General features: G+C 72.1%; 29 protein-coding genes and 2 pseudogenes (1 of these 31 running past the window's edge). 10 read left to right on the top strand and 21 right to left on the bottom strand.

Annotated features, from left to right (window positions below):
* The 4 genes in view from ACIQFU_RS36180 to ACIQFU_RS36165 are tightly spaced (at most 26 nt apart) and all read right to left on the bottom strand, a layout consistent with a single transcriptional unit that may run on beyond the window.
* Positions 1–817, bottom strand: the 5' portion of a protein-coding gene (locus ACIQFU_RS36180) for a xylan 1,4-beta-xylosidase (protein WP_402557405.1). The gene continues 758 nt to the left of window position 1, outside the view; only the first 817 of its 1,575 coding nucleotides appear in the window; it begins with the start codon at positions 815–817; its stop codon lies off the left edge, out of view.
* On the bottom strand, positions 814–2,463 hold the full coding sequence (locus tag ACIQFU_RS36175) for a sugar ABC transporter substrate-binding protein (RefSeq protein ID WP_402557403.1): 1,650 nt from the start codon (positions 2,461–2,463) through the stop codon (positions 814–816). Before ACIQFU_RS36175 ends, ACIQFU_RS36180 begins: the two co-directional genes overlap by 4 nt.
* Before the next feature lie 26 nt (positions 2,464–2,489).
* A complete protein-coding gene (locus ACIQFU_RS36170) occupies positions 2,490–3,371 on the bottom strand; it encodes a carbohydrate ABC transporter permease (protein ID WP_402557401.1) in 882 nt (293 codons plus the stop codon).
* A complete protein-coding gene (locus tag ACIQFU_RS36165; RefSeq protein WP_402557399.1) occupies positions 3,365–4,285 on the bottom strand; it encodes an ABC transporter permease in 921 nt (306 codons plus the stop codon). Before ACIQFU_RS36165 ends, ACIQFU_RS36170 begins: the two co-directional genes overlap by 7 nt.
* Positions 4,286–4,566: 281 nt before the next feature.
* Between ACIQFU_RS36165 and ACIQFU_RS36160 the strand changes: the two genes are divergently transcribed.
* Positions 4,567–5,559, top strand: coding sequence for an acetylxylan esterase (locus ACIQFU_RS36160; RefSeq protein ID WP_402557397.1), 993 nt, complete (start codon positions 4,567–4,569; stop codon positions 5,557–5,559).
* 167 nt (positions 5,560–5,726) lie between these two features.
* Positions 5,727–6,662 (top strand): FG-GAP repeat domain-containing protein, encoded by a 936-nt coding sequence (locus tag ACIQFU_RS36155; protein ID WP_402557395.1) that lies wholly within the window; start codon positions 5,727–5,729, stop codon positions 6,660–6,662.
* An 88-nt stretch (positions 6,663–6,750) separates the two neighbouring features.
* On the opposite strand, the gene acnA is transcribed toward ACIQFU_RS36155, so the two are convergent.
* Positions 6,751–9,468, bottom strand: coding sequence for an aconitate hydratase AcnA (gene acnA, locus ACIQFU_RS36150; protein WP_402557416.1), 2,718 nt, complete (start codon positions 9,466–9,468; stop codon positions 6,751–6,753).
* Positions 9,469–9,781: 313 nt separating this feature from the next.
* On the opposite strand from acnA, the gene ACIQFU_RS36145 reads away from it, so the two are divergent.
* The 3 genes from ACIQFU_RS36145 to rfbB all read left to right on the top strand — a co-directional run bounded on the left by ACIQFU_RS36145 (position 9,782) and on the right by rfbB (position 12,893).
* The gene (locus ACIQFU_RS36145; RefSeq protein WP_402557393.1) at positions 9,782–9,979 is read left to right on the top strand and encodes a DUF4236 domain-containing protein; all 198 of its coding nucleotides are present in this window, start codon (positions 9,782–9,784) and stop codon (positions 9,977–9,979) included.
* A gap of 97 nt (positions 9,980–10,076) precedes the next feature.
* Positions 10,077–11,606 carry a UDP-N-acetylglucosamine 1-carboxyvinyltransferase gene (locus tag ACIQFU_RS36140; protein WP_061442025.1) on the top strand — a complete coding sequence of 510 codons (1,530 nt, stop codon included), beginning with the start codon at positions 10,077–10,079 and terminating at the stop codon, positions 11,604–11,606.
* Positions 11,607–11,879: 273 nt separating this feature from the next.
* The gene (gene rfbB / locus ACIQFU_RS36135) at positions 11,880–12,893 is read left to right on the top strand and encodes a dTDP-glucose 4,6-dehydratase (protein ID WP_402557391.1); all 1,014 of its coding nucleotides are present in this window, start codon (positions 11,880–11,882) and stop codon (positions 12,891–12,893) included.
* Positions 12,894–13,004: 111 nt separating this feature from the next.
* Here rfbB and ACIQFU_RS36130 read toward each other — a convergent pair whose 3' ends face one another.
* The gene (locus ACIQFU_RS36130) at positions 13,005–13,805 is read right to left on the bottom strand and encodes a thioesterase II family protein (protein ID WP_402557389.1); all 801 of its coding nucleotides are present in this window, start codon (positions 13,803–13,805) and stop codon (positions 13,005–13,007) included.
* Between the two features lie 391 nt (positions 13,806–14,196).
* Here ACIQFU_RS36130 and ACIQFU_RS36125 point away from each other — a divergent pair, with 391 nt between their 5' ends.
* Positions 14,197–16,986, top strand: coding sequence for a LuxR C-terminal-related transcriptional regulator (locus ACIQFU_RS36125; protein ID WP_402557387.1), 2,790 nt, complete (start codon positions 14,197–14,199; stop codon positions 16,984–16,986).
* A gap of 81 nt (positions 16,987–17,067) precedes the next feature.
* Here ACIQFU_RS36125 and ACIQFU_RS36120 read toward each other — a convergent pair whose 3' ends face one another.
* The 9 genes and pseudogenes from ACIQFU_RS36120 to ACIQFU_RS36080 all read right to left on the bottom strand — a co-directional run bounded on the left by ACIQFU_RS36120 (position 17,068) and on the right by ACIQFU_RS36080 (position 46,264).
* Positions 17,068–17,520, bottom strand: a complete 453-nt coding sequence (locus ACIQFU_RS36120; RefSeq protein ID WP_402557385.1) for an enediyne antibiotic chromoprotein — start codon at positions 17,518–17,520, stop codon at positions 17,068–17,070.
* A 178-nt stretch (positions 17,521–17,698) separates the two neighbouring features.
* Entirely contained in the window at positions 17,699–23,287 is a 5,589-nt protein-coding gene (locus ACIQFU_RS36115; protein ID WP_402557383.1) for an SDR family NAD(P)-dependent oxidoreductase, read from the bottom strand.
* A gap of 12 nt (positions 23,288–23,299) precedes the next feature.
* Positions 23,300–39,442 (bottom strand): annotated as a pseudogene (locus tag ACIQFU_RS36110) (SDR family NAD(P)-dependent oxidoreductase); the annotation flags it as partial.
* A gap of 140 nt (positions 39,443–39,582) precedes the next feature.
* Entirely contained in the window at positions 39,583–40,740 is a 1,158-nt protein-coding gene (locus ACIQFU_RS36105) for a cytochrome P450 (RefSeq protein WP_402557413.1), read from the bottom strand.
* A 38-nt stretch (positions 40,741–40,778) separates the two neighbouring features.
* Positions 40,779–42,053, bottom strand: a complete 1,275-nt coding sequence (locus tag ACIQFU_RS36100) for a methylaspartate mutase (protein WP_402557381.1) — start codon at positions 42,051–42,053, stop codon at positions 40,779–40,781.
* Positions 42,050–42,505, bottom strand: a complete 456-nt coding sequence (locus ACIQFU_RS36095) for a cobalamin B12-binding domain-containing protein (RefSeq protein ID WP_402557379.1) — start codon at positions 42,503–42,505, stop codon at positions 42,050–42,052. Before ACIQFU_RS36095 ends, ACIQFU_RS36100 begins: the two co-directional genes overlap by 4 nt.
* Positions 42,502–43,755 carry a type III PLP-dependent enzyme gene (locus ACIQFU_RS36090; RefSeq protein ID WP_402557377.1) on the bottom strand — a complete coding sequence of 418 codons (1,254 nt, stop codon included), beginning with the start codon at positions 43,753–43,755 and terminating at the stop codon, positions 42,502–42,504. Before ACIQFU_RS36090 ends, ACIQFU_RS36095 begins: the two co-directional genes overlap by 4 nt.
* Complete coding sequence (locus ACIQFU_RS36085) at positions 43,752–45,245, bottom strand: AMP-binding protein (RefSeq protein ID WP_402557375.1); 1,494 nt, start codon at positions 45,243–45,245, stop codon at positions 43,752–43,754. The genes ACIQFU_RS36090 and ACIQFU_RS36085 overlap by 4 nt, the downstream gene beginning before the upstream one ends.
* A 173-nt stretch (positions 45,246–45,418) precedes the next feature.
* Positions 45,419–46,264 carry a dTDP-4-dehydrorhamnose 3,5-epimerase family protein gene (locus ACIQFU_RS36080; protein WP_402557373.1) on the bottom strand — a complete coding sequence of 282 codons (846 nt, stop codon included), beginning with the start codon at positions 46,262–46,264 and terminating at the stop codon, positions 45,419–45,421.
* Between ACIQFU_RS36080 and ACIQFU_RS36075 the strand changes: the two genes are divergently transcribed.
* From ACIQFU_RS36075 to ACIQFU_RS36065, 3 genes are all read left to right on the top strand, one after another.
* Positions 46,172–46,576: a cold-shock protein gene (locus ACIQFU_RS36075; protein WP_402557371.1), complete on the top strand. Its 405-nt coding sequence runs from the start codon at positions 46,172–46,174 to the stop codon at positions 46,574–46,576. The genes ACIQFU_RS36080 and ACIQFU_RS36075 overlap by 93 nt on opposite strands.
* 283 nt (positions 46,577–46,859) lie before the next feature.
* Complete coding sequence (locus ACIQFU_RS36070; protein WP_402557370.1) at positions 46,860–47,663, top strand: thioesterase II family protein; 804 nt, start codon at positions 46,860–46,862, stop codon at positions 47,661–47,663.
* On the top strand, positions 47,660–48,574 hold the full coding sequence (locus ACIQFU_RS36065) for a metallophosphoesterase family protein (RefSeq protein ID WP_402557368.1): 915 nt from the start codon (positions 47,660–47,662) through the stop codon (positions 48,572–48,574). Before ACIQFU_RS36070 ends, ACIQFU_RS36065 begins: the two co-directional genes overlap by 4 nt.
* A 29-nt stretch (positions 48,575–48,603) precedes the next feature.
* Here the strand turns inward: ACIQFU_RS36065 and ACIQFU_RS36060 are convergent, their stop codons facing one another.
* On the bottom strand, positions 48,604–50,076 hold the full coding sequence (locus ACIQFU_RS36060; RefSeq protein WP_402557366.1) for an AMP-binding protein: 1,473 nt from the start codon (positions 50,074–50,076) through the stop codon (positions 48,604–48,606).
* Between ACIQFU_RS36060 and ACIQFU_RS36055 the strand changes: the two genes are divergently transcribed.
* Entirely contained in the window at positions 49,972–50,436 is a 465-nt protein-coding gene (locus ACIQFU_RS36055) for an acyl carrier protein (RefSeq protein ID WP_402557365.1), read from the top strand. The genes ACIQFU_RS36060 and ACIQFU_RS36055 overlap by 105 nt on opposite strands.
* On the opposite strand, the gene ACIQFU_RS36050 is transcribed toward ACIQFU_RS36055, so the two are convergent.
* From ACIQFU_RS36050 to ACIQFU_RS36030, 5 genes and pseudogenes are all read right to left on the bottom strand, one after another.
* Positions 50,414–51,364, bottom strand: coding sequence for an ACP S-malonyltransferase (locus ACIQFU_RS36050; RefSeq protein WP_402557363.1), 951 nt, complete (start codon positions 51,362–51,364; stop codon positions 50,414–50,416). The genes ACIQFU_RS36055 and ACIQFU_RS36050 overlap by 23 nt on opposite strands.
* Positions 51,365–51,435: 71 nt before the next feature.
* Positions 51,436–52,317 carry a proline iminopeptidase-family hydrolase gene (locus ACIQFU_RS36045; RefSeq protein ID WP_402557362.1) on the bottom strand — a complete coding sequence of 294 codons (882 nt, stop codon included), beginning with the start codon at positions 52,315–52,317 and terminating at the stop codon, positions 51,436–51,438.
* Positions 52,318–52,321: 4 nt separating this feature from the next.
* Positions 52,322–53,044 (bottom strand): class I SAM-dependent methyltransferase, encoded by a 723-nt coding sequence (locus ACIQFU_RS36040; protein WP_402557360.1) that lies wholly within the window; start codon positions 53,042–53,044, stop codon positions 52,322–52,324.
* Positions 53,045–57,556: an alpha/beta fold hydrolase gene (locus ACIQFU_RS36035; protein WP_402557411.1), complete on the bottom strand. Its 4,512-nt coding sequence runs from the start codon at positions 57,554–57,556 to the stop codon at positions 53,045–53,047.
* A gap of 24 nt (positions 57,557–57,580) precedes the next feature.
* A pseudogene (locus tag ACIQFU_RS36030) lies at positions 57,581–57,671 on the bottom strand (KR domain-containing protein); the annotation flags it as partial.

Here is a 57,671-nt window from a genome sequence, read left to right as displayed (position 1 = left end):
GCGCGACCGCGAGCCGGGTGCCCTTGAGGGTGCGGCGGGGTTCGGCGAACTGGTCGAGCAGCCCGGCGGCCGGGGCGAGCGTCTGGTGCACGCCGAAGGGGACGTGCTGGGAGGGCCCGGAGCTGTAGGCGTGGCGGGAGACGAAGTCCACGGGCACGTCACGGCGTTCGGTGAACTCGGCGAACCGCTCCAGCCAGTCCGGCCCCGCGCCGGGCGACACCGCCGGGCCGCCCACCTGGAGGTCCGCGTCCACCTCCTTCACTGCGTGCGCGGTGGCCTCGTAGAGGCGGTGGTAGGCGTCCTGGTCCGCGTGCTGCCAGAAGTCGGGCAGGTCGGGTTCGTTCCACACCTCGACGGGCCAGGTGCGTACCTCGTCCAGGCCGTGGCGGTCGACGAGGTGGGCGAGGGTCGCCCGGACGAGCGAGGTCCACTCGGCGAGGTCGCGGGGCGGGGTGACGTTGCCGCGCCACCAGAACACGGTCTGTTCGCCGCTCGCCAGGCCGCCCGGCATGAAGCCGAGTTCGAGGAAGGGGCGTACTCCCGCGGCCAGGTAGGCGTCGACGACCTGGTCGACGTGGGTGAAGGAGTGGTGGACGTGGCGGCTGCCCCGGTGGGTGTAGGGGCGGTGGACGGCCATGTGGTCGCTGAACAGACCGTGGCCGCGGATGTGCCGGAAGCCGATCTCGCGCTGGAGCAGGGCGAGGGAGTCCTGGTAGTCCCGGCGCAGGGCGAGGTCGAGGCGGCCGGTGCCGACGCAGTGGCGCCAGGCGTCGGGAAAGGCGCCGGCCGGTTCGGCGGGGACGTGGACGCGGGTCACCCCTGCTCCTTCCGGAACCGCTCGTAGGCCTTGTTGTGGACCTCGACCAGCCGGTCCATGTTCTTGGCCTTCAGCTCGGTCAGGTAGGCGTCCCACTCGGACAGGGGGCGCTTGCCGAGGATGAACTGGAGGGTGTTCTGCCGTACGTGGTCCTTGAGGGGGGTGTCCCAGAGGGTGGCCTGCTCCTGCTCCACGGACTGCAGGGGGTGGGCCGGGTCGACGGGGAGCTCCTTGCGCCGCGACATGGCCTCCTGGAACTTCTTCTCGTCGGGGCTGAAGGACGAGGAGACCAGTTCCCAGCTGCCGCCGTAGGAGAAGACGCCGTTGTAGAAGCCGTAGTCCTTCTGGAGGTCCTTGGGGGCGTCCGGGTCGGAACCCATGAGGCTGATGCCGTCGGCGACCCGGTAGGTGCCGCCGGACCGGGTGTAAGTGACGCCCTCCACACCCCACTTGGTGAACTTCTGGCCCTCGTCGGAGTACCAGAGCCAGTCCACGAACTGCATGAGGGCGACGAAGTCGTCCCGGTCGAGGGCGTCGCCGGCGATCATCATGCCGTTCTCCAGGCGGGAGCCGCCGAGCACGACCGGTCCCGCGGGCCCGAGCGGCACCGGGATCATCTCGATCTTCGCGCCCTCGACCTGCCGCTGGAGGTTGTAGCGGTAGTTCTGGACCAGTTCCTGCGGGTTGGCACTGATCGCGAAGGACTTCTCGGAGAGCAGCTTCTTGACCGCCTCGTCGTCGCTCTGGGTGAAGCCCTCGGGGTCCACCAGCTTCTCGTCCACGAGTCCGCGCAGGTACTCGATCATCTGCCGGTAGCCGTCCGTCGCACCGGTGAAGACGAACGTGCCGGCCTTCGCGTCCCAGCTGGTGTTCAGGTACGACCAGCCGGCCCGGACGCCGTGGGCCTGCCCGATGTAGCCCAGCAGGGCGCCGCCCGGCTCGGGCTGGTTCCAGCGGTCGGAGAAGGGGTGGCTGCCGGGGTACTCCGACTTGAGCGCCCGGAAGACGTCGGCCGTCTCCTCCAGGGTGGACGGCGCCTCCACGCCCAGCCTGCCGAGGACGTCGGTGCGCAGCGCGAGGGAGTAGCCGGACTTGGCCCTCTCGTGCAGTCCGGGCAGCAGGTAGTACTTGCCGTCGGACTGGCGCAGCGAGTCCACCTCCGGCTGCAGCTTCCATCTCCGGACCTTGTCGCGGAAGTTGGGCATCAGCTTCACGTACTCGCTGACGGCGAGGACGGAGCCGGACGACACGAACGGGGTCTCCTGACCGGGGTAGGTCTTGGGCAGGAGCAGGGGTGCGTCGCCCGCGCCGATGAGCAGGCTGCGCTTCTTCTCGTAGTCGCTGAGGGGCACGTCGGTGCGCTTGAAGGTGACGCCGGTGCGCTTGCCCAGCTCCTTCCAGAGCAGCCAGTCGTCCTTCGGCGGGTAGTTGGGGTTGCTGAGGTGCAGGAGTGCGAAGGTGAGCGGTTCGGCGGCCTTGAACTGCTGGCCGGTCCGGTACTCCTTCATCGCGCCGTCCCGCTTCTTCGACAGGTCCTTGGCGTCCCCGCCGTCGTCGCCGCTGCCGCAGCCGGTGAGCGCGGCGAGGCCGGCGAAGCCGGCGGCTGCCAGGACCTGACGCCGCGAAAGGTGCCCTGTGTTGTTCACGGTTACTCCCTCGGTGTGGCTGGGGTTCAGCCCTTGACGGCGCCGAGCATCACGCCCGACACGAAGTAGCGCTGGACGAACGGGTACACGCAGAGGATGGGCAGTGCGGTGAGCACGATGGTGACGGCCTGGATGTTGGCCGCGACCTGGGTGAGCTGCTCGGTGCCCGCGCCCGCGCCGGTGCCTCCGGTGGCGCCCGCGATGAGGTTGCGCAGGTAGACCGTGACCGGCATCAGCTCGATGCGGTCCATGTAGAGGAAGGCACCGAACCAGGAGTTCCAGAAGGACACCGAGTAGAACAGCACCATGGTCGCGACGACCGCCTTGGACAGCGGCAGCACGATCCGGAACAGGATGCCGTAGGTGTTGAGGCCGTCGATCTGGGCGGCCTCCTCCAACTCGTCCGGCAGGCTCTCGAAGAAGGCCTTCATCACCAGCAGGTTGAAGACGCTGATCGCGTTCGGGAGGGCCAGCGCCCACACGGTGTTCTTCAGGTCGAGGCTGGTGACGAGCACGTAGGTGGGAATGAGTCCGCCGGAGAAGAACATGGTGAACACGGCGACGCCGACGAGGACTCCGCGCCCCCTGAGGTGCTTCTTGGACAGGACGTAGGCGTAGCAGGTCGTCAGGACCATGGCGATGGCGGTGGAGACGACCGTGTAGAAGACGGTGTTGCCGTAGTTGCGCCAGAAGGTGCCGTCCTGGAAGACGATCTTGTACGTGGTGAGGTTGAAGCCCTTGGGCCACAGCGTCACCTCGCCGGCCCGGATCTGGCGCTCCCCGCTGAAGGAGCGGGCGACGATGTTGAGGAAGGGGTAGAGCGTCACCACCACGACGCCGGTGAGGACCAGCCCGTTGACGCCCTGGAAGACGCGGTAGCCGCGGGTGGGCCGGTCGGCGCTCACCACAGGCTGGTTCCCACCGTGCGGCGCGAGAGCAGGTTGGCCGAGGTGATGAGCACCAGGCCGATGACCGCCTCGAACAGGCCGATGGCGGCGGCGTAGCTGAAGCTGTTGGACTCGACGCCGGTGCGGTAGAGGTAGGTGGAGATCACGTCACCCGTCTCGTAGGTCAGCGGGTTGTAGAGGAGCAGGATCTTCTCGAAGCCGACCGCCAGGAACGTGCCGATGTTGAGGATCAGCAGCGTGATCATGGTGGGCCGGATGCCGGGCAGGGTGACGTGCCAGATCTGCCGCCAGCGGTTCGCGCCGTCGATGCGGGCCGCCTCGTAGAGGTCGTCGTCGATCGTGGTGAGCGCGGTCAGGTAGAGGATGGTGCCCCAGCCGGCGGTCTGCCAGATCTCCGAGCCCACGTAGATGGTGCGGAACCACTCGGGTTCCTGGATGAACCGGACCGGGTCCTGGCCGAACCGGGCGAGCACGTGGTTGACGGGGCCGTCGGTGGCGAGCATCTGCAGGGTGATTCCGGCGACGATCACGACCGACAGGAAGTGCGGCAGATACGACACCGACTGCACGAACCGTTTCAGCGCCCGTGTGCGCACCTCGTTGAGGAGCAGCGCCAGCACGATGGGCACGGGGAAGCAGAAGACGAGCGTGAGGCCGCCGATCCAGAGCGTGTTGCGGAACACCTGCCAGAAGGTGGGGTCGCTGAGGAACATCTCCACGTAGCGCAGCCCGACCCACTGCTCTCCCAGGATCGACCCGCCGGGTTCGAAGCGGCGGAAGGCGATCACGTTGCCGATCATCGGCAGATAGCGGAAGACCAGGAAGAACAGCAACGGCAGTACGGCCAGTGAGTACAGCTGCCAGTCGCGGCGCAGCGCACGCCGCCAACCGGGCGGCGTGGTGGAGGTGCTCATGAATCAGCCTCCCCGTGAGAAACAGGAGATCGAAACTTTCGACCTCCTGCCGGTAACTTCGCGGCAACCTAGAGCTACGGGGAAAGCGGTGTCAATGACCTGTGCACAGCTGATTTCCGGCCGAGCCGAGCACCATGAATCATGCACGGATCGGTGATCGACGCCTGTGAAGAGCCGCGCGGAGCTGTTACGGTCGATCGCACCTTTCTGGGCCATTACCGCAACGATCGGCCGTCCAGCCGTTCAGCCGGTCCCCATCGAACCCACTGCGAGGTGCCGCCGTGCCCGCGTTCGACCTGCCGCCGACGGAGTTGGCACACCACCGTCCGGCCCCCGACGAACCCGGAGACTTCGACGCCTTCTGGAGGGAGACCCTCGCCGGACCACCGGCCGGCGAACTCCTCGTGTCGGCACACCCGGTGGAGACCGGACTCCGGCTGACCCGGACCTGGGACGTGACCTTCCGGGGTTTCGGGGGCGACCCGGTGCGCGCCTGGTTCAGCAGACCCGCCGGGGTGGACGCGCCCCTGCCCGCGGTCGTCGAGTACGCCGGGTACGGGCGCGGCCGGGGTCTCCCCCACGAGCGGCTGACCTGGGTGGCCGCCGGTTACGCGCATCTGCTGATGGACAACCGGGGCCAGGGCGACCAGTACGGCTGCGGCGGCGACACCCCCGACCCGCACGCGACCGCACCCGGCGGACCCGGCCCCGCGGCACGCGGACTGCTCGACCCGCACGACCACCACTACCGCCGTCTGATCACGGACGCGGTCCGCGCGGTCGCCACGGTGCGGACACTGCCCGGGGTGGACCCGGCGCGCGTCGCGGCCGTCGGCAACAGCCAGGGCGGCGGACTCGCACTGGCCGTCGCGGGCCTGGTGCCGGACCTGGCGGCGGCCCTGGTCTCCGCGCCGCTGCTGTGCGGCATCCGCCGCGCCCTGGACCTCACGGACGCGGGGCCCTACGGCGAGATCGCCGCGTACCTGTCGGTGCACCGGGGCGCCGAGAGTGCCGCGTACCGCACCCTCGCCTACCTGGAGGGCGTCTCCTTCGCCCGCCGGGCGCAGGCACCGGCCCACTTCGGCGTGGGCCTGCGCGACACGGTATGCCCGCCGAGCGGGGCGTACGCCGCCTTCAACCGGTACGGGGAGCTGTCCGGCGCGGAGCCCCGCAAGGAGATCCACGCCTATCCCTTCAACGGGCACGAGGGCGGGGACGCGGTGCATGTGCGGCGTCAACTGGCTTGGCTGGCGGCGGTCTGGGGGACCGACTGAGGCAACTTCATTGCCTTTTAAGCCCGTTTGAGGCGTATTCCCGTATCAATTTCATGTAATCCGATTGACATGTAAAGGCTATGTGTAAGGATCACGGAGTTATCGGGATCTTGCTGTGCCCTATCCCGGCGCCCGATCCCTTCCGCATGACCAAATGGAGGACCCACGTGGCCAAAAGCTCCGGCCTGAACACGCGTCGCGCCCTGGCGCGTGCCACGGCTGCGGCGCTCACCGCCGCACTGGTGGCGACCGGTGCGGGCAGCGCCGTCGCCGCGGACGCGCCCGTACCTTCCGCGTCCCGGCCGCAGATCGATGCGAAGCAGTCGGACGCCTCAAAGTTCAGCTCGACCGCACTGGTCGGGGACGCGCAGGTCAACCCGCTGTACGGGGTGGACAGCGGGGGCACCCTGTACGGCTACCTGCCCGACTTCGAGGGCGGCCTGGACTCCCGCTTCTGGGCTGGCGACTACTGGGACACCGCTCGCGCGGCCACCCAGGTCGACAACGACTCCGACGGATTCTCGGACGGCCTCTGGCAGGTGACGGCCGGGGGTCAGCTCTACTACGGGAACTTCGGTCTCGACGAGGAGCACATCCTCATCGGCAACGGCTGGAAGATCTACAACCAGCTCTTCTCGCCCGCGAACGTCGGTGGAGCAGCCGCCGACGACCTGCTCGGCCGGGACAGCTCGGGCGTCCTGTGGCTGTACCTCGGCTACGGCAACGGCAAGCTGACCCAGCGCTACAAGGTCGGCGGTGGCTGGAACGCCTACACCCACATCACCGGCAAGGGCGACCTGACCGGTGACGGCAAGGCCGACATCGTCGCCAAGGACAAGTCCGGCGTGCTGTGGCTCTACAAGGGCACCGGCAACTACAAGGCGCCGTTCTCCTCCCGCACCCGCATCGGCGGTGGCTGGAACACGTACAACAACATCGTCTCCGTCGGCGACATCGACATCGACGGCATCACCGACCTGGTGGCGCGCAACAAGAGTGGCGCGCTGTACCTGTACAAGGGCACCGGCAATGCCGCCGCCCCGTTCAAGGCACCGGTCAAGATCGGCAGCGGCGGCTGGAACACGTACCGCCTGATGTTCTGAGGCCGCAGGTGACGCCTCGCTGAGGCGGGCAAGCGCGAGGGCCGCACCCCCGTCACCGGGGGTGCGGCCCTCAACCGTTGCGCGCCGCCTACTTGCGGATCAGGCTGCGCAGCACGTACTGCAGGATGCCGCCGTTGCGGTAGTAGTCCGCCTCACCGGGGGTGTCGATGCGGACGACCGCGTCGAACTCGACGCCGGTGTCGGTGGTGACCTTGACCGTGCGCGGGGTGGTGCCGTCGTTCAGCTCGGTCACGCCGGAGACGGAGAAGGACTCCTCACCGGTCAGGCCGAGGGACTCGGCGGTCTGGCCCTCCGGGAACTGCAGCGGCAGGACGCCCATGCCGATGAGGTTCGAGCGGTGGATGCGCTCGTAGGACTCGGCGACGACGGCCTTGACGCCGAGCAGCGCGGTGCCCTTGGCGGCCCAGTCGCGGGACGAGCCCGAGCCGTACTCCTTGCCGGCCAGGACGACGAGCGGGATGCCCTGCTCGATGTAGTTGCGGGAGGCGTCGTAGATGAACGACACCGGACCGCCGTCCTTGGTGAAGTCGCGGGTGTAGCCGCCCTCGGTGCCCGGCGCGATCTGGTTGCGCAGGCGGATGTTGGCGAAGGTGCCGCGGATCATGATCTCGTGGTTGCCGCGGCGCGAGCCGTAGCTGTTGAAGTCGCGGCGCTCGACGCCGTGCTCCGTCAGGTACTTGCCGGCCGGGGTGTCGGCCTTGATGGCACCGGCGGGCGAGATGTGGTCCGTCGTCACCGAGTCGCCCAGCTTGGCGAGCACGCGGGCGCCGGAGATGTCCTCGACCGGGGCCGGCTCCATGCCCATGCCCTCGAAGTACGGGGGCTTGCGCACGTAGGTGGACTCGGCGTCCCACTCGAAGGTGTCGCCGGTCGGGATCGACAGCGCCTGCCACTGGGCGTCGCCCGCGAAGACGTCGCTGTAGGACTTGGAGAACATGTCCTCGCCGATGGCGTTGGCGACGACGTCGTTGACCTCGGCCTCGGAGGGCCAGATGTCCTTGAGGAAGACCGGGTTGCCGTCCTGGTCGGTGCCCAGGGCCTCCTTGGTGACGTCCACCTTCATGGAGCCGGCGAGCGCGTAGGCGACGACCAGCGGCGGGGACGCCAGGTAGTTCATCTTGACGTCGGGGTTGATCCGGCCCTCGAAGTTGCGGTTGCCGGAGAGCACCGAGGTGACGGCGAGGTCGTGCTCGGTGACGGCCTTGGAGACCTCCTCCGGCAGCGGGCCGGAGTTGCCGATGCAGGTGGTGCAGCCGTAACCGACGAGGTTGAAGCCGACCTTGTCGAGGTAGGGGGTCAGGCCCGCCTTCTCGAAGTAGTCGGTGACGACCTTGGAGCCCGGGGCGAGGGTGGTCTTGACCCACGGCTTGCGGGTCAGGCCCTTCTCGACCGCCTTCTTGGCGACCAGGGCGGCGGCGACCATGACGTACGGGTTGGAGGTGTTGGTGCAGGAGGTGATGGCCGCGACCGTCACCGCACCGTGGTCCAGCTCGTACGAGGTGCCGTCGGGGGCGGTCACGCGGACCGGGTTGGACGGGGCACCGTTCGGGGTGACGGCCGGGGAGTCGGAGGCCGGGAAGGACTCCTTACCCGCCTCGTCCACGACGTCCACGTAGTTGAGGACGTCCGACTTGAACTGCTGGGCGGCGTTCGCGAGGACGATGCGGTCCTGCGGGCGCTTCGGGCCGGCGATGGAGGGCACGACCGTGGAGAGGTCGAGCTCCAGCTTCTCGGAGAAGTCCGGCTCGGCCTTCGGGTCCAGCCAGAGGCCCTGCTCCTTGGCGTACGCCTCGACCAGGGCGACCTGCTGCTCGCTGCGGCCGGTCAGGCGCATGTAGTTCAGCGTCTCGTCGTCGACCGGGAAGATCGCGGCGGTGGAGCCGAACTCCGGCGACATGTTGCCGATGGTGGCGCGGTTGGCGAGGCTCGTGGCGGCCACGCCCTCGCCGTAGAACTCGACGAACTTGCCGACCACGCCGTGCTTGCGCAGCATCTCGGTGATCGTGAGCACCAGGTCGGTGGCGGTGGTACCGGGGGTCAGCTCGCCGGTCAGCTTGAAGCCGACGACGCGCGGGATCAGCATGGAGACCGGCTGGCCGAGCATCGCGGCCTCGGCCTCGATGCCGCCGACGCCCCAGCCGAGGACGCCGAGGCCGTTGACCATGGTGGTGTGCGAGTCGGTACCGACCAGGGTGTCGGGGTAGGCCTTGCCGTCGCGGGTCATGACGACGCGGGCCAGGTGCTCGATGTTCACCTGGTGGACGATGCCGGTGCCCGGCGGGACGACCTTGAAGTCGTCGAAGGCGGTCTGGCCCCAGCGCAGGAACTGGTAGCGCTCGCGGTTGCGGCCGTACTCCAGGTCCACGTTCTGCTTGAAGGCGTCGTTGGTGCCGAACTTGTCGGCGATGACGGAGTGGTCGATGACCATCTCGGCCGGGGAGAGCGGGTTGATCTTGTTCGCGTCGCCGCCGAGCTCCTTGACGGCCTCACGCATGGTGGCGAGGTCGACGACACAGGGCACGCCGGTGAAGTCCTGCATGATCACGCGGGCCGGCGTGAACTGGATCTCCTGCGACGGCTGGGCCTGCGAGTCCCAGCCGCCGAGGGCGCGGATGTGGTCGGCGGTGATGTTCGCGCCGTCCTCGGTGCGGAGCAGGTTCTCCAGCAGCACCTTCAGGCTGTAGGGAAGGCGCGCGGAGCCCTCGACCTTGTCCAGCCGGAAGATCTCGTACGACTCGTCGCCCACCTGCAGTGTGCTGCGGGCGTCGAAGCTGTTCGCCGACACGACAGTCTCCTTCATTTATGTGCGCGTACCACCGCATCCTGCCGCCACGCCCCCTGGCCAATCCGCTAAGGTAAGGCTAAGTTAGGTAACCCTTACCGCCAGACTCGACAGCGGCGCGCGGCTGCGGTACGCCTCGGCAGATATCTCGATGTCGAGATAACTCTAGTACATAGGGGCGGCCCGGTCATGTCCGGGCACCCTGTGGCGTGCACCCCGTCCCGAGTGACCCCTGCGGCCATCACTACGCCGAACGGGGGTATCCGATCCATGCCGGACCGACCGGCGGGCCCGGCACGACCCGGAAGGGGGCACGATGCCGCTCACGTTCCGCAAGAGTTTCCGAATCCTCCCCGGAGTGCAGCTGAACATCAACAAACGCTCGTGGTCCATCACGACCGGCGGCAGGAACGGTCCGCGCCACACCCGCAGCAGCACCGGACGTCGTACGACATCGATGGATTTGCCGGGACCTTTGGGCTGGCGCCGCACCACGACGACCAAGCGCCGCTGAGCCGCCACCTGGGGTTCCTTGACGTCACGTCACCCGAACGGCCCTCCGACGGACCCCCCGAGAGGCGCGATCTCATATCTGAGATAGCCTCAACCTCATGGCAGACGACTACCTCGTACGCATCGGCCGACTCATCCGTGACGCCCGGCAGCACCGCGGCTGGACGCAGTCACAGCTCGCGGAGGCGCTCAACACCAGTCAGAGCGCGGTCAACCGCATCGAGCGCGGCAACCAGAACATCAGCCTTGAGATGATCGCCCGGATCGGTGAAGCGCTGGACAGCGAAATCGTCTCCCTGGGCTACGCGGGTCCGATGCACCTGCGTGTGGTCGGCGGCCGTCGCCTGTCCGGCGCCATCGACGTCAAGACCAGCAAGAACGCCTGCGTGGCCCTGCTGTGCGCCTCGCTGCTCAACAAGGGGCGCACGGTGCTGCGCCGGGTCGCCCGCATCGAGGAGGTCTACCGCCTCCTGGAGGTGCTCAACTCCATCGGCGTGCGCACCCGCTGGGTCAACGACGGCACCGACCTGGAGATCGTGCCGCCGGCCGAGCTGGACATGGAGGCCATCGACGCCGAGGCCGCCGTCCGCACCCGCTCCATCATCATGTTCCTCGGCCCGCTGCTGCACCGCATGGACCGCTTCCGGCTGCCCTACGCCGGCGGCTGCGACCTCGGCACCCGCACCATCGAGCCGCACATGATCGCGCTGCGCCGCTTCGGCCTGGACGTCGCCGCGACCGAGGGCCACTACCACGCGGTGGTCGACCGCACGGTCCGCCCGGACCGCCCCATCGTCCTGACCGAGCGCGGCGACACGGTGACGGAGAACGCCCTCCTGGCCGCCGCCCGCCACGACGGCGTCACGGTCATCCGCAACGCCTCCTCCAACTACATGGTCCAGGACCTCTGCTTCTTCCTCGAAGCCCTGGGCGTCCGCGTCGAGGGCATCGGCACCACCACCCTCACCGTGCACGGCATGCCGGTCATCGACGCCGACGTGGACTACTCCCCCTCCGAGGACCCGGTCGAGGCGATGAGCCTGCTGGCCGCCGCCGTGGTCACGGAGTCGGAGCTGACGGTCCGCCGTGTCCCGATCGAGTTCCTGGAGATCGAGCTGGCGGTCCTGGAGGAGATGGGCCTCGACCACGACCGCACCCCGGAGTACTTCGCCGACAACGGCCGCACGCGCCTGGTGGACCTGACCGTCCGCCCCTCCAAGCTCGAAGCACCGATCGACAAGATCCACCCCATGCCCTTCCCGGGCCTGAACATCGACAACGTCCCCTTCTTCGCGGCCATCGCCGCCTCCGCCCAGGGCCAGACCCTCATCCACGACTGGGTCTACGACAACCGCGCCATCTACCTCACGGACCTGAACCGCCTCGGCGGCCGCCTCCAGCTCCTGGACCCCCACCGCGTCCTGGTCGAGGGCCCCACCCGCTGGCGCGCCGCCGAGATGATGTGCCCGCCCGCCCTGCGCCCCGCCGTGGTCGTCCTCCTCGCGATGATGGCCGCCGAGGGCACCTCGGTACTGCGCAACGTGTACGTCATCAACCGCGGTTACGAGGACCTGGCGGAGCGGCTGAACTCGATCGGGGCGCAGATCGAGATCTTCCGGGACATCTGAGAGCCTTCAGGATCAACGCCGTTGTACCCCTCCCCTGACCTGTGTACATGCGAGCAGGGAAGGGGTTTCGGCTTCGTCTGTGGACTTCTCAGGGGCTTCACACCCGGGCCCGGTCCCGTGCGGCGCGCGGAGGCCCGTCGTGCCCTGCCGCGCCGCGGGCCACAACCGAACAGCCGGAAGCACCCCCCTTCGAACCCGTAGAGCGATCTGGAACACCACAGTCCTGGCACCGGAAGGCACCCCGGCGGACACCGCGTCAGTAACGTGCCGAACATGACCTCACTGCTTGTCACCGGAGCCGCGGGTTTCATCGGTTCGCACTTCACCAGGTACTGGGCCGACCACCACCCCGAGGACTCCGTGGTGGCCTTCGACGCACTCACCTACGCCGGAGTGGAGGAGAACCTGGCCGACGTGGCCGACCGGGTCACTCTGGTCCGCGGAGACATCGGAAACCCGGAACACACCGCGAAGGTCCTCGCCGAGCATCAGGTGCAGGTGGTGGTGAACTTCGCCGCCGAGTCGCACAACAGCCTCGCCGTGCTGGATCCGGGACGGTTCTTCCGCACCAACGTGCTGGGCACCCAGGTGCTGCTCGACGCCTGCAGGCGGGCCGGCGTGCAGCGTTTCCACCACATCTCCACCTGCGAGGTGTACGGGGACCTGGCCCTGGACGCCGAGGAGGCGTTCACCGAGGAGACGCCGTACCGCCCCCGCACCCCCTACAACGCCTCCAAGGCGGGTGCGGACCACGCCGTACGCGCCTACCACGAGACCTTCGGGCTGCCGGTGACCCTCACCAACTGCGCCAACAACTACGGGTCCCACCAGTTCCCGGAGAAAGTGCTGCCGCTGTTCGCCACCCGGGGGATCGACGGCAAGCCCCTGCCCGTGTACGCCTCCAGCGGCAACCGGCGCGAGTGGATTCACGCCCTGGACCACTGCCGGGCGATCGACACGGTGCTCGAACGCGGGCGGATCGGCGAGACGTACCACGTCGGCACCGGCGTGGAGGCCAGCGTCGAGGAGCTGGCGGACCTGGTCCTCGACGAGCTGGGACTGCCGTCGTCACAGCGCACGACGGTGCCCGACCGGCCCGGTCACGACCGCCGCTACCTGCTGGACTCCTCGAAGCTCCGGGACGAGCTGGGATGGCGGCCGCAGATCGAGTTCGAGGCGGGAGTGCGCGAGACCATCCGCTGGTACGCGGCCAACCGCTCGTGGTGGGAGCCCCTGATCGGACGCAGCCCGGTGGTCGAGGGCGACTGGACAGCCGCGAACCACTAGCGCCCTGACCGGCCCACCCCGCCGCGGACGCGGGGTCCGGTCCCCGCCCGGGCGAAGTCGCCGAGGCGGGCGTCGGCCGGATCGCCGCGGCCCGCCGGACGAGCAGCGCCGTCAGCCGCGCATCGGTTGCGGCGCCCACGCCCGCAGGCACTCCGCCACCGTGTCCGCCACCGCAGCGGCCTGCTCGGTGAGGAAGAAGTGGCCGCCTTCGAACACCTCCAGGCGGAACGTTCCCGAGGTATGGGCGGACCAGGCACGGGCGTCCGCCACCGTGGTCACGGGGTCCCGATCACCCGTCAGGGCTACGAGAGGACAGTCGACATCCCGTCCCGTCGGTGCCGGCACATACCGATATGTCTCCGCCGCGTGATAATCCGCGCGCAACGCGGGCAGTACCATGGCGAGAATCTCCGGCTCGTCGAACAATCCGGAATCCGTGCCGCCCAGCTTGTCCAGTTCACGTACTGCCGTTTCGGTGTCGTGCACACCGAAAGGCGCCTCGGGCGGAAGCGCGGGAGCACGTCGCCCGGAGGCAAAAAGACCGACGGCTTCCAGATTCGCTTCCGACGCCCTTCTGGCCACCTCGAAGGCAATCGTGGCGCCGAGACTGTGCCCGAAAAAGGCGAGCGGCCGGTCCGTCCAGGCGGAAAGTTCACCAAGTGATCGTTCGGTAAACTCGTGAAGGCTTCTCATGAATTGCTCACGACGTCTGTCCTGCCGCCCCGGATACTGCATGGCGAGCACCTCGACCCATGGCGGGAGCGCCTTGACGAGAGGAAGGAAGGCAGTCGCCGAACCCCCGGCGTGGGGAAAGCACACCAGCCGGACGGCGGGGTCACCGACCGGCCTGAAACGTCGCACCCAGGAACCGGGAGTCCCCTCGTCCGGGCCGCTGATCTCGCCTGATGCCACGCAGTCCCCCCTGAAGCCCTTTCCTGGCACGCCCGCTCAACATGACAGCGGGCCAGCCTCGACTCAACCCCTATCACCCCGTACCCGACGCCGTAAGCGATCACGGAACGCTGCGGAATACCTGTCACGAACACGGACAGTAGCGATCTCGGATCGGGTGGCGAGAGCCCTTCCCAGCATTGACGACCATGCTAGGATGCCGGGTAAAAATATAGAAAAAAGCGTGCCGTTTTAGTAAAGTCCGCACGGTCTCTCTTCGAGATGCGTATAGCACATACACAAAGCGGGGCGTTCCGAAAGGGAGTTCATTTCCTTCCGCCGCACAGCTCCACGCGGCGGAAGGAAGCACTGGGGATTGGACTACCGAAAGATGCAAATCGAACGACGTTCCGTGCTTTCTTCCGTGGAGGAGTCCCTCGAAGAGAGTCTCCGCGGGAGAGGCCGGCTCGTACTGGCCAGCGGAGTCATCGCCGGGGGAAAAACTCGTTTACTCGCCGAGATATCGCGGCAGGCGGACGAGTCCGGAGCACTACTGCTGACCGCCACGGGAGTGCGGGAAGAACACGACCTCGACCTGGCCGCCATCTGCCACATGGCCGCCAACGCACCGGCGGCGGCATCGGCGCTCAGGGAAATTGCTGAACTGGCCGGCGGAAACACGCCGTCCGGCCCGGGGCACGTCCGCCCGGCCCTCGACCACCTGGTGCCTTCCGTCAGCGCCCTCCTCCTGGAGGTGACCCGGGAGACCCCGCTGGTCGTCGCGGTGGACGACCTGCACTTCCTGGACCAGGCTTCCCTGCGGGTACTGCTGTACCTGCGCCGACGGCTGGCCACGACTCCCATGCTCCTGGTCCTCAGCGAGTGGGACCGTCCGGGCCTGCCCAAGCGCCCTCTGCACGCCGACCTCACCCGGCAGCCCGACCGCAAGATCGTGCTCGGGCCGCTGTCCCGGGCCGAGGTGACCCACATCGTCGCCGGCCCCGGCGGGCCACCGACGCCCGCCGCCGACGCCTACGCGCTGACCGGTGGCAATCCACTGCTGGCCCACGCGCTGGCCGCCGACCTCCGGGCCGAGCAGGGCAGCGGCGCGGCCTCCGGCAGCCACACCGCTGCCGGTCCCCACTACCGGCAGGCCGTGCTGGACTGCGTGAGCCGCTGGGACCCGCAGCTGATGCCGGTCGCCCGCGCGATCGCGGTGCTGGACGAACACGCCGGTCCCCAGCTCGCCGCCCAGCTGCTCGACCTCCAGACCGAACCCGTCACCGAGGCGCTGTGGAACCTGACGGCGGCCGGGCTCCTGTGCCACCACCGGTTCCGGCACCGTGAGATGGCCACGGCCGTCCTGGAGAGCCTGCCCCCCGATGACGCGGCCCGACTGCACACGCACGCCGCCGAGCTGCTCTACGAGCAGGGCGCCGAGACACTCGACGTGGCACGGCACGTCATCGCCAGCGGCCGGGTACCGGGCCGGTGGGCTCTGCGCACCCTGCGGCACGCCGCCGACCACGCGCTCGCCGCCGGCGACTCCGAACTCGCCGTGCGCTGCCTGGAACTCGCCATGCGCAACTGCGAGGACGAGCGGGAGCGCAGGTGCTACCGCATGGCCCTGATCCAGGTGGCATGGCGTGTCAACCCCTCTGCGGCGGCGAGGCACCTGACGCCTCTTCAAGGTGCCCTGCGGGCGGGGGAACTCGCGCCCCGCGACGCGGTTCCGCTGATACGGCATCTCCTGTGGCAGGGCGACCGGCACACGGCGCTCCAGCCCATGCAGGCGATCAGCCGCGCCACGAGCCCCGCCGACGCCCGAGCCGTCGCCGAACTCAAACTCTCCTTCGACCTGATCTACGGCAGCCGTCCCACCGACCCCGTCCACCCGCCGGGCGACGCGCTGAGTCCGTCGTCCTCCGGCGACCAGTGGACCCGGGCACTGACTGCGATCGAACCCCTGTGGCCCCAAGGCGCCACCGAGGAGACGATCCGCAGCGCGGAGTACATCCTCCAGGGCCCCTTGGAGGACACCCTGCCGGAGGCCGGTGCGGTGGCACTGCTCACCCTGTGCAACACCGACCAGCACAAGCGGGCCGCCTTCTGGAGCACTTCGCTGTACGAGGAGGCGGTGCGCCGGGGAGCCACCACCTGGCAGGCGATCATCGGATGTGTGCGAGCTTCGCTGGCGTTGCAGCGCGGCGACCTGGTGGCCGCCGAGGCACAGGCGTCCGCCGCGCTCGACATGCTCTCGCCGCAGAGCTGGGGCGTCCTCATCGGCTTCCCGCTGACCCATCTCCTGCTGGCCAACACCGGTATGGGGCGCCACGACGTCGCGGCCGAGTTCCTGGAGCGCGTGGTGCCGGAGGAGATGCACGACACCGTGTTCGGGCTCGTCTACCTGCACGCGCGCGGCCACTACCACCTCGCCGTGGGTCTCCCGCTGGCCGCCGCCAACGACTTCGAGCAGTGCGGCGTACTGGCGAAGGCGCGCAACATCGACAACCCCTCGCTCGCTCCCTGGCGCAACGACCTGGCAGAGGCCCTGTTGCGGCAGGGGCAGCGCAAGAAGGCGCGCAAACTGATCGAGGAACAACTGCGCCACCCCGGGGGCCGGCTGCAGCCCCGCACGCGCGGCGTCTCGCTGCGCCTGCTGGCGGCCGTGGGCAGCCCGACCGAGCGGGTGCCGCATCTGACGGAGTCGATCACGCTCCTGGAAGCAGCCGACGCCCGCCTCGAACTGGCCCGCGCGCTCGCCGATCTCAGCCAGGCCCATCGCGAGATGGGGGACCTCAGCCAGGCACGTCTGCTGGCCCGGCGAGCGGACCAGGAGGCCAAGGCGTGCCATGCCGAGGTGCTGCCCACGCTGCACACGTCGGTGCCGGAGCGGTCCCACACCAAGCCCGCGGACCAGCAGGACGGGAACTCGATGACGGCGCTCAGCGACGCGGAGCGCAAGGTCGCCATGCTCGCCGCGCTCGGTCACACCAACCGGGAGATCGGGCACCGGCTCTTCATCACCATCAGCACGGTGGAACAGCACCTCACCCGGATCTACCGCAAGCTCAAGGTGCGCAAGCGCACCGATCTGCTGGCGAAAATCCCCCAGCCCTATCTCTCCGAAAACAGCGATGTCCTTGACTCGCCGCCCGCCCTCAGCGAGCGCGGGCGGTTGCACGCGAGTTCGAGCCACTGACGAGAATACTGCCGAAAAAGAATAGTGAAGCGTTTTACCAGGCCTCTGCAGCGGCCTGGTAAAACGCTTCACGTCTGCCCGTCAGCCGAAGGAGATGGGCGTGGTCGGGCCGGCCGCGCCGTCGGCCGTGGTGTTGAAGAAGCACCCGCCGTCGACCGTGGCACAGTCGACGGCGTGGGTCTCGCCGGTGGCCAGGTCGGTGCCCTGGAAGGTGGCGCGCGCGAAGGAGTCGCCCGAGGCGGCACCGTTCGCGTCGGTCGTGAGCACCAGGGCGTCCGGGACGTTGCAGGCCACGACGCCGTCGGCGACGACGGCGCACTCCGCGGCGTAGACGGTGGTCGACGGCGCGAACCCGGTGATCTGGACCGCCACCGTGTCGCCGTCCGAGAGCCCGGTCGCCGGTGACACGCTCACCGCGGGCGCGGCGCTCGGCGCGGCGACCGCGGCCGACGATCCGCCGATCACCAGGGCGGCACCCGCAGCCGCGGCGGCGAGGGCGTGGACCGTACGGCGCCGCTTCATGGAGGAAAGCACGTCTACCTCATTCCGTGGGGAAAATGGGAGATTGGAATGGCGCGATTCACCATTCCGATATGCAGACTAAATACACGTCGCCGCGACTGTCAACGCACCCTCTACCGCAAAGTAAATGTACGGGGCATTTACTTTTACCCCACCCCTGTTCTGCTTTTTGGCGCATTCTCGACTGCCACTACTCTTCGAACTCCTTGTCGAGAATGTCGAAAATCTCCTCTGCCGTCGCCTCGTCCAGGTGCCGCTCCGGTTCGGCGGCGGAAGCCGCCTCCCGCAGCGGCCGGGCCCAGACCGCGGCGATCACGGCCAGTCGTTCCGCGATCTTCTCGCGCCTCACGTCGTCCGGGGCATCAACTGCCGTGAGCACGGACTCCAGCCGGTCGAGCACGCCCTCGATCCCGTCCAAGCCCTCGCCCGCGGCGGGCTCCTGCCGGCCGGATCCGGTCAGGTCGCCCAACGCGTCGTGGAGGTGCTTCGCCACCGCCATCGGGGTGGGAAGGTCGAAGACCAGTGTCGCGGGCAGTCTCAAGCCGGCGTGCGCACCCAGGCGGTTGCGGAGTTCGACCGCCATCAGCGAGTCGAGCCCCTGGTCGAGGAAGCCCCGCTCGGCCCCCACCTGTCCCGGCCCGTCCAGGCCGAGCACCATGGCCGTCTCCGTACGCACGAGACGCAGCAGGGTCCGCTGGCGTTCCTCCTCCGCGAGGCCGCTGAGCGCCTTCCGCCACCGGCCGCCGGACTCCCCGGTGTCAGGGGAGTCCGGGGAGCCGGTACCGGACGCGTCCGCGGCAGGCGCCGGCGGCACCAGGCCACGCAGCAGGGGCTGCACGAAGGACCCCGGGGCGGACAGTGCGGCCAGGTCCAGCGCTGCGGGCACCAGGTGCGGCTCCCCGGTGGCGAGGGCCGTGTCGAAGAGAGCCAGGCCCTCCTCCTGGGACAGCCCGCCCACGCCGGAGCGGTTCATCCGCTCGACGTCGGCACCGGCCAGCCGTCCGCCCATGCCGGAGCCCTCCCACAGGCCCCAGGACAGCGACACCGCGGGCAGCCCGAGGGCCGAGCGGCTCCGGGCCAGCGCGTCCAGGAAGGCGTTGGCCGCCGCGTAGTTCGCCTGCCCGGCCGCGCCCGTGACGCCCGCGACGGAGGAGAACAGGACGAACGAGGTGAGGTCCGCGTCCCGTGTCAGCTCGTGCAGGTTCCAGGCGGCGTCCACCTTGGGCCGCGCCACGGTGTCCATGCGGTCCGCGTCCAGCGCCGTGAGAACGCCGTCGTCGAGGACGCCCGCGGTGTGCACGACGGCCGTCAGGGGATGGGCGTCCGGTATCGCGGCCAGCAGGCGGCGCAGCGCCTCCCGGTCGGCCGCGTCGCACCGCTCCACCGTCACCTGGGCGCCTGCCCGGCGCAGTTCCGCCACCAGTTCGGCGACACCGGGGGCGTCGGCGCCCCGCCGGCCCACCAGCAGCAGACGGCGCGCACCGTGCTCCCGTACGAGATGACCGGCGACCAGACCGCCCAGGACGCCCGTGCTGCCCGTGATCAGTACGGTGCCGTCGGGATCCGGTGCCCGGAACACGCTCCGCCCGCCCGGGGCCGCGGCGAGCCTCGGCACGAGCACCTTGCCACGGCGTACCGCGAGTTCGCTCTCCGCGGCGGCGAGTGCGTCGAGCACCGCCGTACCGTGCGGTGCCCCGTCCGTCAGGTCCAGCAGGGCGAACCGTCCGGGCTCCTCCAGCAGCGCGCTGCGTATCAGGCCCCAGGCCGGTGCCTGGGCCGGCTCGTGCACTGGTTCCCCCGGCGACGCGGCGACCGCGCCCGCCGTGACCACGGTCAGCCGCGAATCGGCGAATCTCTCGTCGGCCGACCAGGCCTGCGCCAGCGCCAGCGTCTCCCGGGAGACCCGGCGGGCGGCCTCGGGGACCGGCTCACCGGTCACCGCGGAGCACGCGGCGAACACCTCGCCCGGGACCGGGGCTCCGGCGTCCACTGCGTCGCCCAGCGCACCGAGGTCCGGGTACCTCGCCACCTCGGCCCCGCCGGATCGCAGGGCCGCCGCGAGATCCGGCCGGCCCTCGCCCTCGGTACCGAGCACAGCTACACGGCGCGCCCGCGCGCCCACCGGGCCTGCGGGCCGCGCCGGGATCCAGTCGACCCGGAACAGTGCCCCGTTCCCCGCACCGGCGCCCGTGTGCGGCCGCAGGACCAGGCCCCCGACCGAGCCGACCGGGACGCCCGCCGGGTCGGCGAGGTCCAGCGCCACCGCGCCGCCCTCCCCCGGCGTGATCCGGACGCGCAGGCTCGTGGCCCCCGGTGCGGTCACCGCGACGCGGGACCAGGCGAACGGCACGACCGGCCGCTCGTCCTCTCCCCCGGCCAGCCCGATCGCGTGCAGCGCGGCGTCGGCCAGTGCCGGATGCACGTGGTAGCGGCCCGCGTCCTGGGCCGTCCCGGGCGGCGGGCTCACCTCGCCGAAGACCTCGTCACCGCGTGTCCACACGGCCCGTAGGCCCTGGAACGCGGGCCCGTGGCCGTAGCCGCGCGCGGCCAGATCCGCGTACCGCCCGGCCACGTCGACCCGCGTCGCGCCGCGAGGCGGCCACACCGTCATGTCGTAGGGCTCGCCCCCGGTCGTGGGGGCGAGGAGCCCGGCGGCGTGCCGGGTCCAGGGAAGTCCCGCCCCGCCGTGTTCCGGACGGGAGTGGACGCCGAGGGAGCGCCGGCCCGACGCATCGGCCGGACCGGTGCGCACCTGGACGACCACGGCGCCGTCGGGCGGCACGATCAGCGGGGACTCCAGGGTCAGTTCCTCGACCAGTTCGCACCCCGCCTCCCGCCCCGCCCGCAGGGCCAGCTCCACGAACGCGGTACCGGGCAACAGGCACCGGCCCCCGATCGCATGGTCGGCGAGCCACGGCTGCGCGCGTAGCGAGAGCCGGCCGGTGAGCAGGATCTCGTCGCGGTCCGCGGTCCGCAGCACGGCGCCCAGCAGCGGGTGGTCAGCCGCCTGGACGCCCAGGCCCGCGGGGTCCCGCACGGCGTCCGGCGCCCGGTCCAGCCAGTAACGCCTGCGGCGGAACGGGTAGGTGGGCAGGTCGACGCGGCGTGCCGGGCGTCCGGCGGCGGCGAGGAAGCGGTCCCAGCGCATGGCGCCGCCGTCGGTGTGCAGGCGTGCCAGCGCGGTGAGGAGGGAGCGTTCCTCGTCCTCGGCTCCGGGCAGGGCGGACACCGCGAGTGCGGTGGGGCCGTCCAGGCTGTCCCGGACCATCGCGGACAGAGCCGCGCCGGGTCCGAGTTCGAGGAACCTCGTCACACCGCGCTCGCCCAGCGCCAGGGCTCCGGAGTGGAACCGCACCGGCTGCCGCAGGTGCCGTACCCAGTACTCGGGCGAGGTCAGTTCGTCCGCCGAGGCGATCGCGCCGGTCAGGTCGGACATCACCGAGAGCTTCGGCGCGTTCAGGCGGACGGCCTCGACGGCCCGGCGGAAGCCGGGGAGAGCGGGCTCCATCAGCGACGAGTGGAAGGCGTGCGAGACACGCAGCCTGGTCACGCGCCTGCCCAGCGTCCGGAAGCGGTCGGCCACCCGCAGCACCGGGTCCTCGGCCCCCGAGACGACCACGGACGCCGGACCGTTGACCGCCGCGACGCCCGCCCCTTCGGTGAGGTGAGCCGCGACCTCCTCCTCGGTGGCCGCCACCGACACCATGGCACCGCCGGCGGGCAGTGCCTGCATCAGCCGCCCGCGCGCCGCCACCAGGGCGCTCGCGTCCGGCAGCGACAGCACGCCGGCCACATGCGCGGCGGTGAGCGCGCCGACCGAGTGGCCGCCGACGAAGTGCGGTGTCACACCCCATGACGTCACCAGCCGGTGGAGGGCCACCCCCAGGGCGAACAGCGACGGCTGCGCCCAGGCCGTGGTGTCCAGCAGATCCGCGGCCTCCGTCCCCGGCGCGGCGAACACGACGTCGGGCAGCGGCCGGTCCAGGTGGGGCCGCAGGTGCTCGCACACCTCGTCGAAGGCCGCCGCGAACTCCGGGTGGGCGTACAGTTCGCGGCCCATGCCGACGCGCTGCGATCCTTGTCCGGGGAAGAGGAACGCCGTCCTGCCGCGCTCCCGCGCGGTGCCCGTCACCAGCCCGGGGCCGACGGCTCCCTCCGGGCCGGCGGTGGCCAACCGCGTGAGGCCGGCGACGAGTCCGGCACGGTCCGTGCCGATGACGACCGCGCGGTGCTCGAACATGGACCGGGTCGTCGCGAGCGCGTGAGCGATGTCGGACGTCGACTCGTCCGGACGGGCTTCGAGCAGGCCGAGGAGGTTCGCCGCCTGGTCCCGCAGCGCCGACGGATCACGTGCCGACAGCAGCCAGGGCAGGGTGTCCGGGCCCGGGCGGGCGGGCGCGGACGGTTCCGCGTCCGCCGGCTGCTCGGCCGGCGCCTGCTCCAGGATCACGTGCGCGTTGGTGCCGCTGATGCCGAACGACGAGACCCCGGCCCTGCGCGGTCTTCCGGTCCGGGGCCACTTCACCGGCCCGGTCAGCAGCCGCACCCTGCCGTCCGACCAGTCCACGTGCGGCGACGGCTGCTCGGAGTGCAAGGACCGCGGCAGCCGGCCGTGACGCAGCGCCTGCACGGTCTTGATCACACCGGCGACACCCGCCGCGGCCTGGGTGTGCCCGATGTTGGACTTGACCGAGCCGAGCAGCAGGGGACGCTCGGCGGTGTGCCCCTTGCCGTACGTGGCGAGCAGCGCCTGTGCCTCGATGGGGTCGCCGAGCCGGGTGCCGGTGCCGTGTGCCTCGACCGCGTCCACGTCGGCCGCGGTGAGTCCCGCGTGCTCCAGGGCCTGCGCGATCACCCGCTCCTGGGACGGTCCGTTGGGGGTGGCGAAGCCGCTGCTCGCCCCGTCCTGGTTGACGGCCGCTCCGCGTACGACGGCGAGCACGGGGTGGCCCGCGCGGCGGGCGTCGGAGAGCCGCTCCACCAGGAGCACTCCCGCGCCCTCCGCGCAGCCCACCCCGTCCGCCGCCGCGGAAAACGCCTTGCAGCGGCCGTCGGAGGCCAGTCCGCGCTGTTCGCTGAAGTAGACGAACATGTCGGGCTCCGCCATGACCGTGACCCCGCCGGCCAGTGCCAGGGAGCACTCCCCGCGGCGCAGCGCCTCGACGGCCAGGTGGAGGGTGACCAGCGACGACGAGCAGGCCGTGTCGACGGTGACCGCGGGGCCCTCCAGCCCCAGCGTGTAGGCGACCCGGCCGCTGACCAGGCTGCCGTCGCTGCTGCCCGCGCCGTAGTCGTGATACATGACACCGCTGTACACGCCGGTGTGGCTGCCGCGGAGGACGGCGGGGTCCACACCGGCCCGTTCCAGCGCTTCCCAGGAGACCTCCAGGAAGAGCCGCTGCTGCGGGTCCATGGTGAGTGCCTCGCGCGGGGATATGCCGAAGAAGCCGGGGTCGAAGTCGGCCGCGTCGTACAGGAACCCGCCCTCGCGCGAGTGGGTGCGGCCGGGTGTGCCGGGTTCGGGGTGGTAGATGCCGGTCAGGTCCCAGCCGCGGTCCTCGGGGAAGCCGGAGATGGCGTCCCGTCCCTCGTCGACGAGGGACCACAGCTCCTCGGGCGAGGTCACGCCGCCCGGGAAGCGGCAGGCCATGCCGATGATCGCGACCGGTTCGGTGGCCGCCCGCTCCGCCTCGGCCTGCCGTGCGCGCAGTTCCTCGTTCTCCAGCAGGGACCGGCGCAGGGCCTCGGCGAGCCGCTCGGTGGTCGGGGTGGTGTCCATGGTTCTCCTCGTTCACCTGTCCGAACCGGTTTCACGCCGCCGCAACGCGGTGCGCACCAGGTCCTCGACGCTCATGGCCTTGATCTCATCGGCGGACGCGGACGGCGGTGCGTCCTCGGCCGCGGGCCCGTGGCCGGTCGGTACGGGCTCCTGCGGTGGTGCGTCCGGCAGCATCTCCCCCAGTAGGTACGCGGCCAGTTCGAGCGGGGTCGGCCGGTCGAACATGAGCGTCGCCGACAGCCGCAGGCCGGTGGCCTCCGCAAGCCTGTTGCGCAGTTCGATGGCGGCGAGCGAGTCCAGCCCGAGATCGGTGAAGCCCTTCTCCGCGGGGACCGCTCGTGGGTCGGGGTGTCCGAGCACGGCCGCCGCGTGCTCCTGCACCAGGTCGAGGACGACGGTCTCGCGTTCCGCGCCGGGCAGGGCCTCGAGACGGGCCTTGAGCTCCTGCGGCGAGGAGCCGGCCGACGTGCCCTGCCCGGCAGGTGACGCGGTGCCGCCCACCAGGTCGCCGAGGAGCGCCGGCACACCGCCGGGCGCGGTGGCGGCCGCCCGGCGGTCGAGGCCGATCGGCACCAGCACCGCGTCGTCCGGCACAGTCAGCGCCGTGTCGAACAGGGCGAGACCGTCGGACGCCGTCAGCTCACGGGTGCCGCCCCGTCCCAGCCGGTCCACGTCCAGCTGCTCTCCGGCGCCTTCCCACAGCCCCCAGGCCAGGGAGGTCGCCGGCCTGCCCTCGGCGCGCCGGTGCTCGGCGAGTGCGTCGAGGAAGACGTTGGCGGCGGCGTAGTTGCCCTGTCCGGCCGCGAGCAGGGAGCCGCCCGCCGAGGAGAACAGGACGAAGGCCGACAGGTCCAGATGCCGGGTCAGCTCGTGCAGGTTCCAGGCCCCGTCCACCTTGGGCCGGGTGACCCGGTTCAGCTGCCGCGGCGTCAGGTCCTGGATCAGAGCGTTGTCCATGACCCCGGCGGCGTGCACGACCGCCGTCAGCGGCCGGTCACCGGGAATTCCGGCCAGCACCCGCTCCAGGGCGGCGCGGTCCGCCACGTCGCAGGCCACGACCCGGGCCGTGGCTCCCAGTCCGGCGAGTTCCGCCACGAGTTCGGCGGCGCCGGGCGCCTCGGTGCCGCGGCGGCCGGCGAGCAGCAGATCCCTGACGCTGTACCGGGTGACCAGGTGCCGGGCGAGCAGGCCGCCCAGCAGGCCGGTGCCGCCGGTGATCAGTACGGTGCCCGGGGTGCGGAACACGGCGGCGGTGTCGGCGCCGGGGTCGCCCGCCGCTGACGTCAGCCGCGGCACGAGGACCGCGTCCCCGCGCACGGCGACCTCGGGTTCGTCCGAACCGAGTGCGGCGGACAGCGCCCGGGCGTCGGCACCGTCGGCGGCGTCGAGGAGCACGAACCGGCCCGGGTGTTCGGCCTGGGCGGCGCGTACCAGTCCCCACACGGGAGCGTGCACGAGATCGCATACGCCCTCCCCCGGTACCGCGGCCACCGCGCCCCGGGTGACCACGACCAGCCTGGTCCCCGCCCGCCGCTCGTCGGCGAGCCAGGCGCGGAGCGTCTCCAACACCCGGCCGGTGGCCTCACGCACCCGGTCGGGCAGGGACGCGTCGCCGGATCCGGACACGCAGGACAGCACAACGGTGTCCGGTGCGGGGTCCGGGAGTGCGGCGAGGTCGCTGTGGACCGGGCCGCCGAGTCCGAGTGCGTCGGTCTCCAGATGCGCGAGACCGGTGGCCCGGTCCGTCCCGGTGGTCTTCAGCGGCCTCCAGCCGAAGCGGAAGAGCGCGTCGGCCGGACCGCGCAGTTGGTCCTCGGCGACGGGGCGGGTCACCAGGGAGTCCACCGTCATGACGGGCCTGCCCGACGGGTCGTGGACGGTCAGCGAGGCACCCGCCCCGTCCTCGCGAAGACGGGCCCGTACGCGCAGCGCCGTGGCGCCCGCAGTCTGCCGGGACACCCCGCTCCACGCGAAGGGCACCGTGGCCTCGGTGAGCGCCGCGGGACCTCCCAGCAGGAAGTCGGTGACGCCGAGGGCGGAGTCGAGCAGCGCCGGGTGCAGCCCGTAGGTGGCGGCCACCGACCTGGCGCTCTCGGGCAGGGCGACGTCTGCGAACACCTCGTCGCCGCGGCGCCACACCGATCGGATGCCCCGGAACGAGGGACCGTAGCCGAAGCCGAGCCCGGCAAGGCTCTCCTCGTAGAGGCCGCTCAGGTCCAGCTGTTCGGCGCCCTCCGGCGGCCAGACGTCGGGGCCCGGCCCGGTCTCGGCGCCTGCGGGCGCGAACCGGCCCCGGGCATGCCGGGTCCAGGGGGTGCCCGCGGCGGCGTCCTGGGGCCGCGCGTACACCGTCAGCGGGCGGCCGCCCGCCTCCTCGGCGCCGACAACCACCTGGATCGCCACCGCGCCGGCGGCGGGCAGGACCAGCGGCTCCTCCTGGGTCAGTTCCTCGATCACCGGCAGGCCGGTCTCCTCGCCCGCACGCAGTGCCAGCTCCACGAAGGCCGTGCCGGGCAGCACCGGGCGGCCCATGACGGTGTGCTCGGCCAGCCACGGCTGGGTGTCGGCCGACAGCCGTCCGGTCAGCACCGCGCCGCCGGTCTCCGGGGCGGGCACCACCGCACCGAGCAGGGGGTGGCCCGCGGCTCCCAGGCCGACCGCGGTGACGTCGCCGGGCGCCGGTGTCGCGTCCAGCCAGTACCGCTCGCGCTGGAAGGCGGCGGTGGGCAGCGCCACCCGGCGGGTGCCCCGGCCGGCGAACAGCGCGGACCAGTCGACGTCCACGCCCGCCACGTGCAGCGCGGCGAGTGCCTCGGTCAGCACGCCGGTCTCCGGCCGGCCGGTCCGCGCGGTGGGTACGAGCACCGCGGGCGGGCCGGTCAGGCATCCCTGGGCGAGCGCGGTCAGGACCGCGTCCGGCCCGAGCTCCACGTAGCGGGTGACACCCAGTTCCGCCAGCCGGGCCACCCCGTCGGCGAACCGCACGGTGCCGCGGGCGTGCCGCACCCAGTAGTCGGCCGAGCCGAGTTCACCGGGCGTCGCCTGCCGGCCGGTGACGTTGGAGATCACCGGAATGCGCGGCGCCCCGTAGGAGACGGAGTCGGCGACCTCGCGGAAGTCGTCGAGCATGGCGTCCAGGCGTGCCGAGTGGAACGCGTGGGACACCCGGAGCCGGCGTGTCCTGCGTCCCAGGGCGGTGAACCGGTCGGCGAGGGCGCAGGCCGCGTCCTCGTCGCCGGAGACGACCACGGCGCTCGGGCCGTTGACCGCCGCCAGGTCCACGCCGTCGCCCAGCAACGGAGCGATCTCGTCCTCGCTCGCCTGCAGGGCGACCATGGCGCCGCCCGGGGGCAGCGCCTGCATCAGCCGTCCGCGCGCCGACACCAGGGCGCAGGCATCGGCCAGGGAGAGGACGCCGGACACGTGGGCCGCGGCGAGTTCGCCGATGGAGTGACCGAGCAGGAAGTCCGGTGCGAGCCCCCACGACTCCAGGAGCCGGAAGAGGGCGACCTCGTGGGCGAACAGGGCGCTCTGGGTGTAGGCGGTGCGGTCGAGCAGTTCGGCGTCCGGGGAGAGCGCCTCGGCGAACATCACGTCCCGCAGGGGCCGTTCGAGCGCCGGATCCAGGCGGGCGCAGGCGTCGTCCAGGGCCTTGGCGAAGACCGGGGACAGCGCGTACAACTCCCGGCCCATGCCGGGCCGCTGTGCGCCCTGGCCGGAGAAGAGATACGCGGTCGCGCCCGTCGCCGACCGGGCGGTGACGCCCTGCCGTACCTGGGGCGTGGCGGTGCCGGAGGCGATCGCCGACAGCGCCTCGCGCACGGTTCCGTACCCGGTGCCGGTCAGGGCCACCGCCCGGTGGTCGAGCGTGGCACGGGTCGTGACCAGGGAGTGGGCGACGTCGGCCGCGAGACCCGGTCCGCCGGTGTCCGCGGCCGCGGGCTCCTCGGCGTCGAGCCGGGCGAGCAACCGGGCCGCCTGGTCGCGCAGCGCGGGTGCGGTGTGTCCGGACAGCACCAGCGGCAGGACCGGCAGCCCCGGCAGCGGGGTCTGCGCCGCGGGCCGCCTCTCCGGCGGCTCGGGGGATGCCTCCTCCACTACGACGTGCGCGTTGGTGCCACTGATGCCGAAGGAGGAGATTCCGGCCCTGCGGGGCCGTCCGGCGGGTTCCCAGGGCTGTGACTCGGTCAGCAGGCGCAGGCTCCCCGCCGACCAGTCCACGTGCGGTGAGGGGGCGTCCGTGTGCAGGCTCTTGGGCAGCAGACCGTGCCGCAGGGCGAGCACCGTCTTGATGACGCCGGCGATGCCACCCGCGGCCTGCGCGTGTCCGATGTTGGACTTGACGGAGCCGACGAACACCGGGCGGTCCTCCGGCCGGTTCTGGCCGTACGTGGCGAGCAGCGCCTGTGCCTCGATGGGGTCGCCGAGCCGGGTGCCGGAACCGTGCGCCTCCACCGCGTCCACGTCGGCCGGGGTGAGACCGGCGGTGGCCAGGGCCCGGTGGATCACCCGCTCCTGGGAGGGGCCGTTGGGCGCCGTCATGCCGTTGGACGCGCCGTCCTGGTTGACGGCGCTGCCGCGGATGACGGCCAGGACCTCGTGGCCGTTGCGGCGGGCGTCGGAGAGACGTTCCACGAGGACCAGGCCCACGCCCTCGGCCCAGCCGACGCCGTCGGCCGCGGCGGCGAAGGACTTGGAGCGGCCGTCGGGCGCGAGCACTCCCTGACGGCTGGAGTCGACGAAGAGGTCCGTGGTCGACAGTACGGTCACGCCGCCCGCCAGGGCCATGGCGCACTCGCCGTCCCGCACCGCCTGCACCGCCAGGTGCAGGGCCACCAGTGAGGAGGAGCACGCCGTGTCCACGGTCAGCGAGGGTCCTTCGAGGCCCAGCAGGTAGGAGATGCGGCCGGACACGACGCTGCCCGAGCTTCCGTTGGCGAGATAGCCCTCGACCTCGGCGGACACCTCGCCGAGCCGGGCGGCGTAGTCGTCCCACATGCATCCGGCGAACACTCCGGTGGGGGTGCCGCGCATGCTGCTCGGGTCGATCCCGGCCCGCTCGAAGGTCTCCCAGGCCACTTCGAGCAGCAGCCGCTGCTGCGGGTCCATGGCCAGCGCCTCGCGGGGGCTGATGCCGAAGAAGCCCGGGTCGAAGTCGGCGGCGTCGTGCAGGAATCCGCCCTCGCGGGCGTAGGTCCTGCCCCGGATGCCGCGCCGTGGATCGTAGACGCCGTCGATGTCCCAGCCCCGGTCGGTGGGGAAGCCGGTGACGGCGTCGGTTCCGTCGAGCAGCAGCCGCCACAGGTCCTCCGGCGAGTGCACGCCGCCGGGGTACCGGCAGCTCATGCCGACGATGGCGATGGGTTCGTCGCGTGCGGCGGTCACCGTCCGGCCGGGGTGCACGGCCGCCGGCGCGGCGCCGACGAGCCGGGACTTCAGCAGATCGGTCACGGCCCGGGAGTTGGGGTGGTCGAAGACGAGCGTCGCGGGCAGCGGCACACCGGTGGCGGAACCGAGGAGGTTGCGCAGCTCCAAGGCGGCCAGGGAGTCGAAGCCGAGTTCCTTGAACGCCCGTCCGGGGTCGATCGCCCCCGCCCCTTCGTGGCCGAGCACGGACGCCACCTGTGTGTGGACGATCTCCAGCAGCACCCGGTCGGCCTCGGCCTCGGAGAGCCCGGCCAGACGCCCGGCCAGTGCCGAGTCGGCCGAGGCGGGCCGCGGCACGGCTGCCGGACGCGGCGCCGGGGCCGGTGCGAGCCCCCGCAGCAGAGCGGGCAGCGGGCCTCTGCGCCGCCCCAGCGCCGGCGGGTCGAGACGGGCCGGTACGGTCACCGGGGCGTCCGCGCGGGCGGCCCGGTCGTACAGGGCGAGGCCCTCCTCGCGCGTGAGCGCCGGGGTGCCGAGGCGGGCCATGCGGCGCAGGTCGCCGTCCTTGAGGTCGCCGCCCAGTCCGGTGTTCTCGGTCCACAGGCCGAACGCCATGGACGTGGCGGGCAGTCCGAGGGCGGCGCGGTGCCCGGCCAGTGCGTCCAGGAACGTGTTGGCCGCCGCGTAGTTCGCCTGCCCCGCCGCGAGGAACATGCCTCCGGCGGAGGAGAACAGCACAAAGTCCGCGAGGTCGAGGTCCGCGGTCAGTTCGTGCAGGTGCCAGGCCGCGTCCGCCTTGGGCCGCAGCACCGACGCGAGACGCTCGGGAGTCATCGACCCGATCAGTCCGCTGTCGGCGCCCGCGGCGGCGTGCACGACCGCGGTCAGCGGATGCTCGGCGGGGATGTCGGCGAGGAGCGCGGCCAGGGCGTCGCGGTCGGTGACGTCGCAGGCGGCGACCCGGACCGAGGCGCCGAGCCCGGTGAGTTCGGTGACCAGCCCGGCGGCGCCGGGCGCCGCGGAGCCGCGCCGGCTGACCAGCAGCAGGTGCCGCACCCCCCGGGTGCGGACCAGGTGTCCGGCGAGGATCGCGCCGAGGCCGCCGGTGCCGCCGGTGATCAGGACGGTCCCCTCGGGGTCGGTGTGCGGCCCCGTGCCCGGACCGGGGTCCGCGAGTTCCGTGAGTCTCGGGAGGAAGGCGGTTCCGGTACGCAGAGCGATCTCCGGCTCGCCCGAGGCCAGGGCCGCGGGCAGGGCGTGCGTGCTCGGGGCGGTGTCGTCGAGGTCCACGAGGCCCAAGCGGCCCGGGTGTTCCTCGGCCGCCGCTCGTACGAGGCCCCACACGGGGGCCGCCGCCAGCCCGGCGGGACCCGCGTCCGGCTCGGTGCCGACGCGGACGGCGCCCCGGGTGGCCAGCACCAGTCGGGCGGCGGCGAACCGGCCGTCGGCCAGCCACGCCTGCAGAAGCTGGAGTGCCTCCTCGGTGATCGAGCGCAGCAGGTCCGGCAGGTCGCCGTCCGTGGTCCGCCCGCCGGGTCCCTGGGCCGGGGCGCAGTACGCCAGGACGGTCTCCGGCACGGGCCGTCCGGCCTCGACGGCGGTCCGCAGTGTCGCGAGATCGGGGTAGGCGGAATCCGCGTCCGGCGGCTGCGGGCCGTCGCCGACGACGGCCCAGCGGTGGTCAGCGCCCGGCGCCCCGCCGGTCGGCGCCGGCTGCCAGGTGACGCCGTACAGCGGGAGCCCGGCGCCGGCGTCGTCGAAGGTGTCGGGTGCGACCGGCCGGGAGACCAGTGAGCCGACCGTGGCCACGGGCCGGCCGGTGGGGTCGGCGACGTCCATGGCCGACAGTTCACCGCCGTCGAGGCGCTGGATGCGTACCCGCAGCGCGGAAGCGCCCCGGGTGTGCAGCGTGACGTCGTTCCAGACGAACGGCATGAGGGTGGCGTCCTCGCCGTCCCCCTGGCCGAGCAGGTCGCCGAGCAGGTCGGCGTGCATGGCGGCGTCGAGCAGCGCCGGGTGCAGTCCGAAGGACGTCGCGTCGCGGGCCGCCTCCGCGGCGAGCGCCACCTCGGCGAAGACCTCGTCGCCGCGCCGCCAGGCGGTGCGCAGTGCCTGGAAGGCGGGGCCGTAGCCGTAGCCGCGGCGCAGGAGGCGGTCGTAGGCGTCGGTGACCGGTACGGGTTCGGCCCCGGCGGGCGGCCAGTGCGCCAGGTCGCCGTCCGGTTCCGCCTCCGGTGCGGGCGTCAGTGTGCCCAGCGCGTGCCGGGTCCACTGGTCCCGCTCTCCGGCCGCCTCGTCCCGGGAGTGCACGGACACCGGGCGGTGGCCGTTCGTCTCGGGACCGACCACGACCTGTACCGCCACACTGCCCTGATCGGGCACGACCAACGGCGACTGCAGGGTCAGTTCCTCGATGCGCGGGCAGCCGACCTGGTCACCGGCGCGCAGGACCAGCTCCACGAAGGCCGTGCCGGGCAGCGTCGTCCGGCCCAGGACCCGGTGGTCGCCGAGCCAGGGCTGGGCCTGCGCCGACAGCCTGCCGGTGAGGGTCACCCCGCCGGTGTCGGGGGCGCTGATCACCGCGCCGAGCAAGGGGTGCGCCGCCGCCATCTGTCCGGCGCCCGCGCCGTCCGCCGAGGCGGCGGGGGCCGCGTCGAGCCAGAAGCGCCTGCGCTGGAAGGCGTGCGTGGGCAGCTCCACCCGCTCCGTGGCCGTGGTGCCGGACAGGGCGGCGAAGAACGCGGTCCAGTCCACGGCGCGACCGCGCGCGTGCAGCCGCGCCACGGCGGCCACCAGTCCGGTGACGCCCGTGCCGCCCCTGCGGGTCAGGGGCGTGAACACCGCGGTCCCGTCGTCGGGCAGGCATCCCGTGCCGAGTGCCGACAGCGCGCTGTCGGGCCCGAGTTCCACGAAGTGGGTGACGCCTTCCCCGGCGAGTGTCCGCACCCCGTCGTGGAAGCGCACCGTCTCCCGGACGTGCCGGACCCAGTAGTCGGGCGAGTCGAGCTCACCGGCCGCGGCCAGGGCCCCGGACACGTTCGACACGACCGGGATCCGCGGCGGCCTGAAGTCCAGGGTGGCGGCGACGCGGGCGAACTCGTCGAGCATCGGCTCCATGCGGGCCGAGTGGAAGGCGTGGCTCACCCGCAGGTGCCTGGCCGTGCCGCCGCGGGCGGTGACGGTGGCGCACACGGCGAGCACGGCGTCGTCGTCACCGGAGACGACCACGGACTCGGGGCCGTTGACCGCCGCGACAGCGACGTTCCCGCCGTGCTCCGCGAGCAGCGCCGCGGCCGCCTCCTCGCTCACCCCGAGGGCGGCCATGGTCCCGCCCGCCGGCAGGGCCCCCATCAGCCGGGCTCGGGCGGCGACCAGCTCGCAGGCGTGGTCGAGCGACAGGACACCGGCCACGTGGGCGGCGGCGAGTTCGCCGACGGAGTGCCCTGCGACGAAGTCGGGGGTGAGACCCCACGACCGCAGCAGCCGGAACTGTGCGACGCCGAGGGCGAAGAGGGCGGGCTGCGCGTGACCGGTGCCGTTCAGCAGCGCCTCGTCGGTGCCGAACACCACCTCGCGCAGCGGGTTGCCGAGGGCGCTCTCCAGACGGGCGCAGACGGCGTCGAACGCCTCCGCGAACACGGGGAAGGTGTCGTACAGGTCCTTCCCCATGCCGCACGCCTGCGAGCCCTGGCCGGAGAAGAGGAAGGCGACGGCCCCGTCGTTCTTCACGTCCTGCGTTCCCGCTCCCGGCACCGGCCGTCCGGCGGCCAGGACGTCAAGACCGTCCAGCAGCCCTTCCAGGTCGTCGGCGAGCACCACGGCGCGCCGCTCCAGGGCGGCCCGGGTGGTAGCCGCGGAGTGCGCCACGTCGAGCAGGCCCAGGCCGGGGTGCTCCCGCAGGTGCGCCCCCAGCCGGGCGGCCTGTGCGCGGAGTACGGGTCCGGTACGCGCGGACACCACGACGGGGACGGGGCCGGGCAGCACCCGCCGCGGCTCGCGCGGGGCGCGGTCACCGGGCCCGGCAGTCCCCAGGGCCGCCTCGGGCGACTCCTCCACGATCACATGGGCGTTGGTCCCGCTGATGCCGAAGGCGGAGACGGCGGCGCGCCGTGGGCGCCCCGGGTGCTCCCAGTCCCGTGCCTGTGCCAGCAGGGCGACGGTCCCCGCCGACCAGTCGACCTGCGGCGAGGGCCGGTCGACGTGCAGGGTGCGGGGCAGCCTGGCGTGCCGCAGCGCCATCACCGTCTTGATGAGTCCGGCCACGCCGGCCGCCGCCTGGGTGTGTCCGAGGTTGGACTTGACGGAGCCGAGCCAGAGCGGGCGGTCCGCGCTCCGGTGCCTGCCGTACGCGGCGATCAGCGCCTGTGCCTCGATGGGGTCGCCCAGGGTGGTGCCCGTGCCGTGTCCCTCCACGGCGTCGACGTCGGCCGGAGTGAGTCCGGCGCCGGCCAGTGCCTGACCGATCAACCGCTGCTGGGCGAGCCCGTTGGGCGCGGTGAGGCCGTTGCTCGCCCCGTCGTGGTTGACGGCGGAGCCGCGGAGCACGGCGAGGACGCGGTGCCCGAGCCTGCGCGCGTCGGAGAGCCGCTCCACGAGCACCATGCCGACACCCTCGCCCCAGCCGGTGCCGTCGGCGGCGGCGGCGAAGGACTTGCAGCGGCCGTCGGCGGCCAGACCGCGCTGCCGGCTGAAGTCGACGAAGGTGTCGGGCGTGGACATCACGGTGACACCGCCCGCGAGGGCGAGTTCGCACTCGCCGCGGCGCAGCGCCTGGATCGCGGAGTGCAGGGCGACGAGCGACGACGAGCACGCGGTGTCGACGGTCATCACGGGGCCTTCCAGGCCCAGCGCGTAGGCGACCCGGCCCGAGACGACGCTGGCCAGGCTGCCGTTGCCGAGATAGCCGGCGCTGTCCTCGGGGACGCGGTTCCCCAGCCGGGCGGCCCAGTCGTGGTACATCACGCCCGCGAACACACCGGTGCGGCTGCCGCGCAGCGAGAGCGGATCGATCCCGGCGCGCTCCAACGCTTCCCAGGAGGTCTCCAGCAGCAGCCGCTGCTGGGGGTCCATGGCCGCTGCCTCGCGGGGGCTGATCTCGAAGAAGTCGGCGTCGAACTCCGCGGCGTCGTAGAGGAATCCGCCCTCGCGCGTGTAGCTCTTGCCGGGGGTGCCGGGTTCGGGGTCGTAGAGGCCCCCGGTGTCCCAGCCGCGGTCGTCCGGGAATGCGGAGACGGCGTCGGTGCCCGTGTCCACGAGCCGCCACAGGTCCTCCGGGGAGGTGACGCCGCCGGGGAACCGACAGCTCATGCCGACGATCACGATCGGCTCGTCCACGGCGCTCGGGGCGTCGGCCCGGGCGGGCCCGGGAGAGGACTCGGGGGCGGGCTCGGGCACGCTCATGGCGGCCAGGACGTGGGCGGCGAGCGCCCGGGGAGTCGGGTGGTCGAAGACGAGGGTCGAGGGCAGCCTCAGCCCGGTCGCCCGGTTGAGCAGATTGCGCAGTTCCACAGCGGCCAGCGAGTCGAAGCCGAGTTGGTCGAAGGCGCGGTCGGGCCCGATGTCCGTGGCGCCGTCGTGGCCGAGGACGGTGGCGGCGTGGCCGCGCACCAACGCGAGCGCCGCGCGTCCGCGGTCGGCCTCCGGGAGTGCGTCGAACCGCACCCGTTCCGCGTCCGCCGCGACCGCGGCGGCGGGGCTGCGTCGTACGGGTACGAGGCCGCTCAGCAGGGCAGGAACGCCGTCGGGGCGGGCCCGCAGAGCGGCGTTGTCCACCCGCAGCGGCGCCAGATGGGCCTCCCCGGTACTCAGCGCGAGGTCGAACAGGGCGAGGTTCTGCGCGGGCGACAGCGGTGCGAGGCCCTGCCGGCCGACGCGGCGTGCCGCGGCCCCGTCCAGGGTCGCGCCCATGCCCGTGGTGCCGCTCCACAGTCCCCAGGCCAGGGAGAGAGCGGGCAGCCCGGAGGCGCGGCGCTGCCGGGCGAGTGCGTCGAGCGCGGCGTTCGCCGCGGCGTAGTTGCCCTGCCCGGCGCCGTCGACGAGCGCGGCCGCGGAGGAGAAGAGGACGAAGGAGGCCAGCTCCAGGTCGCGGGTGAGTTCGTGCAGGTACCGGGCCGCGTCCGCCTTGGGCGCCCGTACGGCGGCCATGCGTTCCAGTGTCAGGTCGCCGGTCAGGGCGTCGTCGAGGACCCCGGCCGTGTGCACGACGGAGGTGAGCGGGTGCTCCTCGGAAATGTCGGCCAGGAGACGGGCGAGCGCCGCGCGGTCGGTGACGTCGCAGGCGGCGATCCGCACCTCCGCGCCGAGCGCCGCGAGCTGTGACGCGAGCTCTCCCGCCCCGGGGGCGTCGGGGCCGCGGCGCCCCACCAGCAGCAGATGCCGTACGTCGTGGTGCTCGACGAGATGGCGGGCCAGGAGTCCGCCGAGGCCGCCGGTGCCGCCGGTGACGAGGACCGTGCCGGACGGTGCGAAGGGCGCCGGGGCGGGCATCCGCCGGGGGACGAACCGGGCGAGGCGGGGCGCGCACGGTACGCCGTCGCGTACCGTCACCTCCGGCTCGCCGGAGGCGAGGACGGCGCCGAGCACCGCGTCGAGGGCCGGCGCGTCGGCGGCACCCTCCAGGTCGAGCAGCAGGTAGCGGCCGGGCTGTTCGGCCTGCGCGGCACGCACCAGGCCGCTGACCGATGCCTGTTCGGTGTCGGTGTCGGCGTGCTCGGTGACGACGACGAGCCGGGAGTCCGCGGTGCGCTCGTCGGCCGCCCAGGCCCTCAGAGCGCCGAGTAGGTCACCGCCGGGGCGCAGGACCACGGTCGCGGGGACCGGTCCGGTGCCGGTGAGTTCGGCGTGGGCGGTCCACGGGACATGCTTCGCCGGATGCCCGTCGAGCGGCGTCCGGTCGATCCGGTACAGGGCGCCGCCGGGCGAGGGGGCGAGAGCGTCCGCGGTCACCGGCCGGGTGCGGTAGCCCTCGGCGGATGCCACCGGGCGGCCGTCCGAGGTGGTCAGGCGGAGCGCCACGCCGTCGGGTCCGGCCGGGGAGATCCGGACCCGCAGTTCGGCGGCACCCGTCGCGTGCAGGGTGTATCCCGTCCATGCGAAGGGCAGGCGCGGCCCGCCCCCGGTCGCGTCGCCGCCCGCCGCGCCACCGGCGAGGTCGGTCAGGTGCAGGGCCGCGTCGAGGAGGGCGGGGTGCAGGCCGAAGGACGCGGCGGACGGCGCCAGGTCGGCGGGCAGGGCGATGTCGGCGAGCACCTCCTCGCCGTGCCGCCACGCGGCGCGCACCCCCAGGAAGGCGGGGCCGTACTCGTAACCCTGGGCGGCGAGTTCGCCGTAGAGGTTCTCGACGGGCAGCGGCCGGGAGCCCGCGGGCGGCCAGGCGTCGGCGGTGGGCGCCGCGGGGTCCTCGGCCGCGGGCGCCAGCGTTCCGCTGGCGTGCCGGTGCCAGGGGTCCTCGGGTGCCGCGTCCCCGGCGCGGGCGTACACCTCGACCGCCCAGCGCCGCGGTGCGCCCGTCTCGCGCAGGACGACCTGGACGGCGGTACCACCGTGTTCCGGCAGGGCCAGCGGGCTTTCGAGGGTGAACTCCTCCAGATGCCGGCAGCCCACCCGGTCGCCCGCGCCGACGGCCAGCTCCAGCAGTGCGGTCCCGGGCAGGAGCACCGTGCCGGAGATCGCGTGGTCGGCCAGCCAGGGGTGGGAGTCGAGCGAGAGCCGGCCGGTCAGCACGGTGCCGGTGGCGTCGGCGAGCGTGAGCGCCGCGCCCAGCAGCGGGTGTCCGGGGACCTCCTGGCCCAGCCGGGCGGCGTCGTCGGCGGCGGGCGGGGTGAGCCAGTGGTGGCGGGTCTGGAAGGGGTAGCCGGGCAGCTCCACGGGGGCCGCGGCGCTCCCGCGGCTCTCGAGCAGGGCGGACCAGTCGACGGACGCGCCCCGTACGTGGGCGGTGGCGAGGGCCGTCAGCAGCTGCCGCTCGTCGTCGGCGTCGCGCCGCAGCACGGAGGCGAAGGCGGCACCGTCGCCGGGTACGCAGTCGGACGCGAGCGCCGAGAGGACCGCGTCGGGGCCGAGTTCCAGGTAGGTGACCGCCCCCTGCTCCGCGAGCTCCTGGACACCGTCGTGGAAGCGCACCGTCTCGCGGACGTGCCGCACCCAGTACTCCGGTGAGCAGAGTTCCTCGGCGGTGGCCGTCCGGCCGGTCACGTCCGACACCACGGGGATACGGGGCGGCGCGTAGTCGACCACCTCGGCGGCCCTGCGGAACTCGTCCAGCATCGGCTCCATCAGCGCCGAGTGGAAGGCGTGGGAGACGCGCAGCGGCGTGGACCTCGCGAACTGCCCGGCGACCGCGCGCACGGCGTCCGCGGTCCCGGAGACGACGACGGACGAGGCGCCGTTGACGGCGGCCAGGGACACACCGTCGGTGAGCAGCGGACGGATCTCGTCCTCCGTGGCGGCGACCGCGGCCATCGCCCCGCCCTCGGGCAGGGCCTCCATCAGCCGTCCGCGCGCGGCCACCAGGAAGGCCGCGTCCTCCAGGCTCATGACACCGGCGGCGTGGGCCGCCGCGAACTCGCCCACGGAGTGGCCGAGCAGCAGGTCGGGAGTCACGCCGAAGGACTCCACCAGCCGGTACAGCGCCACTTCGACCGCGAACAGGGCGGGCTGGGCGTACGCGGTGCGGTCGAGCGCCCGCGCGTCGTCGCCGAGGACCACCTCGCGCAGCGGACGGTCGAGCTGGAGGTCGGTGAAGGCGCACACCTCGTCGAAGGCGCGGGCGTAGACCGGGAACGCCCGGTACAGGGCGCGGCCCATGCCCAGGCGCTGCGCGCCCTGCCCCGGGAAGAGGAAGGCGAGACGGCCGGTGCCGGCCGTGCCGCGCAGCACACCCGGCGCGGTCCGCCCGGCGGCAAGCTCGGCGAGTCCGCGCGCCGCCTCCGTGTGGTCGGCAGCGATCACCAGGGCCCGTTCCTCGTGGACGGCGCGGGTCGTCGCCAGGGCCCGTCCGATGTCGGCGAGTCCCCCGGCGCGGTCCTCGTCCCGTTCGGCGGGCGGGCTCAGGGGCCCGTGCAGCAGGGCCGCCGCCCGGTCCCGCAGCGCCTGCCGGGTCCTGCCCGACAGCGGCAGCGGCAGCGGGGCACCCGGGCGGGCGTCCGGCGTCGGCTCGGTGGCCTGCTCGGCCGGGGCCTCCTCGACGATCACGTGGGCGTTGGTGCCGCTGACGCCGAAGGAGGAGACACCCGCCCGGCGCGGCTCGTCGCCGCTCTGCCAGGGACGTGCCTCGGTGAGGAGTTCGACCCCGCCCGGCGACCAGTCCACATGGGGGGTGCGCTCGTCGACGTGCAGCGTCTTCGGCAGCGTTCCGTGCCGCATGGCCATGATCATCTTGATGACACCGGCAGCCCCGGCCGCGGCCTGGGCGTGCCCGATGTTCGACTTCACCGACCCGAGCCACAGAGGGCGTTCCGCCGGGCGGTGCTGCCCGTAGGCGGCGAGCAGGGCGCGTGCCTCGATCGGGTCGCCGAGCCGGGTGCCGGTGCCGTGCGCCTCCACGGCGTCGATCTGGCGGGGGCCGAGTCCGGCGTCCGTGAGGGCGGCACGGATCACGCGTTCCTGCGCCGGTCCGCTGGGGGCCGTGAGACCGTTGCTGGCCCCGTCGGAGTTGACCGCCGACCCGCGCAGCAGGGCCAGCACGCGGTGGCCGTTGCGCCGGGCGTCGGAGAGCCGCTCCAGGACGAGGACGCCGACGCCCTCGGCGAACCCGGTGCCGTCGGCAGCCGCCGCGAACGCCTTGCAGCGCCCGTCGGGCGCGAGGCCGCGCTGCCTGCTGAACGCGGTGAACACCCCGGGGCCGCCCATCACGGCGACACCGCCGGCCAGGGCGAGCGAGCACTCCCCGGCGCGGAGCGCGCGCCCGGCGAGGTGCAGGGCGACGAGGGAGCCGGAACAGGCCGTGTCGACGGTGAGGGTGGGGCCCTGGAGTCCCAGCGCGTAGGCGACGCGACCCGATATGACACTGGGTGCGTTGCCGGTCAGCAGATACCCGTCGAGGCCGGCCGGTGCCTCGTGCAGCCGGGGCCCGTACTCCTGTGCCTCCGCCCCGATGAAAACACCGGCGCGCGCGCCGCGCAGCCCGGCCGGGTCGATACCGGCGTGCTCCAGGGCGTGCCAGGAGGTCTGCAGGATCAGCCGCTGCTGCGGGTCCGTCGCCGATGCCTCGCGCGGTCCGATACCGAAGAACCCCGCGTCGAACTCGGCCGCGTCCGGCAGGAATCCGCCCTTGCGCACATAGGTGGTGCCGGGGTTCGCGGGGTCGGGGTCGTAGAGCCCTTCGAGGTCCCAGCCCCGGTCGTCGGGGAAGTCCGTCAGCACGTGTCCGGCGTCGGCCACCAGCCGCCACAGGTCGTCGGCCGAGGCCACGCCGCCCGGGTAGCGGCAGCCGATGCCGACGACGGCGACCGGGTCGTCGCCGGGTGTGCCGACGCGTTCGTCGCCGTCGTGCCCGGCCTCCGACGCCGTCTGTCCCGGCAGCAGCAGCCCGGTGAGATGACGGGCGAGTGCGGCCGGCGTCGGGTGGTCGAAGACGAGGGTGGCGGGCAGCGCCAGACCCGTCGCGTCGCTGAGCCGGGCCTGCAGGTCGACCGCGGCCAGCGAGTCGAAGCCCAGCTCCGTGAAGGGCAGCCGCGCGTCCAGGGACCGCGGGGCCGCGGGCAGGACGGCGAGGCTGTGCTCGTGCACGAGGGAGGCGATGTACCGTTCGCGTTCGGTACCCGGCAGTGCCTCCAGGACGCGAACCAGTTCCACGGTCCGTGGCCGTGCCGTCCCGCCCGGTTCGCCGACCGCGTCAAAACCGAAATTCCCGGGCTCGCTCATTCGGGCTTCACTACTCCTGTCGCTTCTTCTCTTCCCGCTGTTCCCGCCCGGCGCGGGCAGGCCGCTCACCATCCGACGCGCAGCTCCGACGGACCCCGGACGATCACGCCGAACTTCCACTCGACGCTCTCCGGGCCGTCCACCAGGTGCAGTTCCGGGAAGGATTCGAGCAGCGTGGTCAGGGCCACCTGGAGTTCCAGGCGCGCGAGTTGTGCACCGATGCAGTGATGCGGTCCGTGTCCGAACGTGAGATGGGGGTTGCGGGCACGGGTCAGGTCCAGCGCTTCCGGGTTCTCGAACACCTCCGGGTCCCGGTTGGCGGCGTGCAGGGCGGCGAGCACCGGTTCGCCGGCCCTGACCAGCGTGTCGCCGAGCCGCACGTCCTGGAGCGGGTACCGGGCGAACATCGCCGCCGTGTTGATGGGCACGTGGCGCAGCAGTTCCTCCACGGCGGTGGGCATCAGCTCCGGGGTGCGCCGCAGCAACGCCAGTTGGTCGGGGTGGGTGAGCAGGGCGTAGACGAAGCTCGGGATGCCGCAGGTCACGGTCTCCGCGCCGCCTGCGAGCAGTCCGGGGCCCGCGATGGAGATCAGTTCGGCCTCGGTGAGCCGGTCTCCCTCGTCGCGGGCGCGCACCAGCGCGCCGAGCAGGTCGTCGGTCGGCCTGCGGCGGCGCTGGGCGATCAGACCGCCCAGATACTCGTCGAGTTCGGGACCGATCTCGGCGAGCACGTCGGCGGTACGGGACTCCTCGTTGGTCATCGCTTCGGTCCAGCGCCGGAACCGGGAGTGGTCCTCGTACGGAACGCCGAGTAGGTCGCAGATGACGGAGACGGGCAGGGGCCGGGCGAACTCCTCGACCAGGTCGGCCCCGCTCCCGCCGCGTTTCATGGCGTCCACCAGGTCGCGGGCGCGCTGTGCCACGCCCGCGCGCATCTGCTCGACGCGGCGCGCGGTGAACGCCTTGCCGACCAGCTTGCGCAGCCGGGTGTGGTCCGGCGGGTCCATGCCCATGATGCCGTCGCCGGTGTTCTCCGCCCGCAGGCGTGGCTGGTCGAGGCCCTGGGCGATGGAGCGGCTGAACCGGGGATCGGTCAGCACGGTCTTCACGTCGTCGTGGCGGGTGGCCAGCCAGGCGGGTTCGCCATAGGGCAGGCGCACCAGACTGAGCGGCTCTTGGGCGCGCAGCTTCGCGTACAGCGGGGAAACCTGGATGTCGCGCATCTCGAAGGGGTACGCGCGGATCTCTCGGCCGGCCGTGTTCACGTCAGTCTCCTTGTCGGAGACGCCTCCAGCGCCTCCCGGTCGTATCTGTGGCGTACGAACGCCAAGGCGCCGAGCAGTTCGGCGGAGGTCACGGGCCGTGCCTCGCGGGTCCCGACGAGGTGCCGCAGCGGCAGCGAGCCGAGCTCGGCCCACCTCAGGCGTCCGTCCGCGTCGAGGTAGCTGCGGCTGCGTCCGGCGTTGTCGGGGTGCAGGCAGAAAGGGATGTCCAGCAGGCCCCGCCCGAACGCCGTCAGCAGGGCATCGCCCAGGTCGGGCCCGAGGCCGAGCACCGCGTCGATCAGCGCGCGGGCCTCGGCGTACGTCTGTGAGTCGGCCGTCGGGTCCTGGGGGCCGGCCGCCGACCTCGCCGCGGCGGCGGCGTGCTCCAGCGCGGCCACGTTCTCCTGGACCGTCGGGATCCGGCGAGACTCGGCGACCGTCTTGACGATGAGCCGCGGCGCGCCGGTCGTCACCGCGAGTTCGGCGGCCCGGGCCAGCAGGCCGAGGGCGCCCTCGTCGGTCGTCGGGTAGACGCCCATGTAGGCGTAGACGACGACGTGCCACTCGATCCCCAGCGGGGTGAGCAACTCGGTGCACAGGCGGCGCAGCGCCAGGACCGCTTCCCTGTCCTGGTCCGCGTTGGCCTGTTGCGCGTAGCTGACCGAGACGTCGTCGAGGCCGTGCTGGCGGAAGAAGAGCGCCTCCAGCACGCTGATCGCGACAAGCTGGCCGGGCGGGCAGAGCTGACCGAGCATGCAGCCGCCGAAGGTCTCCAGGTGCGGCCGCGCGCCCAGGTCCCGGGTGCGTGCCAGCAGCCGGCAGGCCGCGGCCCAGTTGCGTACGGACACCTCCAGCGGCACCCGGCCGTAGGGCAGGCAGTAGGACACCGGCCCGCCTTCGGTGGCGTCGAGGCCGGCTCCGAGCGACGCGGCGAAGATGTGCTGCGGTGCCGCCGATCCGTGCCGCACCTGCACGGGGAAGGTGTCGTCGTGTACGCCCTCGAGCATCCGCCGGGTGGTGGCCGCGTCGTGGGTGGCCAGGGGATAGCCGTTGAGACCGGCCCCCCGGCGCAGGGCGGCGCGGGCGGCCGCCAGGTCGCCGACCCGGGTGTAGCTGTCGACGGTGACGGTGCCGACCGTGGTCGCCGTCGCCGACTTGGTGGCGATCAGTCCGGCACGCATCTCCTCGGGGGTGGCGAAGCCCATCCTCGGTTGCACGACGAGCCGCCCGGCGGCGGCCTGCTGCGCCACGAAGTCGGCGAAGCCGCTCACGACGCCGCGTGCCGGTCGCCGGTGAGCGCACCGACGTAGTCCTTGAAGAGCGCCACCGCGTCCGTGCCGTCCTCGAAGACGGCGTCGAACCCGGCCGCCAGCAGTTGGCGTACCCGCTCCTCGCTCCCCTCCTCGGTGATGCCGAGCTTGCCGCCGATGACCACCGGTGTGGTGGCGAGCCGCCTGTGCCGGCGCAGCGTGCGGATGAGCCGCCGCCCGTCCTGGGTGCCGTGGCCGTTGACGCTGCTGAGGACGACGAGCCCGGGAGCACTCCGCAGGCACTCGCCGACGAGAAGCTCGTCGGGCACGCACGGGCCCAGGTTGATGACCGGGTGGCCGAGTTCCTCGATCACCAGTTGGAGGTACATCAGATTCCAGGTGTGGGCGTCGGACGCCAGTCCGCTGACGAGGACGCTGCGGCCCGTCGGCGCCAGGGCGTGCGGGCCGGTCACGGGGCCGTCTCCCGCCGCTCCGGCCGGTCCGCTTCGTGGACGCGCTCGTACCGCAGCCTGGAAACCGACACCACCTCGTCGCCGCGGACGACGGCCTCCGCCGGCGCGGGGCGCCCGAGGAACGTCAGCAGGCTGGCGGTGGCGCCGTAGGCACCGGTGTTGGGGACGGCCACGGTGTCGCCGGGAGCGAGCGACGGCAGCTTGATCTCCCGTCCGAGGACGTCGCCCGGTGTGCACAGCGGTCCGACGAGGCTCGCGGTGACGGCCGCCGGGCTGTCTTCCTCCGGTTCCACTGCCACCGGCAGCAGCCGGCCGAGGCCCGACATGCCTCCGAGCGTGTTGATGCCCGCGTCGAGGACGACGAAGGAACGGCCCCTGCTTTCCTTGATGTTGACGACCGAGCTCAGCAGGGTGCCGCTGTCGCCGACGAGGTACCGGCCGGACTCGCAGGCGATCCTGGGTGCGCCGGCCCGCCACTCCGGCAGGTGCCGGTCGAGCGCGGCCTCGAGACCGCTGCGCAGTCCGTGGTAGACCGCGCGGTCGCCCGGCACCGCGTAGGGCACCGAGAAGCCGCCGCCGATGTCGAGGAAGTCGAGCGGCAGACCGTGCTCGTCCCGCATCCGCGCCGCCAGGGCGATGGTGTGCTCGAACTCGGCGACGAGGCCGGCCTCGTCCTTGGCGTTGCTGAGGGGGAAGAAGTGCGCGCCCGCGAGTCGGGTGCCCGGGGTGTTTCGCAGGGCGGGCAGCACCTCGGGCAGGGTCTCGCTGTCGAAGCCGAACTGCGAGGGGGTGCCGGTCATGCGGATGCTGGTCCGGGCGCTCGCGGAGGCGCTGTTGACCCGCAGCAGGCACTCGGCGACCACACCGTGCCGGAGGGCGACCGAGCCGATGCGGGCGAGGTCCGTGGTGGACTCGGCGGAGAAGGTCCGCACGCCGCTGCCGATGGCCTCGTCGAGCTCGCCCTCGGTCTTGCCGGGACCGGTGTACAGGCAGTCCGCCGCCGCGTACCCGGCGGCGAGGGCCGCCGCCAGTTCCCCGGTGGAGCTGATCTCCGCCCGGCACGCTCTGCCCGGTGCCTCGCGCAGCGCTCCCGCCACCTCGGGGTGCGGGTTCGCCTTCAGCGCGTAGAACACGTCGAACGACTCGGGAAGCGCGGCGAACAGGTCGTCCCGGGCGGCGGTCACCCGGTCCAGGTCGTACACGTAGAGCGGTGTGCCGAAGCGCCGGGCGAGTGCGTCGTAGCGGGTCACCGGCGGGCTCCGGCGAGTGTCCGGGCGAGCTCGCGCCGTTCCTGCTTGCCGTGCACGGTGAGCGGGAGTTCGTCGACCACGTGGCACACCGCCGGAACCTTCTGCGGTTCGAGGCGCCGGCTCAGCTCCCTGAGCACCTGCTGCGGCGTGAGGTCGCTCTCCACACACACGGAGAGGTCGGTGTCGTCGCTCGGCGGCAGAGCGGTGGCCGCGCGTACCCCGGGTATGTCCATCGCTGCGGCTTCGATCTCCACGGTGCTCATACGGACGCCCTTGCGTTTGAAGATGTCGTCGCGGCGGCCCTCGAAGTACAGGTGACCGTCGGCATCGAGACGGCCGTAGTCGCCGGTGTGCAGCCGCAGCACGCCCGTTTCCGGATCTCGCCGGAACGTTCGGGCGGTCAGCTCGGGGGCACGCCAGTAGCCGGGCATCACATGCGGTCCCACGGCCACGATCTCCCCGGTCTCGCCCGCGGGGAGACGGTTGCCCTCGGCGTCGAGGATCAGCACCTCGGTGCCGGGAAGGGGCAGACCGACGGAGCCGGGCTTGTCCTGGTCCTCCTCGGGCAGCACGATCGACACGCGCTTGCACTCCGTCTGCCCGAACTGACGCACCACCCGGACACCGGGAAAGGCCGCGCGCAGCGCTTCGATCGTCGCGCGGGGCAGCGCGGCACCCGTGTTCGTGACCATGCGCACCGGCGGCACCGAGCCCGGATCCCGTCGCACCAACGTAGTGATCATGGAGGCGAGGGACGGCACCACGGGCACCACCGTCGTCCCGGTCTCACACATGCGCCGCAGCAGCATCAGGTCCGACTCCTCCCCGGCCAGGACCAGTTCCGAGCGGCCCAGACCGGACAGCAGCACCTTGTACAGGCCGTAATCCCAGGACATGGGGAAGCGGCAGAACACGACGTCGTCGTGCCGGTAGCCCAGGACCGCCTGGATCGCGCTCGCCGCGAAGGTGACCTGGGCGTGCGGGCCCATCACGGCCTTGGGCGCGGAGGTGCTCCCCGAGGTGTAGATCAGCACCGCGAGCGCGTCCTCGGCCACCCTTGCGCCGGGCTGCTGCGGTCCGCCCTCGTCACGGAGCGCCTCGACCTCGGCCCACACCGTCGCGATGTCGTGGACGGGCAGGGAGGTGACCTCGCTCAACGCGACGGCACCGGCCGCGTCGGAGATCACGAGAGCGGGGTCGGCGCTCTCGACGACCGAACCGAGCTGGAACGTCTTCATCTCCGGGTTGAGCGGCACGAACACGGCGCCGTGTCGGGAGGTTCCGTAGAACAGCGCCACCAGTTCGCGTGCGGTCGGCAGGCGGACCACGACACGGTCACCGGCCTCGACACCCTGCCGGTGCAGCCACCGCGTGAATGCGTGGCTGTACTCGCCGAGCCGTGCATAGCTCCAGGCACCTGACCTGTCCTGAACCGCTCGGGCGTCCGGGCACTCTGCCACCGCCCCGTCCAGGATGTCGTGCACGAGCATGCAATACCCCCCGATTCACCGCATCGCCGTATGCGCTGGAACGCTAATGCGGACCCCCACCAGGTCCCACCCCTAGGACCCCCTGGGCTGGGGCCCTCGTGGGGGACCACGTCGAGGCGGCGGCACGGCCCGCCGACGCCTCACAACGCCGCGGTTCCCGGTGGTCCCCGGGCTCATGTGGTGGGCGAACCGGCCACCGAAGACGGCGCACCGGCGTCCTTGGCGGAGATCGCGGCACGGTTGGAAGGGTCGACTGGAAGCGGCCACGGAATCGCCAGTTCCGCAGAGAGCGGATGCACCGACGTCCCTGCCATCCCGGGCCGCCATTCCTGGTCGAAGGAGTACAGGTACTGGGTCACTCCGGGACTCACCGACTGGAACCCGTTGCACACCCCGCGCGGGACCAGGACCTGCGTGCCCTTGGTCAGTCGGACCGTGGCGGTCCTGCCGAACGTGGGGGAATCGGTGCGGGCGTCGACGTAGGCACCGAACGCCTCGCCCTCGGCCACGGCCACGAGCTTGTGCGTGTCCTCGCCGTGCAGTCCTCGCAGGGCGCCCCGCCGCGTCTCCATCACGTTGATCTGGGTGAAGGGCCCCAGGCTGGGGAGGCCTGCGCCGAGGAAGGCCGACTCGCGGTAGAACTCTCGGACCGTACCGCGCTCATCGCTCATCTGTTTCATCCGGATCACCATCAGGCCCTTAATGGTGGTCGGTTGCACGGACAGGGGAACGTTCTCAGCCTGCTGCATGGGGGCAGTATGGACTTCAACCGGACTGCGGCTCCAGGGATTTCGACTCATTGACGCAAGCTGCACCACCGGACCGCTCGCAAATTCGGGCGAAGAACTGTAGATTCCCCGGCGTGACGCGATGCCCGGGGTTGCGGGCATCCGTCGTTTCTTCTGGTGTGCGTTGGAGGTATGGCTGTGTTGACGGTAGGCAAGGTTCTGAGGTTCGACGAGGTCAAGGGTTACGGATTCATCGCTCCCGAGGACGGAGGTGAAGACGTCTTCATGCACGCCAACGACCTGGTCGACGAGAAGTACCTTTACCAGGCGGGCAGCTCCGTCGAGTTCTTCATGGAATCGGGAGAGAAGGGGCCGAAGGCGTCGGAGATCCGACTCTCCTACCAGCCGTCCCCCAATCGCATCACCCCGCAGGCAGCGAAGGCCCCGGCGGCGGGGGTGGACCGCGCGCCGGCCGACCGTTTCCAGGCCGAGCTCACGGAAGCCCTACTCGACGGCGTCGACACGCTCACGGCCGCCCAGGTGAAGGCCGTCCGCGGAGTCGTCTCCGCGGTGGTGCGCGGCCACGGCTGGATCAGCGGCTGAAAGAGCATCGATTCTGCGCCGGTAAGGGGTAGATAGGGGTATTGGAAGATCTGCCCCCAACTTACGGTTAATCGGTATCCAGACCGGACAGCGAGCCGCCTGCCGGACGCGAAACGGCTTGGAAGTGCAATGCGTGGACGGGGCGGTTCGTTCCGGAAAAGCGGTGGACATTCCCCCGTGTCAATCCCACTGCCCGGAACGGGCCCCCGTTCATGTGTCGCCGCGGAAGACCCACGCACGCCTGCGGGGGAAATGCTCGGTAACGTAAGGACCGGACGCTTTCATGACGCCCCCGACAGCCGCTCAAGAATTGTGGTTCAGAAGATTCCTGGGCGCACCCGGCGCCACGCATGCGGCCGCACGCTCGCAGGAAGTCCTTCTTGTCTGCCTGCCTCACGCGGGGGGCTCGGCATCTTTCTTCTTCCCCCTTTCGCGGGCCCTTTCGCCCGTGCTGGACGTCGCGGCCGTGCAGTACCCCGGCCGCCAGGACCGCCGGCACGAGGCCCTCGTGGACGACGTCCCGGAACTGGCTCGCCGGATCACCGACGCGCTCGGTCCGGTGGGCGGGCGGCGGGTGGCCTTCTTCGGCCACAGTCTCGGCGCCACGCTCGGTTTCGAGATCGCCCGGCTGCTCCAGGCAGGCGGCACCGACGTGTGTCATCTCTTCGCCTCCGGCCGACGCGCCCCGTCCCGTTTCCGGGACGAGCGTGTGCACCTGCGCGACGACGAGGGTCTGCTCGCCGATGTGCGGGAACTGAGCGGCACCGATCCCCGCGTCCTGGGTGATCCCGAGGTGGTGCGCATGGCGCTGCCGGCGCTGCGTGCGGACTACCGGGCGGCGGAAACCTACCGCTACCGCCCCGGGCCGCCGCTCACCTGCCCCATCACGGTCTTCACCGGCGACAGCGACCCGCGGGTCAGTGCCGACGAGGCCGACGCCTGGTCCGTACACACGTCCGCGGGGTTCGATCTCCGGACGTATCCCGGCGGGCACTTCTTCCTCACCGACCATCAGGCGGATCTGATCCGGGTCGTCCGGGAGCGTCTGGCGCCGGACGCACCGCGGCACTCCGGGCGGCGTCCTTGACGACGACATTGCGGGAGCCGTCGTCCGGTCGGAGCAGCCTGTGGGCCATCAGCGACCTCCACGTGTCGCACAGCGAGAACCGCGTCATCGTGGAGAGCCTGCACCCTCCCGACCCGGACGACTGGCTGATCGTGGCCGGAGACGTGGCCGAACGGGTCGCCGACATCCAATGGGCGCTCGGCCTGTTCGCCGACCGGTTCGCCCGCGTGGTCTGGGCACCCGGCAACCACGAGCTGTGGACACACAGCAGCGACGAGGTGGGCCTGCGCGGGGAGGCCCGCTACCTGCACCTGGTCCGGATGTGCCGCCGGCTCGGCGTGGTCACCCCCGAGGACCCCTACCCGGTGTGGACCGGGCAGGGCGGTCCGGTGACCGTGGCGCCCCTGTTCGTGGGGTACGACTACACGTTCCGCCCGGCCGGCGCCCGCACCAAGGAACAAGGGCTCGCCTACGCCCAGAGCACCGGCGTCATGTGCAGTGACGAGTTCCTGCTGCACTCCGACCCGTACCCGGGCGTCGACGAGTGGTGCCGGCATCGCGCCGCGCTGACGGAGCGGCGGCTCGCGGACTGCTCCCCGGACCTGCCGCTCGTCCTGGTCAATCACTACCCGCTGGTGCGCGCCCCCACGAGGGCGCTGCGGCACCCGGAGCTGGCCCAGTGGTGCGGAACGGAGGCCACCGCGGAGTGGCACCGGCGGTTCAACGTGGTGACCGTGGTCTACGGCCACCTGCACATCCCGCGGACCACGTGGCACGACGGCGTGCGGTTCGAAGAGGTCTCACTCGGCCACCCCGTGGAGTGGCAGGCCTGCCCGGCACCCCCGGGAGTACTGCGCCGGGTGCTCATGACGGGTTCCGCGGAAACCCCGGAAACTCCGGAGTCCCCGGATTCACCGGTCCCTTCCTCGTGACCCGGACCCGGCCATTGCCGTTCCGGGCATCAACCCGGAATTCCCAGCGCCCGCAGTTCCTTCTCCGCTTCGGCCAGAAGTGCCCGCCGGTCCGTCTTGCGATTACCGTTGAGCGGTAGCTCCGCCACATGCCGGTAATGCCGGGGAACCAGTGCCGCCGGAACCGATTCCCCCACATTCTTCGCCAGCTTTCCGGGCGGCACCCGATCACCGGTGTAGAAGACGAACAACTCCGTCCCCGCCCCGGAGGGCACCCCCACGGTGACGGCGTCCTCGACCCCGGGGCAGGCCCGCAGCGCGTGCTCGATCTCGGCGGGTTCCACTCTGCGCCCCTGGATCTGGAGCTGGTTGTCGCGGCGCCCGAGATAGCGGAGCTGTCCGTCCGGCGCCCGGCTCACCTGGTCGCCGGTGCGGTAGTAGGTGACGCCGTCGCGCCGCACGTAGCGCCCCTCGTCGTCGGTGGGATCGAGATATCCGGCGGCCATCTGCGGCCCGGACACCCACAGCTCGCCGTCGACCGCGAGGTGCTCGTGCCCGTCGTGCACGAAGCCGATGGGCACCACTCCGTTGACCGCCAGCTCCGGTGAGGTCGCCGGATCCCACCGGTGCCGTGCGATGGTGATGGTCAGTTCCGTCGGCCCGTACAGGTTCTCCAGCGCGGAGCCGGCGGCCGCCCGCTGCCAGTACGCCGCGTCCTCGCACCGCAGCGCCTCCCCCGCGAAGAAGCTCCAGCGCAGCGTCGGCAGGCAGCCCTCGGCGAGACCTGTGGTGCGCCGGGCGAGACCGATCGCGCTGGGTGTGGAGAACCACACCGTCACCTGCTCGTCGGCGAGGTGCCGCGGCAGGTCGCGGTAGGCGTAGGGAGGTGTACGGACCAGGCTCCCGCCTGCTCCCCAGGCGGAGAACAGGTCGAACACGGAGCAGTCGAAGTTGAGGTCGAAGGTTCCCGAGAAGACGTCGTCCGGTGTGAAGTCGTAGCGCTCGTCCACCAGGCGGAAGTAGTGGCCGAGGCCGGCATGGGTGAGGGGCACGCCCTTGGGCCGGCCGGTCGAGCCGGACGTGAACAGGATGTACGCGTGGTCGGACGGGTCGACGGGCAGAGGCGTCGGCAACGGGGCGCCGGCGGGCCCGCCGCCCAGGTCGAACACGGGCACCGGGCCGGTCTCGGGCCCGGCTCCGCCGTCCGTCAGCAGCAGCCTGACGCCCGCGGCCTCGGCCATGTGCGCCGTCCTGGCGGCGGGGAAGTCCGGGTGCAGCGGCACCACGGTGGCGCCCGCGTACAGCGCGGCGAGCACGCCCACGCAGGTGTGGACCCCACCGGTACCGAGGACGCCCACCACCCTCGACTCCCGCGGCACCGCGCGGTCGATCGCGCCCGCCCAGGCGAGCGCACGCCGATGGGCCCCGGCGTAGGTGACGGACTCCCGCCCGGACCTCACCGCCAGACCGTGCGGGGACAGTTCGAGCCCCCGCAGAAAGCGCGCGTGCAAGGCGTGCCGCATCCCCGTCATTCCTGCCCCTTCGAGACGAATTTATTTTTCAGGACACCGGCCAACTGCGCGCTGCTATGCTGCTTTTACGGTCGCACGGAATACAGAAATGAGGAACTGGGTATGTGGGACGAGCAGTTCGAGGAAGCGCTTCGCCGTCATCTTCCTTTTCTCGCTCCGGACGAGCCACTTGAGCCGGATACGAGTATGAGAGAGCTGGGTCTCGATTCCCTCGGAACCGTGGAACTGCTCGCGCACCTCGAGTCCTCCTACAACACCAGGTTCCAGGACGACGCGCTGTCCCTGGAGTCGTTCGCGACCCCCGCCGTGCTGTGGGAGACCCTCCGGGTCATGACCGAGCCGACGGCCTGAACCGCGGCATCAGCGAGGCCTTCGGCAGGGCCTGGACGACGTCGAAGGTACGGGTGGTCGTGCCGACCCTGCCGAAGAGGCTGTCGGGCCCCACCACGTACGCGGTACGCACCCCTCGCTCCTCCAGCGCCGCCACCGCGGCGGGCCAGCGCAGCGGACGCACGAAGCTGTCGAGCAGCAGGGTCCGCACACCGTCGGCCGTGGTGACCGCACCGCCGTCCTGGGCGGAGACCACGGGCAGTGCCGGGTCGGCGAAGTCCAGCTCGGCGAAGACCTCCGCCTCCACCCTGTCACGCAGCGCACCGAACGCCGCGCAGTGCATCGGCGGCCGCATCGCGTAGAGCGGCAGACCGCCACCGGCCCGCAGGCGGCCGAGCAGCCATTCCAGGCGTGACTCCCGCAGCGACAGCATGTGGAAGTCGTCGTCGAGGTGACAGGAGATCTCGTACCACTCGCCCGCCTCGTCCAACTCGCCGAGGATCTCCCGCAGCCGGGCCTCGGGGGTGCGCACGAACGACTGCGTGACGACGTCCTGGTGCTCGTCGCGGAAGTACTCCTCCATGCAACGGGCGATGCGCGCCGTCATCCACACCGCCCGCTCCGCCGTCAGCGACCCGGCGTACGCCGCCATGGGTTTCTCCCCGAAGCTGGGCCCCGTGCAGACGTCAGCCACCATGCCGAGTTCCGTCTCCGCCCACTGCGCCATCGCGAGGCAGTTCACGAGGAAGGCGACCTGTGCGTACTCGCTGTAGTCGCCCTCCGCCGCGCGGAAGCGCTCCACGAGGGGATAGCCCAGCGTCTCGTCGGCAAGCTCGACCAGCCGCCGGGCCAAGGGGTTGATCACCATGAACTTGCCCACGTCGGCGAAGCGGGACGGGCCCATCCCGGGGAACACGATCGCGGTGCCGTGTCGGCCGTCGTTCTCCATGCCGTCCACCTTGTGATCGGCGGTCCGCTCCGGGTACCCCTACCCTCCCCTGTTCCCGGCCGCCGGGCCGGTCACCCCAGCTCCAGCAGGAACTCGGCGAGCAGGGTCAGGAAGCGCTCCGGCTCCTCCAGGTGCGGCACGTGGCTGGACTCCTCCAGGATCTCCCAGCGGGCCCGGGGCACCAGTTCGCGGTACGGCCGGACCGTGGCCTCGGTGGCCTCGTCGTGCCGGCCCGACACCACGAGCGTGGGCACGTCGATCGACGGCAGGTCCTCGACGACCGACCAGTCGCGCAAGCTGCCCACGACGTGGAACTCGCTCGGCCCGTTCATGGCGTAGTACACCGTCGGGTCGTTGTGCATCTCCATGAACGAGGCGAGGTACTCGCGGGGCCACGGACTGATCCGGCACACATGCCGGTCGTAGTAGGCCCGCATCACCGAGAAGTACTCCTCGGTGTCGGTGGTGCCCGCCTCCTCGTGGGCCCGTAGCGCCGCGTCCACGCCTTCGGGCAGGGCGGCCCGCAGCCGGGCCGCCTCCCGCAGCCACATCGGGTAGGAGGCGGGGGCGTCGGCCACGACCAGTCCGCGCAACCCCGGCGGGCGCGCGGCGGCGTGCCGGGCACCGAGCATGCCTCCCCAGGAATGACCGAGAAGCACGTAGTTCCCCGCGACCCCCAGCCGCCGCAGCAGGTTGTCCAGCTCCGCGAGGAACAGGTCCACGTTCCAGAAGCCGGCGTCCTGGTCGGGCAGGTGCGTGGAAGCGCCGTTGCCGAGCTGGTCGTAGTGGACGACGGGCCAGCCGAGGTCGGCGAGCACCGCAAGGTTCAGCAGGTAGTCGTGGGTGCTGCCCGGACCGCCGTGGATCACGACGACCGGTGGCCGGCCGCCCTGCTCCAGTCGGCCGGTCACGCGGTACCACGTCTCGTACGCGCCGAAGGCGACGGTGGGCATCCGGTCAGTCACCCGTCGCGCGCACGCCGACGAACAGACCCCGGCGGCCCGGTCCCGCTCCCAGGTACCGAGGCGCCAGCCCCGCCCGGACGAAGGCGGTTTCGTACTCCTCCCTGGTGAAGAGGGTGATGTGCGTGGTCTCCGTGAAGTGCCGCACACCGGAGTCGGCATCGGCCACCAGGTAGTGCACGCTCATCCGGGTCGCGTTGCCCTCGACCACCGAGTGCGAGACCCGGGCGACGGTGCGGCCGTCGTCCCGGACCACGTCACCGGCGACGTACCCGGGCAGAAAGGTGTCCGGGAACCACCAGGGATCCACCACGACGACCCCGCCCGGGACGGTGTGGCGCGCCAGACGGGCCAGCGCCCGGTCCAGGTCGGCCGTGGTGCGCATGTGGCCGACCGAGCTGAACAGGCACGTCACCGCGTCGAAGGAGCGTCCCAGGTCGAAGTCGCGCATGTCGCCGAGGTGCAGGGGCACTCCGGGCAGCCGCGAGGCCGCCGTGGTCAGCATGTCCTGCGAGAGGTCGACACCCTCCACGTGGGCGAACGTCTTGTGGAAGTACCGGAGGTGGTTACCGGTGCCGCAGGCGACGTCGAGCAGGGAGGCGGCACCCGGCAGGGCGTCCAGGATGCGGCCGATGATCTCGTCCGCCTCGACCGCGTAGTCCTTGCCGCGGCCCTGGTGGATCAGGTCGTAGATCTCCGCGTCGTCCGACTCGTACATTCAGTGCTTCTCCTCACCGTCGCGGTCCGCGACCGACGTCAGCCACTTCTCCACGGCTTCCGCCGTGGCGGCGGCGTGCTGTTCGACGATGCCGAAGTGGTCGCCGGGTACCTGCACGCTGTCCCCCGCGGTCCAGGGGCCGGACGTCCCGGCCGCCTCCTCGGGCCGCACGAACAGCACCGGTGCCGTGATCCCGGGCAGACGCAGCCCGGACAGCAGTCCGATGTAGTGGGCCATGGCCGACAGCCGGATGCTGTCGAACGGACCGTACTCTGCCTCGCGGTCGAGCATCCCCGCCGCCATGGCGTGCATGGCCGTGTCGAACCCGGTGCCCTGGCCGCCCTGTTCCTGCTCCGCCCGCTCGGCCGGGTCGCCGGACTCGATGGCGTAGGTGTCCAGCAGGACGACCGCGGCGGGCGGCTGTCCCGCGTCCTCCAGCAGGGCCGCGGTCGCGTAGGCGAGAGCGCCGCCCGAGGAGTGGCCGAGGAGGACGAACGGCTCGCCGTCGGCGGCCGACCGGGCCGTCCCGGCCAGCGTCTCCACCAGCACGTCGGCGGAGCGGGGCAGCGGCTCACCGGGGGCGAATCCGGGCACCGGCAGCGCGGTCACCTCGCGGACGCCCTTGAAGTGCGCGGCAAGACGGGTGTACTGGTAGATCCCGGACATCGCCGTGGGGGTGCCGACGCAGAGCACCCGGGGCCGTGCCGGGCCGTCGGCGAGCCGCACCGGCCGCAGCGGCTCCGCGAGCTCCGTGACGGTGCCGAAGGCGGGCCGCATCGCCGCCACGGCGCTCAGCATGTCCAGGCCCTCGTAGAGCCGGCCGTCGCCGACGGCCTCCCGGAACAGAGTGCGCAGCATGTCGCCCCGCCCGTCGCCGCCGGATTCCGCCGGAGCTTCGCCGGCCGCCACGGCGGACACCGCTTCGCCAGCGGCCAGTTCGGTGCGCAGGTGCCGGGCGAGCCGGGCCGGGCTGTGGTGGTCGAAGACCGCGGTCACCGGAAGGTTCAGTCCGGTCTCCGCGTTCATCCGGTCACGCAGGCGCGCGGCGGCGAGCGAGTCGAAGCCCGACTCGGGGAACGACAGGTCCGCGTCGACCGCGTCCGCCGTCTCGTGGCCCAGCAGATCCGCGGCCAGTTGCCGCACGAGCCGGCCCAGTTCACGCTCCTGCCGGTCCGCCGACAGTCCGGCGAGACGTCGGCGCAGCCCGGCCGGGTCCGGCCCGGCAGCGGGTTCTCGGCCCGTCCTGGTGGCGTCGTCGGCGGCTTCCGTGCCCGGCTCGCCGCCACGGGCGAGGGTGTCCATCTCGGCCCAGTACCGGCGGCGGTGGAAGGCGTACGGGGGCAGCTCCACTCTGCGGGCGCCCCGGCCCGCGAACAGGCGCTTCAGGTCCACCTCCACGCCGGACGCGTGCAGCGTCCCGGCCGCGTGGAGAGCGGCCGCGGCTTCCGGCCTGCCCTGTTCGAGCGCCGGGGCGAGGGTCACCTCGCCCGTCTCCTCGGTCAGGCAGGACGAGACCGCGGCGAGCAGCGCGCCGTCGGCGCCGAGTTCCACGAACCGGGTGACGCCCTCGGCCTCCAGGGTGCGGATCGCGTCCTGGAGCCGGACCGTCTCCCGCAACTGCCCGCTCCAGTGCTCCGGTTCATCCAGGTCGTCCTCGGTGGCGAGGCGACCGGTCACCGTGGATACGAGGGGGATGCGGGGCGCGTCGAACGACAGCTCGTCCGCCACGTCGGCCAGGTCCTCCACGATGTCGTCCATCAGCGGCGAGTTGAGCGCGCGCCTGGCGGGGAGCCGGCGCGTGGTGCGGCCCCGGTCCTCCCAGTGGGCCGCTATGCGGAGCACGTCCTCCTCGTCGCCGGACAGGACCACGGAGGCCGGGCCGTCGACCGAGGCGAGCTCGGTGTCGTCGGTCAGCATCGGACGTACCTCGTCCTCACTCGCCCCGATCGCCACCATGGCTCCGCCTGCGGGCAGTTCCTGCACCAGGGTGCCGCGTGCCGCGACCAGTTTGACGGCGTCCTTCAACGACAGCACTCCCGCGAGGTGCGCCGCGGCGATCTCGCCCGCGGAGTGCCCTGCCAGGAAGTCGGCCCGCACGCCCCATGACTCCAGCAGCCGGAAGAGTGCGACCTCCAGCGCGAACAGCGCGGCATGCGCGAACGTGGTCTGCTCCAGGAGCCTGCCCGGCACGGAACTCTCGTCGGCGAACATGACCTCGCGCAGCGGCCGGTCCAGCAGCCGGTCGAACCTCGCGCACACCGTGTCGAGGGCGTCGGCGAAAACGGGGAAGGCGGCGTACAGGTCCCGGCCGGTGCCCGGCCGCACGGCGCCCTGGCCCGGGAGGAGGAAGGCGACTCTTCCGCCGGAGCGGACGGCACCCACGGTGAGTCCGGGGTCCTCGCCGCCCTGGGCGAGGGCGGCGAGGCCGCGCAGCAGGTCGTCCCGCCCGGTGCCGGTGACCACGGCCCGGTGCGGCAGCGGAGGACGGAAGGTGGCCAGCGAGTACGCCACGTCCAGGGGGTCGAGTTCGGGCCGCGCGGTGACGTGGGCGAGGAGCCGTTCCGCCTGAGCGGGCAGTGCGTCGCGGCCGCGGGCGCTCAGCGTCCAGGGCAGCAGCGGGCCTTCCTGCTCGGGCCGCGGCTCCTCCCCGGTGCTCGGCCGCTCGGGCTCGGGCGCCTGCTCGATGATGGTGTGTGCGTTGGTACCGCTGAACCCGAACGACGAGACACCGGCCCGGCGCGGCCTGCCGCCGGTTGCGGACCACGGCACCGTCTCGCGCAGCAGCCGCACGTGCCCCGACGCCCAGTCGACGTCGGTCGCGGCTTCCTGGCTGTGCAGGGTCATCGGCAGCTGTTCGTGCCGCAGCGCCATGACCATCTTGATGATGCCGGCGACACCGGACGCGGACTGGGTGTGGCCGATGTTGGACTTCACCGAGCCGAGCCACAGCGGCCGGTCGTCGGTCCGGTCCTGACCGTACGTCGACAGCAGCGAGCGCACCTCGATGGAGTCACCGAGCGGAGTGCCGGTGCCGTGTCCCTCGACCGCGTCCACTTCGGCGGGCTGCAGTCCTGCCGTGGCCAAGGCCCGTCGGATGAGGCGTTCCTGCGAGGGACCGTTGGGCGACGTCAGGCCGTTGGACGCACCGTGGTGGTTGATGGCGCTGCCGCGGACCACTGCCAGGACCTCGTGGTTGTTGCGGCGGGCGTCCGAGAGCCGTTCCACGACGAGGACACCGGCACCCTCCGCCCAGCCGATGCCGTCGGCATCGGCGGAGAAGGACTTGCACCGGCCGTCGGAGGCGAGTTCGCTGCGGTCGCCGGAGTTCACGAAGGCACTGGGGGTGACGATCGTCGTCACCCCGCCCGCGAGGGCGAGCGAGCAGTCGCCCTGGCGCAGCGCCTGGATCGCCCAGTGCAGCGCCACGAGAGACGAGGAGCAGGCCGTGTCGACGGTCACCGCGGGGCCTTCGAAGCCGAGAGCGTAGGAGACCCGTCCGGAGACGACGCTCTGGGAGAGCCCGGTGGCCCGGTAGCCGGCGGTGTGGTCGAGAGTGCCGAACATGCCGGGGTCGTACTCGGTGTGCATGGCCCCGGCGAAGACGCCGGTGGCGCTTCCGCGCAGGGTCGCCGGGGCGATACCCGCCCGCTCCAGCGCTTCCCAGGACGTCTCCAGAAGCATGCGCTGCTGCGGGTCCATCACCAGCGCCTCGTTGGGGCTGATGCCGAAGAACGCGGCGTCGAAGCAGGGGGCGTCTTCGACGAATCCGCCCTGTACCTCGGGGCCGTCGGCCGCGCCCGCGCCCAGCCATTCGTCGAGGTCCCAGCCACGGTCGCCGGGCAGCGGCGTGATGCCGTCGCCGCCGGCCGACACCAGCCGCCAGAGGTCCTCGGGCGAGTTGACCCCGCCGGGGTAGCGGCACGCCATTCCGACGATCGCGATCGGTTCGTCGACGGCGACGACGGGTGCCGCGGCCTCTTCGGCCTCACGGTCCTCGTCGGTGAACTCCGCCACGAGGTAGTCGGCGAGGACCTCGGGGGTCGGATGGTCGAAGACGAGCGTGGCGGACAGCTGGGTGCCGGTGACCGAGCTGAGCCTGTTGCGCAGTTCGACGGCTGTGAGCGAGTCGAATCCGAGGTCCTGGAAGGCGCGGTCCAGCTCGACCACCTCGGCCGTGGAATGGCCGAGCACAGCGGCCACGTGCTCCCGGACCAGCTCCCGCACGACGTCCAGGCGGTCCGCGGCCGGAAGCCGGGAGAGGCGGTCGGCCAGGTCTTCGTGACCGCTGCCGACCGCACTGCGCCGGGCCGGCGGCACGAGGCCGAGCAGCAGCTCGGGGACCCCTTGGCCGGCGGACCTCAGTGCCGCCAGGTCGAGCCGTACGGGGACCAGTGCGGCCTGCCCGGTGCGGCCTGCCGCGTCGAGGAGCGCGAGGCCCTCGTCGGTGGCGAGTGCCGTGATGCCGCCGCTGTGCGTCCGGAAGCGGGCTCGGGCCTCGGCGCTTCCCGACATGCCGGTCTCCTGCGCCCAGGGCCCCCAGGCCAGCGACTGCGCCGGCAACCCCAACCCCCGCCGATACACAGCAAACGCATCCATAAACGCATTCGCCGCCGCATAACTCGCCTGC

It is taken from the genome of Streptomyces sp. NPDC093065 (assembly GCF_044754585.1).
Lineage (GTDB): Bacteria > Actinomycetota > Actinomycetes > Streptomycetales > Streptomycetaceae > Streptomyces.
This window is presented reverse-complemented; position numbering and strand designations above follow the sequence as displayed.

Bases quoted from the DNA above. Each gene is read 5' to 3' on its own strand.
- ACIQFU_RS36165 (WP_402557399.1), bottom strand. From the start codon at position 4,285: ATGAGCACCTCCACCACGCCGCCCGGTTGGCGGCGTGCGCTGCGCCGC.
- ACIQFU_RS36145 (WP_402557393.1), top strand. From the start codon at position 9,782: ATGCCGCTCACGTTCCGCAAGAGTTTCCGAATCCTCCCCGGAGTGCAG.
- ACIQFU_RS36140 (WP_061442025.1), top strand. From the start codon at position 10,077: ATGGCAGACGACTACCTCGTACGCATCGGCCGACTCATCCGTGACGCC.
- rfbB (WP_402557391.1), top strand. From the start codon at position 11,880: ATGACCTCACTGCTTGTCACCGGAGCCGCGGGTTTCATCGGTTCGCAC.
- ACIQFU_RS36115 (WP_402557383.1), bottom strand. From the start codon at position 23,287: ATGGACACCACCCCGACCACCGAGCGGCTCGCCGAGGCCCTGCGCCGG.
- ACIQFU_RS36105 (WP_402557413.1), bottom strand. From the start codon at position 40,740: ATGCGCGACATCCAGGTTTCCCCGCTGTACGCGAAGCTGCGCGCCCAA.
- ACIQFU_RS36085 (WP_402557375.1), bottom strand. From the start codon at position 45,245: ATGCTCGTGCACGACATCCTGGACGGGGCGGTGGCAGAGTGCCCGGAC.
- ACIQFU_RS36070 (WP_402557370.1), top strand. From the start codon at position 46,860: ATGACGCCCCCGACAGCCGCTCAAGAATTGTGGTTCAGAAGATTCCTG.
- ACIQFU_RS36055 (WP_402557365.1), top strand. From the start codon at position 49,972: ATGGGCCCCGGCGTAGGTGACGGACTCCCGCCCGGACCTCACCGCCAG.
- ACIQFU_RS36060 (WP_402557366.1), bottom strand. From the start codon at position 50,076: ATGCGGCACGCCTTGCACGCGCGCTTTCTGCGGGGGCTCGAACTGTCC.
- ACIQFU_RS36050 (WP_402557363.1), bottom strand. From the start codon at position 51,364: ATGGAGAACGACGGCCGACACGGCACCGCGATCGTGTTCCCCGGGATG.
- ACIQFU_RS36045 (WP_402557362.1), bottom strand. From the start codon at position 52,317: ATGCCCACCGTCGCCTTCGGCGCGTACGAGACGTGGTACCGCGTGACC.
- ACIQFU_RS36040 (WP_402557360.1), bottom strand. From the start codon at position 53,044: ATGTACGAGTCGGACGACGCGGAGATCTACGACCTGATCCACCAGGGC.
- ACIQFU_RS36035 (WP_402557411.1), bottom strand. From the start codon at position 57,556: ATGTCGGGAAGCGCCGAGGCCCGAGCCCGCTTCCGGACGCACAGCGGC.